This window comes from Bradyrhizobium sp. 76 (assembly GCF_023073025.1).
In the GTDB taxonomy this organism is placed as follows: Bacteria; Pseudomonadota; Alphaproteobacteria; order Rhizobiales; family Xanthobacteraceae; genus Bradyrhizobium.
Map to the genome: position 1 here is coordinate 55,321 of NZ_JADPIS010000064.1, position 57,223 is coordinate 112,543.

50 protein-coding genes and 1 tRNA gene (2 of these 51 running past the window's edge) are annotated in these 57,223 nt (G+C 64.1%); 26 read left to right on the top strand and 25 right to left on the bottom strand.

The annotated features are described in order from the left end of the window. From IVB48_RS15320 to IVB48_RS15335, 4 genes are all read right to left on the bottom strand, one after another. On the bottom strand, positions 1–73 hold the 5' portion of the coding sequence (locus tag IVB48_RS15320; RefSeq protein WP_247400626.1) for a GNAT family N-acetyltransferase. The gene continues 458 nt to the left of window position 1, outside the view; only the first 73 of its 531 coding nucleotides appear in the window; its start codon is at positions 71–73; the stop codon falls past the left edge of the window. A 227-nt stretch (positions 74–300) separates the two neighbouring features. After that, a complete protein-coding gene (locus IVB48_RS15325) occupies positions 301–1,092 on the bottom strand; it encodes a Bax inhibitor-1/YccA family protein (RefSeq protein WP_007598855.1) in 792 nt (263 codons plus the stop codon). 270 nt (positions 1,093–1,362) lie between these two features. Next, positions 1,363–3,933 (bottom strand): FtsX-like permease family protein, encoded by a 2,571-nt coding sequence (locus IVB48_RS15330; RefSeq protein WP_247400628.1) that lies wholly within the window; start codon positions 3,931–3,933, stop codon positions 1,363–1,365. After that, entirely contained in the window at positions 3,930–4,652 is a 723-nt protein-coding gene (locus IVB48_RS15335) for an ABC transporter ATP-binding protein (protein WP_007604314.1), read from the bottom strand. The genes IVB48_RS15330 and IVB48_RS15335 overlap by 4 nt, the downstream gene beginning before the upstream one ends. A gap of 55 nt (positions 4,653–4,707) precedes the next feature. Here IVB48_RS15335 and IVB48_RS15340 point away from each other — a divergent pair, with 55 nt between their 5' ends. From IVB48_RS15340 to IVB48_RS15395, 12 genes are all read left to right on the top strand, one after another. Further along, positions 4,708–5,355, top strand: coding sequence for an arylesterase (locus IVB48_RS15340; protein WP_247400660.1), 648 nt, complete (start codon positions 4,708–4,710; stop codon positions 5,353–5,355). A gap of 174 nt (positions 5,356–5,529) precedes the next feature. Next, positions 5,530–6,066 carry an RNA 2',3'-cyclic phosphodiesterase gene (thpR, locus tag IVB48_RS15345; RefSeq protein WP_007598862.1) on the top strand — a complete coding sequence of 179 codons (537 nt, stop codon included), beginning with the start codon at positions 5,530–5,532 and terminating at the stop codon, positions 6,064–6,066. A gap of 207 nt (positions 6,067–6,273) precedes the next feature. Then, positions 6,274–7,458: a cell division protein ZapE gene (zapE, locus tag IVB48_RS15350; protein WP_247400629.1), complete on the top strand. Its 1,185-nt coding sequence runs from the start codon at positions 6,274–6,276 to the stop codon at positions 7,456–7,458. 202 nt (positions 7,459–7,660) lie between these two features. Beyond that, positions 7,661–8,629, top strand: coding sequence for a malate dehydrogenase (mdh, locus tag IVB48_RS15355; RefSeq protein WP_007598869.1), 969 nt, complete (start codon positions 7,661–7,663; stop codon positions 8,627–8,629). A gap of 217 nt (positions 8,630–8,846) precedes the next feature. Then, entirely contained in the window at positions 8,847–10,043 is a 1,197-nt protein-coding gene (sucC, locus tag IVB48_RS15360; RefSeq protein ID WP_007604323.1) for an ADP-forming succinate--CoA ligase subunit beta, read from the top strand. A gap of 4 nt (positions 10,044–10,047) precedes the next feature. Continuing rightward, positions 10,048–10,527 carry a DUF1579 family protein gene (locus IVB48_RS15365; protein ID WP_007604324.1) on the top strand — a complete coding sequence of 160 codons (480 nt, stop codon included), beginning with the start codon at positions 10,048–10,050 and terminating at the stop codon, positions 10,525–10,527. Positions 10,528–10,561: 34 nt separating this feature from the next. After that, positions 10,562–11,446, top strand: a complete 885-nt coding sequence (sucD, locus tag IVB48_RS15370) for a succinate--CoA ligase subunit alpha (protein ID WP_007604325.1) — start codon at positions 10,562–10,564, stop codon at positions 11,444–11,446. 137 nt (positions 11,447–11,583) lie between these two features. After that, positions 11,584–14,553 carry a 2-oxoglutarate dehydrogenase E1 component gene (locus IVB48_RS15375; protein WP_027566402.1) on the top strand — a complete coding sequence of 990 codons (2,970 nt, stop codon included), beginning with the start codon at positions 11,584–11,586 and terminating at the stop codon, positions 14,551–14,553. A 184-nt stretch (positions 14,554–14,737) separates the two neighbouring features. Beyond that, positions 14,738–15,982 (top strand): 2-oxoglutarate dehydrogenase complex dihydrolipoyllysine-residue succinyltransferase, encoded by a 1,245-nt coding sequence (gene odhB / locus IVB48_RS15380; RefSeq protein ID WP_247284919.1) that lies wholly within the window; start codon positions 14,738–14,740, stop codon positions 15,980–15,982. Positions 15,983–16,046: 64 nt separating this feature from the next. After that, on the top strand, positions 16,047–16,796 hold the full coding sequence (locus tag IVB48_RS15385; protein WP_247400630.1) for an SDR family oxidoreductase: 750 nt from the start codon (positions 16,047–16,049) through the stop codon (positions 16,794–16,796). A gap of 56 nt (positions 16,797–16,852) precedes the next feature. Further along, on the top strand, positions 16,853–18,250 hold the full coding sequence (lpdA, locus tag IVB48_RS15390; RefSeq protein ID WP_247358169.1) for a dihydrolipoyl dehydrogenase: 1,398 nt from the start codon (positions 16,853–16,855) through the stop codon (positions 18,248–18,250). A gap of 33 nt (positions 18,251–18,283) precedes the next feature. Continuing rightward, complete coding sequence (locus tag IVB48_RS15395) at positions 18,284–18,814, top strand: hypothetical protein (RefSeq protein ID WP_027566406.1); 531 nt, start codon at positions 18,284–18,286, stop codon at positions 18,812–18,814. 144 nt (positions 18,815–18,958) lie between these two features. On the opposite strand, the gene IVB48_RS15400 is transcribed toward IVB48_RS15395, so the two are convergent. Both IVB48_RS15400 and IVB48_RS15405 read right to left on the bottom strand, forming a co-directional pair. After that, positions 18,959–19,549: a DUF4337 domain-containing protein gene (locus IVB48_RS15400; protein ID WP_027566407.1), complete on the bottom strand. Its 591-nt coding sequence runs from the start codon at positions 19,547–19,549 to the stop codon at positions 18,959–18,961. Positions 19,550–19,648: 99 nt separating this feature from the next. Beyond that, positions 19,649–20,614, bottom strand: coding sequence for a tyrosine recombinase XerC (locus IVB48_RS15405; RefSeq protein WP_247400631.1), 966 nt, complete (start codon positions 20,612–20,614; stop codon positions 19,649–19,651). Between the two features lie 111 nt (positions 20,615–20,725). Here IVB48_RS15405 and IVB48_RS15410 point away from each other — a divergent pair, with 111 nt between their 5' ends. Then, on the top strand, positions 20,726–22,936 hold the full coding sequence (locus tag IVB48_RS15410) for a primosomal protein N' (protein WP_247400632.1): 2,211 nt from the start codon (positions 20,726–20,728) through the stop codon (positions 22,934–22,936). A 107-nt stretch (positions 22,937–23,043) separates the two neighbouring features. Here the strand turns inward: IVB48_RS15410 and IVB48_RS15415 are convergent, their stop codons facing one another. Further along, entirely contained in the window at positions 23,044–23,553 is a 510-nt protein-coding gene (locus tag IVB48_RS15415; protein WP_027566411.1) for a septal ring lytic transglycosylase RlpA family protein, read from the bottom strand. Between the two features lie 646 nt (positions 23,554–24,199). Between IVB48_RS15415 and IVB48_RS15420 the strand changes: the two genes are divergently transcribed. The 6 genes from IVB48_RS15420 (at position 24,200) to IVB48_RS15445 (ending at position 31,090) form a co-directional block, all read left to right on the top strand. Further along, a complete protein-coding gene (locus tag IVB48_RS15420; protein ID WP_247400633.1) occupies positions 24,200–24,760 on the top strand; it encodes a F0F1 ATP synthase subunit delta in 561 nt (186 codons plus the stop codon). Next, entirely contained in the window at positions 24,760–26,289 is a 1,530-nt protein-coding gene (gene atpA / locus IVB48_RS15425) for a F0F1 ATP synthase subunit alpha (protein WP_007604342.1), read from the top strand. Before IVB48_RS15420 ends, atpA begins: the two co-directional genes overlap by 1 nt. 153 nt (positions 26,290–26,442) lie before the next feature. After that, the gene (locus IVB48_RS15430) at positions 26,443–27,318 is read left to right on the top strand and encodes a F0F1 ATP synthase subunit gamma (RefSeq protein WP_027566413.1); all 876 of its coding nucleotides are present in this window, start codon (positions 26,443–26,445) and stop codon (positions 27,316–27,318) included. Positions 27,319–27,370: 52 nt separating this feature from the next. After that, positions 27,371–28,813: a F0F1 ATP synthase subunit beta gene (gene atpD, locus IVB48_RS15435; RefSeq protein ID WP_027566414.1), complete on the top strand. Its 1,443-nt coding sequence runs from the start codon at positions 27,371–27,373 to the stop codon at positions 28,811–28,813. Between the two features lie 86 nt (positions 28,814–28,899). After that, complete coding sequence (locus tag IVB48_RS15440) at positions 28,900–29,307, top strand: F0F1 ATP synthase subunit epsilon (RefSeq protein WP_027566415.1); 408 nt, start codon at positions 28,900–28,902, stop codon at positions 29,305–29,307. 151 nt (positions 29,308–29,458) lie between these two features. Then, positions 29,459–31,090, top strand: coding sequence for an adenylate/guanylate cyclase domain-containing protein (locus IVB48_RS15445; protein ID WP_247400634.1), 1,632 nt, complete (start codon positions 29,459–29,461; stop codon positions 31,088–31,090). 77 nt (positions 31,091–31,167) lie between these two features. Here the strand turns inward: IVB48_RS15445 and IVB48_RS15450 are convergent, their stop codons facing one another. From IVB48_RS15450 to proB, 10 genes are all read right to left on the bottom strand, one after another. Beyond that, complete coding sequence (locus IVB48_RS15450; protein WP_063992361.1) at positions 31,168–31,668, bottom strand: RNA pyrophosphohydrolase; 501 nt, start codon at positions 31,666–31,668, stop codon at positions 31,168–31,170. Positions 31,669–31,732: 64 nt separating this feature from the next. After that, a complete protein-coding gene (locus IVB48_RS15455) occupies positions 31,733–32,236 on the bottom strand; it encodes an RNA pyrophosphohydrolase (RefSeq protein ID WP_027566418.1) in 504 nt (167 codons plus the stop codon). Positions 32,237–32,311: 75 nt separating this feature from the next. After that, positions 32,312–33,544, bottom strand: a complete 1,233-nt coding sequence (locus tag IVB48_RS15460; RefSeq protein WP_247358162.1) for a divergent polysaccharide deacetylase family protein — start codon at positions 33,542–33,544, stop codon at positions 32,312–32,314. 154 nt (positions 33,545–33,698) lie between these two features. Further along, complete coding sequence (locus IVB48_RS15465) at positions 33,699–35,054, bottom strand: S41 family peptidase (protein WP_018459850.1); 1,356 nt, start codon at positions 35,052–35,054, stop codon at positions 33,699–33,701. After that, positions 35,051–36,397: a peptidoglycan DD-metalloendopeptidase family protein gene (locus tag IVB48_RS15470; protein WP_247400635.1), complete on the bottom strand. Its 1,347-nt coding sequence runs from the start codon at positions 36,395–36,397 to the stop codon at positions 35,051–35,053. The genes IVB48_RS15465 and IVB48_RS15470 overlap by 4 nt, the downstream gene beginning before the upstream one ends. Before the next feature lie 33 nt (positions 36,398–36,430). Beyond that, positions 36,431–36,913, bottom strand: a complete 483-nt coding sequence (gene rlmH / locus IVB48_RS15475; RefSeq protein ID WP_027566421.1) for a 23S rRNA (pseudouridine(1915)-N(3))-methyltransferase RlmH — start codon at positions 36,911–36,913, stop codon at positions 36,431–36,433. Between the two features lie 96 nt (positions 36,914–37,009). Further along, the gene (gene rsfS / locus IVB48_RS15480; protein WP_247400637.1) at positions 37,010–37,366 is read right to left on the bottom strand and encodes a ribosome silencing factor; all 357 of its coding nucleotides are present in this window, start codon (positions 37,364–37,366) and stop codon (positions 37,010–37,012) included. Positions 37,367–37,604: 238 nt separating this feature from the next. Next, positions 37,605–38,249 carry a nicotinate-nucleotide adenylyltransferase gene (locus IVB48_RS15485; protein ID WP_247358160.1) on the bottom strand — a complete coding sequence of 215 codons (645 nt, stop codon included), beginning with the start codon at positions 38,247–38,249 and terminating at the stop codon, positions 37,605–37,607. Between the two features lie 20 nt (positions 38,250–38,269). Next, the gene (locus IVB48_RS15490) at positions 38,270–39,565 is read right to left on the bottom strand and encodes a glutamate-5-semialdehyde dehydrogenase (protein ID WP_247400639.1); all 1,296 of its coding nucleotides are present in this window, start codon (positions 39,563–39,565) and stop codon (positions 38,270–38,272) included. 225 nt (positions 39,566–39,790) lie between these two features. Further along, a complete protein-coding gene (proB, locus tag IVB48_RS15495; RefSeq protein ID WP_247284906.1) occupies positions 39,791–40,912 on the bottom strand; it encodes a glutamate 5-kinase in 1,122 nt (373 codons plus the stop codon). Between the two features lie 196 nt (positions 40,913–41,108). Between proB and IVB48_RS15500 the strand changes: the two genes are divergently transcribed. Beyond that, positions 41,109–42,074, top strand: coding sequence for a Bug family tripartite tricarboxylate transporter substrate binding protein (locus IVB48_RS15500; protein WP_247400641.1), 966 nt, complete (start codon positions 41,109–41,111; stop codon positions 42,072–42,074). 132 nt (positions 42,075–42,206) lie between these two features. Here the strand turns inward: IVB48_RS15500 and IVB48_RS15505 are convergent, their stop codons facing one another. From IVB48_RS15505 to IVB48_RS15515, 3 genes are all read right to left on the bottom strand, one after another. Then, entirely contained in the window at positions 42,207–43,841 is a 1,635-nt protein-coding gene (locus tag IVB48_RS15505; protein WP_247400643.1) for an alkaline phosphatase family protein, read from the bottom strand. 194 nt (positions 43,842–44,035) lie between these two features. Further along, positions 44,036–45,076 carry a GTPase ObgE gene (gene obgE, locus IVB48_RS15510; protein ID WP_027566428.1) on the bottom strand — a complete coding sequence of 347 codons (1,041 nt, stop codon included), beginning with the start codon at positions 45,074–45,076 and terminating at the stop codon, positions 44,036–44,038. 101 nt (positions 45,077–45,177) lie between these two features. Then, positions 45,178–45,657, bottom strand: coding sequence for a MaoC family dehydratase (locus IVB48_RS15515; protein ID WP_027566429.1), 480 nt, complete (start codon positions 45,655–45,657; stop codon positions 45,178–45,180). A 272-nt stretch (positions 45,658–45,929) separates the two neighbouring features. Here IVB48_RS15515 and IVB48_RS15520 point away from each other — a divergent pair, with 272 nt between their 5' ends. Beyond that, a complete protein-coding gene (locus IVB48_RS15520) occupies positions 45,930–46,844 on the top strand; it encodes a DMT family transporter (protein ID WP_247400645.1) in 915 nt (304 codons plus the stop codon). Positions 46,845–46,895: 51 nt separating this feature from the next. On the opposite strand, the gene IVB48_RS15525 is transcribed toward IVB48_RS15520, so the two are convergent. From IVB48_RS15525 to rplU, 3 genes are all read right to left on the bottom strand, one after another. Beyond that, on the bottom strand, positions 46,896–47,489 hold the full coding sequence (locus tag IVB48_RS15525) for a GNAT family N-acetyltransferase (protein WP_247400646.1): 594 nt from the start codon (positions 47,487–47,489) through the stop codon (positions 46,896–46,898). A 156-nt stretch (positions 47,490–47,645) separates the two neighbouring features. Further along, positions 47,646–47,915 carry a 50S ribosomal protein L27 gene (rpmA, locus tag IVB48_RS15530; protein ID WP_018459863.1) on the bottom strand — a complete coding sequence of 90 codons (270 nt, stop codon included), beginning with the start codon at positions 47,913–47,915 and terminating at the stop codon, positions 47,646–47,648. 97 nt (positions 47,916–48,012) lie between these two features. After that, positions 48,013–48,405, bottom strand: coding sequence for a 50S ribosomal protein L21 (gene rplU, locus IVB48_RS15535; protein WP_027566432.1), 393 nt, complete (start codon positions 48,403–48,405; stop codon positions 48,013–48,015). Between the two features lie 333 nt (positions 48,406–48,738). Here rplU and IVB48_RS15540 point away from each other — a divergent pair, with 333 nt between their 5' ends. The 4 genes from IVB48_RS15540 to IVB48_RS15555 all read left to right on the top strand — a co-directional run bounded on the left by IVB48_RS15540 (position 48,739) and on the right by IVB48_RS15555 (position 54,593). Continuing rightward, the gene (locus IVB48_RS15540) at positions 48,739–49,884 is read left to right on the top strand and encodes an ROK family protein (protein WP_247400647.1); all 1,146 of its coding nucleotides are present in this window, start codon (positions 48,739–48,741) and stop codon (positions 49,882–49,884) included. A 419-nt stretch (positions 49,885–50,303) separates the two neighbouring features. Then, a tRNA-Ser gene (locus IVB48_RS15545) sits at positions 50,304–50,393 on the top strand. A gap of 592 nt (positions 50,394–50,985) precedes the next feature. Next, positions 50,986–53,283: a hypothetical protein gene (locus IVB48_RS15550; protein ID WP_247400648.1), complete on the top strand. Its 2,298-nt coding sequence runs from the start codon at positions 50,986–50,988 to the stop codon at positions 53,281–53,283. A 449-nt stretch (positions 53,284–53,732) separates the two neighbouring features. Further along, complete coding sequence (locus IVB48_RS15555; protein WP_247400649.1) at positions 53,733–54,593, top strand: DMT family transporter; 861 nt, start codon at positions 53,733–53,735, stop codon at positions 54,591–54,593. 18 nt (positions 54,594–54,611) lie between these two features. On the opposite strand, the gene IVB48_RS15560 is transcribed toward IVB48_RS15555, so the two are convergent. Then, positions 54,612–55,547, bottom strand: coding sequence for a LysR family transcriptional regulator (locus IVB48_RS15560; RefSeq protein WP_247400650.1), 936 nt, complete (start codon positions 55,545–55,547; stop codon positions 54,612–54,614). 93 nt (positions 55,548–55,640) lie between these two features. Here IVB48_RS15560 and IVB48_RS15565 point away from each other — a divergent pair, with 93 nt between their 5' ends. Then, entirely contained in the window at positions 55,641–56,495 is an 855-nt protein-coding gene (locus tag IVB48_RS15565) for an NAD(P)H-dependent oxidoreductase (protein ID WP_247400651.1), read from the top strand. Between the two features lie 19 nt (positions 56,496–56,514). Here IVB48_RS15565 and IVB48_RS15570 read toward each other — a convergent pair whose 3' ends face one another. Further along, positions 56,515–57,223: the 3' portion of an EAL domain-containing response regulator gene (locus IVB48_RS15570; RefSeq protein ID WP_247400652.1), read on the bottom strand. 500 nt of this gene lie beyond the right edge of the window; the window shows 709 of its 1,209 coding nt (coding positions 501–1,209); its start codon lies beyond the right edge, outside the window; its stop codon occupies positions 56,515–56,517.

Genomic DNA, 57,223 nt, shown 5'->3' on the forward strand with positions numbered 1-57,223 from the left:
CAGCCTGCTGGTAGATGGCGGTGATGGCGGGAAGGTCGGCCTCAGTGGTGGGCCTGATATCTGGTGCGGACATGGGGCGAGATTAGAGCCTTCCCGGGACGGCTGGAAGAGGCAACGGTGCCTCCTCATACTCCGTCATTGCGAGGAGCCCTTGCGACGAAGCAATCCAGAAATGCACCAGCGGAGGGACTCTGGATTGCTTCGCTGCGCTCGCAATGACGGTAGGTGTGGAGAGGCTCACCCCAAACAAAAACCCCGGCCTTTCGGCCGGGGCTGGTGTCGTTCGCTCTGGTCTGACGCTTAGTCGCGCTGGCCGAGGAGCTGCAGAAGCAGCGTGAACAGGTTGATGAAGTTCAGGTACAGCGACAGCGCGCCGGTGATGGCCGCACGCTCTGCGATGTCACCGCCGGCCGAGGCGTAGCCGTAGATGTAGTCGTTCTTCAGCCGCTGGGTATCCCAGGCGGTGAGGCCCGCGAACACCAGCACGCCGACCACCGACACGACGAACTGCAGCACCGAGCTCGCCAGGAACAGGTTCACCAGGCTCGCGATGACGATGCCGATCAGGCCCATGAACAGGAACGAACCCATTCCGCTCATGTCACGCTTGGTGGTGTAGCCGTAGAGGCTGAGCGCGCCGAAGGTCGCCGCGGTGATGAAGAACACCCGCACGATCGAGGTGTGCGTGAACACCAGGAAGATCGAGGACAGCGAGACGCCCATCAGCGCCGCGAACACCCAGAACAGGATCTGGGCAGTCGAGGGAGCGAGACGGTTGATGCCCGCCGAGATCACGAACACCATGGCGAGCGGCGCGAGCATGAACAGCCACTTCAGCGGGCTGACGAACATCGCGTAGCCGAACGGCGTCAGGAACAGCTTGCCGACGCGGACGGCTTCCGGGGTCGGAACGTCAGTCACGGCGGCCATGTAGACGCCGAGCGCGGCCAAGCCGGTGATGGCCAGGCCGATGCTCATGTAGTTGTAGATGCGCAGCATGTAGGCGCGCAGGCCGGCATCGACCGTCGCGGCGTCAACACGCCCGGCGGCCCTGCCGAAAGGAGAAGCGTAGTTACGGTCTAGGTCCGACATGGTCGAATTCCCGTTGGTTGGTCCGGTCCGGCATGAGGGTCGCCACGCCGCCGGTTCGTCAAATTCTATCTCGGATACCGATGTCTGCCGACTAAATTTTGGCTAACAATCGGGGCTCCGAACCCATTCGATATGTGGGAAACTAACACATCCGCTGCAACCGTCCACGCGCGGCTGAATGTCGCCCTTCCCTGCAATCCAGACGAGCGGACGTGGTTAATCGCCGGAATCGTGCGATTTCGCTCCCGCGCACCCGCCCGCTACCATTTGTCACAAATTCCGCAACACCGTGGCGGGCTTTTTGTTCAACGCCAGCAGCGTGCCGGCGAGCCCGAGGCCAACCGTGACGACCAAGGCAGCCGCGACCACGCCGGCGGCGCTGCCGCCCTGCCAGACGAAAGTGAGGGTCATCAGCCGGGTCACGATCATCCAGGCCGCGACGCTGCCGGCGAAAACGCCGAACATTGCGGTGGCAAGCCCGATCAGGAGGTATTCGAGCGCATAGGCGCCGAGCAGCCGCAGCCGGGTCGCGCCGAGGGTCTTGAGGATCACCGCATCGTAGACCCGGTGGCGATGGCCGGCGGCGAGAGCGCCGCCCAACACCAGGATCGCCGAGATCAGGGTCACCGCGCTGGCGCCGCGGATCGCCAGCGCCAGGTTGGTCACGACCGAGCCGACCGTCTCCATCACCTCGCGCACGCGCACGCTCGTCACCATCGGATAGGCGTCAGCGACCTCCTTGATGATCTTGCCGTCGCCCGCCGCATCGCCGCCGGCTTCGGTCAGCGTCGCGATGTGGGTGTGCGGCGCGCCCTTGAAGGCGTTTGGCGAGAACACCAGGACGAAATTGATGCCGAGGCCCTGCCAGTCGATGCTGCGCAGATTGCTGATCTTCGCGGGGATGTCGCGGCCGAGGATATTGACCACGACCTCGTCGCCGAGCTTGAGCCCGAGTCCGTCCGCGATCTTCTTCTCCATCGAAACCAGCGGGGGGCCGGCATAATCGGCGCTCCACCACTCGCCCTCGACCACCTTGGAGCCTTTCGGCAGCTCGGCGGTATAGGTCAGGCCACGGTCGCTCTGCAGCACCCACTCGGAATCGGTGCTGGGCTTGAGCTCCTCGGCGCGGACGCCACGGGCTCCGACGATGCGCCCGCGCAGCATCGGGACGTCATCGACCGTCGCGCCAGGGGCGATCTGGCGCAGATATGAGTCGAACTGCTCGGCCTGCGTGCTCGGAATGTCGATGAAGAAGAACGATGGCGCGTGCTCGGGCAGTGCCGCCAGGAACTGCCGGCGCAGATTGCCGTCGATCTGGGTGATGGTGACGAGCACGGCGAGCCCGAGGCCAAGCGACAGGACGACCGAGGGCGTCAACGCGCCCGGCCGGTGGATGTTGGCGATCGCAAGTCGCAGCATTGGCCAGCGCGTGCGCGGCAGCCGCCGCGCGATCGTCATCAACAGCGCGGCAATGCCGCGCAGCAGCGCGAACACGACCACGGAGGAGGCCACGAACACGGCGGCGATGCGCTTGTCGAAGGACAGCCCGATCACGACCGCGATGAGCAGCGCGATCACGACAGCCATGAAAACGAGATAACTCCAGCGTGGCCGATGCCATTCCGAGCTGATGGTGTCGCGGAACAGGGCGGCCACCGGCACGTCGTGCACCCGCCCGAGCGGCCACAGGCCGAAGGCAAGCGCCGTGAGCAGCCCGTAGACGAACGACAGCGCGAGCTCGTCGGCATGCACCGCCGGCACCACCGGCAGCGGCAGTAGCTTGCCGAACAGGCCGACGATCGCGAAGGGCATGGCGGCGCCGAGCGCGAGGCCGATCGCCGAGCCGATCGCGGCGAGCAGGAGCACCTGGGCGAGATAGATGCCGAACACGTCGCGCCCGGTGGCGCCGACGGCCTTGAAGGCCGCGATCACCTCGAGCTTATGGTCGATATGGGCCTTGACGGCATTGGCGACGCCGACGCCACCGACCAGCAGCGCGGCGAGGCCGACCAGCGTCAGGAACTGCGTGAAGCGATTGATGTTGCGCTCGAGCTGTGGCGAGGCATTGGAGCGGCTGCGGACCTCCCAGCCGGCCTGCGGCGCGGCGTTGCGGGCGTCCGCGATGAAGGCGTCGGTGGCGCGCTCGCTATTGGCGATCTCCGGCAGCTTCACACGATAGACCCAGCGCACCAGGCTGCCGGGCTGGACCAGCCCCGTGGCGCGCAGGCCCGCTTCGCTGATCAGGAAACGCGGGCCGAAGCCGATGCCGCCGGCGAGCTTGTCGGGCTCGGCTTCGACGGCGCTGCGGATCTGGAACGTCGCAGCCCCGACGGTGACGCGATCGCCGGTCTTGAGCGACAGCCGCGCCAGCAGTGTCGGATCGGCGGCCGCGCCGAACGCGCCGTCGCGCTCCGCGAGCAGGTCGGACATCGGCAGCGGTGGCGCCAGCGTCAACTGGCCGAGCATCGGATAGGTGTCGTCGACGGCCTTCATCTCGACCAGCGCCAGCTTGCCCTCGGCCGAGCGCGCCATGCCGCGCAGTGTGGCGGCGCTCGAGACGGTGCCGCGCGAACGCAGGAAGGCGACTTCCTCCGGCTTCGCCTCGCGCTGAAACAGGACGAACGACACGTCGCCGCCCAGCAGCGTACGACCCTCGCGCGCGAGGCCGTCGCTCAGGCTCGCCGAGACCGAGCCGACGCCGGCGATCGCCATCACGCCGAGCGCGATGCAGGCGATGAAGACGTAGAAGCCGCGCAGGCCGCCGCGCAATTCGCGCAGCGCGTAGCGCAGCGACAGCGCGACGCCGTTGGGCTTCGTAAACGGTTCGGCAGCAGCGCTCATGCCGGCGCCGACTGCGTGTCGATGCGCCCGGAGCGCAGGCGGATCACGCGATCGCAGCGATGCGCGAGCGACGAATCGTGCGTGACCAGCACCAGCGTCATGCCGCGCTCGGCATGCTTGCTGAACAGGAGGTCGACGATCTGTTGTCCCGTGGCTTCGTCGAGATTGCCGGTCGGCTCGTCGGCAACGAGGATCGCGGGATCGGGTGCCAGCGCGCGGGCCAGCGCGACGCGCTGCTGCTCGCCGCCGGAGAGCTGCGTCGGATAATGATGCAGACGGTCGCCGAGCCCGACCGATTGCAACTCCTGCGCCGCGCGCTTGGCGGCGTCGGGATTGCCCGCAAGCTCGAGCGGCACTGCGACGTTCTCCAGCGCGGTCATGGTCGGGATCAGGTGGAAGGACTGGAAGACGATGCCGACCTGGCGGCCGCGGAAGCGGGCCAGCGCGTCCTCGTCGAGGGCATTGAAAGGCGTGCCGCTGACCACCACCTCTCCGCTATCAGGACGCTCCAGCCCCGCCATCACCATCAGCAGCGTGGATTTGCCCGAGCCTGACGGGCCGATCAGGCCGATCGTCTCGCTCCGGCCCACGCGCAAGCTGATATCCTTGAGAATGTGAACGCGTGCCGCGCCCGTACCCAATGACAGATTGACGTTGGAGATGGCGATGGTGTCCGCCGAACTGTCGGCGAGCGAAGAGGAAGAGATGCGAGTGTCCATGGTCCGGTCATATGGCAACTCCGCACGCGCGGTCGAGAGGCGTTACGGATTGTTCATGCACATAGCCGTGTTGATGTTCGCTTTGATGACGGTCGCAAATCCGGCGTGGGCTCCGGCATGGGCCGAGGCGGCGAAGCCGATCAAGCTGGTGGTTCTCGGCGATTCCTTGAGCGCCGGCCTCGGCCTCCCGGCCCAGCAAGCGTTCCCCACCAAGCTTCAAAAAGCTTTGCAAGACAAAGGCATAGTGGTCGACATGACCAATGCCGGGGTCTCCGGCGACACCTCCTCGGGGGGCCGTGACCGGCTCGACTGGTCGGTCCCCGACGGAACCGACGGTGTGGTCATCGAGCTCGGCGCCAACGATGCGCTGCGCGGCATCGATCCCGATTTGACGCGCGCCGCGCTGACCGAGATCGTCCAGCGCCTCAAGGCGCGCAAGATCGCGGTGATGCTGTGCGGCATGCTGGCGCCACCGAATTACGGCGCGGACTATGCCGCGCGCTTCAATTCGATTTATCCGGATCTGGCGAAAAAATTTGGCGTGCCGCTCTATCCGTTTTTTCTCGACGGTGTCGCGGCCGATGCCAAGCTCAACCAGGCCGACGGCATTCATCCGACCGCGGCCGGCGTCGACATCATCGTCAAGAATATCTTGCCCACGGTTGAGGCATTCATTGGCACGATAGCTGAGCAGCGGCGTTGAAAAGCAGGCAGCGCCGACCGTAAATCCCAGGGTTTTACCGGGGTGAGGCGCGCGATGCTTCGCAGAGTCACACAACTGCGATAGGAATTAAGGTACCGGTGATTCGTCGCCGGCTCTAAAATTTGGATATGATCCTGCCCTCGGATCATGCCCAAGCATCGGGAGTGCGAAACGATGCCGCGTTTGTTCACTGGTCTGGAAATTCCGGCCGAGATTGGCCAGTCGCTTTCCAATTTGCGGGGCGGCCTTCCCGGCGCCCGCTGGATCGATCCCGAGAATTACCACGTCACCCTGCGCTTCATCGGCAATATCGACGGCATGTCCGCCAACGAAATCGCCTCGATGCTGTTTCGCGTCGATCGCAAGCCGTTCGAGGTGAAGGTGCAGGGTTTGCAGAGTTTCGGCGGACGCAAGCCGCGCGCGGTGGTCGCCACCATCGTGCCGAGCAAGCCGCTGATGGAATTGCAGGCCGAGCTCGAGCGCCTGATGCAACGGATCGGCCTCGACCCGGAAGGCCGCAAGTTCATCCCGCATGTCACGCTGGCCCGGCTGCACGACGCCACCGACCGTGACGTCGCCGATTATCTCTCGCTGCGCGGCTATTTTCCCAGCAAGGCGTTCACGGCCGAGCGTTTTGTTTTGTTCTCGTCCCGCGCCTCAACCGGCGGCGGCCCGTATGTGGTCGAGGACGCGTACGAGCTGTGTGAGTAGCGAAGCTCTCGTGCCCCGGACGCTGCGCAGCGCGAAGCGGTGCGCTGCAGAGCCGGGGCCCATCGCTCTACGATCGATGTACCAAATGGTGGGTCCCGGCTCTGCGCAGCAGCGTTGCACGCTGGAGCGCGTCCGGGACACCGAACGCATAGCGCCCCGCCCCAATTCACGGCTTGCAATTTCCGCTCATCTCTGGCGGTAAAGAGCATGCTCTCGACCCCCAGTTCCTCATTCCGCGAGGCCTATCAGGCCCAGATCGCGTCCGGCGCGATCGAGCCCGATGCTGCGCAGGCCGATATTGCCGACGCCTATGCGGCGCTCGACCAGCGGCTCGCCGATTACAAGCCGGCGCGCAAGCAGGGCCTGCTCAGCCGCCTGTTCAGCAGCGACAAGGACGAGGCGCCCCACGGACTCTACGTCCATGGCGAGGTCGGTCGCGGCAAGACCATGCTGATGGATCTGTTCTTCCAGCACTCGACCGTCGAGCACAAGCGGCGCGCGCATTTCCACGAATTCATGGCCGAGGTGCACGAGCGCATCTACGATTTTCGCCAGGGCATCGCGCGCGGCGAGATCGCCGATGGCGACGTCATCGCGCTGACCGCGCATGCGATCTTCGAGGAGAGCTGGCTGCTCTGTTTCGACGAATTCCACGTCACCGACATCGCGGACGCGATGATCCTCGGCCGCCTGTTCGCAAAGCTGCTGGAGCTCGGCACCGTCGTGGTCGCGACCTCCAACGTCGCGCCTGACGACCTCTACAAGGGCGGTCTGAATCGTTCGCTGTTCCTGCCCTTCATCAGGCAGATCACCGACCACATGGACGTGCTGCGGCTCGACGCGCGCACCGACTTCCGGCTGGAAAAGCTTCAGGGCGTGCCGATGTGGCTGACGCCGGCGGACACTGAGGCGGACGCCGCGCTCGACCGCGCCTGGTCGAAGATGTCAGGCGGCGCCAAATGCAAGTCGCGCGATATTTCGATCAAGGGCCGCATCCTGCACGTGCCGTGCTCGGCCCACGGCGTGGCGCGCTTCGCGTTCGCCGATCTCTGCGAGAAGCCGCTCGGGGCATCGGACTATCTCAGGCTGGCGCACGATTATCACACCATCCTGGTCGACCATATTCCAGTGATGGATTTCTCCCAGCGCAACGCCGCCAAGCGCTTCATCACGCTGATCGACACGCTCTATGACAATGCCGTGAAGCTGATGGCCTCGGCCGATGCCAACCCGATCTCGCTCTATCTTGCCAACGAGGGCAACGAGGCCAACGAGTTCAAGCGCACCGCCTCGCGCCTGATCGAAATGAGCTCGGAATCCTATCTGGCGCTGCCCCACGGCCGCAAGGATTCCACCGCCAGCGGCTCGACCAAAGGTTTGGTTGAGACGTAAAGGGCTTGGGCGAGACTTAAGTCCTATTTGCCAGCGCTGTCATTCCGGGGTCGGCGCTTCCCAAGCCCCGGAATGACGAGGTTGCGCTCGAATACGCGGCAAGCCCGACAATTGGGCAAGCCGTGACTTGAACGGGGGAGGCGAAAGGGATAACCACCCGTCTCAGTTTTCCCCTCCTTACGTGTCTAAAGGACAGGCTCACATGGCGCGCGACAAAATTGCTTTGATTGGCTCCGGTCAGATCGGCGGAACGCTGGCTCATCTCATCGGCCTGAAAGAGCTGGGCGACGTGGTGATGTTCGACATCGCCGAGGGCGTGCCGCAGGGCAAGGCGCTCGACATCGCGCAGTCCTCGCCGGTCGACGGCTTTGACGCACACTACACCGGCGCCAACTCCTACGAGGCGCTCGACAACGCAAAAGTTTGCATCGTCACCGCCGGCGTGCCGCGCAAGCCCGGCATGAGCCGCGACGACCTCCTCTCCATCAACCTCAAGGTCATGGAGCAGGTCGGCGCGGGCATCAAGAAGTACGCCCCCGACGCCTTCGTCATCTGCATCACCAACCCGCTCGACGCGATGGTCTGGGCGCTGCAGAAGGCTAGCGGCCTGCCGCACAAGAAGGTCGTCGGCATGGCCGGCGTGCTGGATTCGTCGCGCTTCCGCTACTTCCTGGCCGACGAGTTCAACGTTTCGGTCGAAGACGTCACCGCCTTCGTACTGGGCGGCCATGGCGACACCATGGTGCCGCTGGTAAAATACTCCACCGTCGCCGGCATCCCGCTGCCCGATCTCGTCAAGATGGGCTGGACCTCCCAGGCGCGCCTCGACGAGATCGTCGACCGCACCCGCAACGGCGGCGCCGAGATCGTCAATCTGCTCAAGACCGGCTCGGCCTTCTACGCGCCGGCGGCTTCCGCGATCGCGATGGCCGAGAGCTATCTGCGTGACAAGAAGCGCGTGCTGGCCTCGGCCGCCTACCTGAACGGCGAATACGGCGTGAAGGACATGTATGTCGGTGTGCCCGTCGTGATCGGCTCCAAGGGCGTCGAGCGCGTCGTCGAGATCGAGCTCGTCGGCAAGGACCGCGAAGCCTTCGACAAGTCGGTCGGCGCGGTGCAGGGTCTGGTTGACGCCTGCAAGAAGATCGCACCGGACCTTCTGGGCCGCTAAGGTCAGATATTCCGCCGAAGACCGAAGCCCGGTCTTCGGCGGTTTCATTTCCGGGGTTCCGCCAAACCTTGTTTAAGGTTGGGGCGGGTCCTGGTCCGCAAGTCCAGAGATCGATGTCAGAGAATCCGGGTTGCAGTTCCTGTGGTATATGGTATGCCAGCCACAAGACTGAGGTGGGCCTACGAGGTCACCGCCCGCGGGTTCAGGGAGCGACCATATGAATATCCATGAATATCAGGCCAAAGCGCTGCTGAACGAGTTCGGCGTCGCGATCTCCAAGGGCGTTCCGGTCCTGAAGGCGGCCGACGCGGACGCAGCGGCAAAGGCACTTCCGGGCCCGGTCTGGGTCGTGAAGAGCCAGATCCACGCCGGCGGCCGCGGCAAGGGCAAGTTCAAGGAAGCCTCGGCCGGCGACAAGGGCGGCGTCCGCATCGCCAAGTCGGCCGCGGAAGTTTCCGAATTCGCCAAGCAGATGCTCGGCGCAACGCTCGTCACCATCCAGACCGGACCCGCCGGCAAGCAGGTCAACCGCCTCTACATCGAGGACGGCTCCGACATCGACAAGGAATTCTACCTCTCGATCCTGGTCGACCGCGAGACCTCCCGCGTCTCCTTCGTGGTGTCGACCGAGGGCGGCGTCAACATCGAGGACGTCGCGCACAACAGCCCTGAGAAGATCGTGACCTTCTCGATCGATCCCGCGACCGGCATCATGGGCCATCACGGCCGCACCGTCGCGAACGCGCTGAAACTCTCCGGCGATCTCGCCAAGCAGGCCGAGAAGCTCACCGCGCAGCTCTACGCGGCCTTCGTCGCCAAGGACATGTCGATGCTGGAGATCAACCCGCTGGTCGTGACCAAGCAGGGTCAGCTCCGCGTGCTCGACGCCAAGGTGTCGTTCGACGACAACGCCCTGTTCCGTCACCCCGAGGTGCTCGCGCTGCGCGACGAGACCGAGGAAGACGCCAAGGAAATCGAGGCGTCGAAATACGACCTCAACTACGTCACCCTCGACGGCAATATCGGCTGCATGGTCAACGGCGCCGGCCTCGCGATGGCGACGATGGACATCATCAAGCTCTACGGCATGGCGCCGGCGAACTTCCTCGACGTCGGCGGCAGCGCCAGCAAGGAAAAGGTCGCGGCCGCCTTCAAGATCATCACTGCGGATCCCAACGTGAAGGGCATTCTGGTCAACATCTTCGGTGGCATCATGAAGTGCGACGTGATCGCCGAGGGCGTCACCGCCGCCGTCCGTGAAGTCGGCCTCAGCGTGCCGCTGGTGGTTCGCCTCGAAGGCACCAATGTCGAGCTGGGCAAGAAGATCATCCGTGAATCCGGCCTGAACGTGGTGCCGGCCGACAATCTCGACGACGCCGCGCAGAAGATCGTGAAGGCCGTCAAGGGAGGCTGAGGCCATGACCCAGGACCATCTCGCTGCATCATCCCCGCTGCCGGAGCACGCGCGTCTTGCCGCGTTCGCCGGTGAATGGAATGGCGAAGAGGTGGTCTTTCCGTCGCGCTGGACGGAGGGCGGAACGGCGACTTCTCGCGTCGTGGCCCACATGGATCTCAATGGCTTCTACCTGATCCAAGACTCGGTCCAGACCCGCGACGGCAAGCAGAGCTTCGCCACCCACGGCATCTTCACCTTCGACCGCGAAGACCGGACCTACAAATTGTTCTGGTACGATTCGCTCGGCTACACGCCGCCCTCGCCCGCCTCCGGCGGGTGGGTCGGCAAGACCCTGACGCTGGTGCGCGGCTCGCTCCGCGGCAATGCGCGCCACGTCTATGAAATCATCGACGACGATTCCTATTCGTTGAAGATCCAGTTCTCGCCGGACGCGGAAGGCTGGGCCGACGTGCTCACCGGCGTCTACCGCCGCATCCACTGACCTCTCACTCGTTAGTTTCGCGAAAGCAGACCTCATGTCCATCCTGATCGACAAGAACACCAAGGTCATCTGCCAGGGCTTTACCGGCAAGAACGGCACCTTCCATTCGGAGGCCGCGATTGCCTACGGCACCAAGATGGTCGGCGGCACTTCGCCCGGCAAAGGCGGCGCGACGCATCTGGGCCTGCCGGTGTTCGACACCGTGCGCGAGGCGCGTGAGAAGACCGGCGCCGACGCATCGGTGATCTATGTGCCGCCGCCGGGCGCGGCCGACGCGATTTGCGAAGCCATCGACGCCGAGATCCCGCTGATCGTCTGCATCACGGAAGGTATCCCGGTCATCGACATGGTCCGGGTGAAGCGTTCGCTGGCCGGCTCCAAGTCGCGCCTGATCGGGCCGAACTGCCCGGGTGTCATGACCGCCGGCGAGTGCAAGATCGGCATCATGCCGGCCAACATTTTCAAGACCGGCAGCGTCGGCATCGTCTCCCGCTCCGGCACCCTGACCTACGAAGCCGTGTTCCAGACCACCCAGGAAGGCCTCGGCCAGACCACGGCGGTCGGCATTGGCGGCGACCCGGTCAAGGGAACCGAGTTCATCGACGTGCTGGAAATGCTGCTCGGCGATCCCAAGACCGAGTCGATCATCATGATCGGCGAGATCGGCGGTTCCGCCGAGGAGGACGCCGCCCAGTTCCTTAAGGACGAGGCCAAGCGCGGCCGCAAGAAGCCGATGGTCGGTTTCATTGCCGGTGTCACGGCCCCTCCCGGCCGTCGCATGGGGCACGCCGGTGCGATCATTTCGGGTGGCAAGGGCGACGCCGGTTCCAAGACGGACGCGATGAAATCGGCTGGAATTACAGTGTCGCCGTCTCCCGCTCGCCTCGGCCACACGCTTGCCGAAAAATTGAAAGCTTGATTCACACCTTCGTAATTTTCCGGGCGAAGTTTCGCAGCAAATAGGGTAAATGGTGCCTGTCGCGCTGGTCCTCTGCCGGGGAGCCCAGCGCCAGCGCCGTTTGTTATGCGCGAACCGAAATCGCCAGGAACTCAAGCATGTCTCGCCAAGACGCGAACGCAGCCTTTGCCCTCTCCTCCTTTTTGCAGGGCACCAACGCCACCTACATCGACGAAATCTACGCCCGCTACGAGAAGGACCCGTCCTCGGTGGATGCCGAGTGGCAGGACTTCTTCAAGAGCCTCAACGACCAGCCGGGTGACATCAGCAAGAACGCCCAAGGCCCGTCCTGGGAGCGCGCCAACTGGCCGCTGACCCCGCAGGACGATCTGACCTCCGCGCTCGACGGCAATTGGGCGGAAGTCGAGAAGACGGTCGGCGCCAAGATCGCCGCCAAGGCGCAGGCCAAGGGTGGCGACAAGGCCGGCGGCCTTTCCTCCGCCGACCTGCTCCAGGCCACCCGCGACTCCGTCCGCGCGCTGATGCTGATCCGCTCCTACCGCATGCGCGGCCACTTCCACGCCAAGCTCGATCCGCTCGGCATCGAAGCCCAGCGCAATCGCGAAGAGCTCGACCCGCGGACCTACGGCTTCAGCGAAGCCGATTTCGACCGCAAGATCTTCCTCGACCATGTGCTCGGTCTCGAATACGCCAGCTTGCGCGAAATCACCGCGATCTGCGAGCGCACCTACTGCCAGACGCTCGGCGTCGAGTTCATGCACATTACGAACGCGGCGCAGAAGGCGTGGATCCAGGAGCGCATCGAGGGGCCGGACAAGGAAATCTCCTTCACCCGCGAAGGCCGCCGCGCCATCCTGATGAAGCTGGTCGAAGCCGAAGGCTTCGAGAAGTTCTGCGACACCAAGTTCACCGGCACCAAGCGCTTCGGCCTGGACGGTGCTGAATCGCTGATCCCCGCGCTCGAGCAGATCATCAAGCGCGGCGGCAATCTCGGCGTGAAGGAGGTCGTGCTGGGGATGCCGCATCGCGGCCGCCTCAACGTGCTGACCCAGGTGATGGGCAAGCCGCATCGCGCGCTGTTCCACGAGTTCAAGGGCGGTTCGGCCAATCCTGATGCGGTCGAAGGCTCGGGCGACGTCAAGTATCACCTCGGTGCGTCCTCGGACCGCGAGTTCGACGGCAACCGCATCCATCTGTCGCTGACCGCCAACCCCTCGCATCTCGAGATCGTCGATCCCGTCGTGCTTGGAAAAGTCCGCGCCAAGCAGGACCAGCACGGCGATCCGCCGGATATGCGCATCTCGGTGATGCCGCTGTTAATGCATGGCGACGCAGCGTTCGCCGGCCAAGGCGTGGTCGCGGAATGCTTCGGCCTGTCGGACCTGAAGGGCTACCGCACCGGCGGCTCCGTGCACTTCATCGTCAACAACCAGATCGGCTTCACCACGTATCCGCGTTATTCCCGTTCGTCGCCTTACCCGTCCGACGTGGCGAAGATGATCGATGCGCCGATCTTCCACGTCAACGGCGACGATCCGGAAGCCGTCGTGTTCGCGGCCAAGGTCGCGACCGAGTTCCGGCAGAAATTCCACAAGCCCGTCGTCATCGACATGTTCTGCTACCGCAGGCATGGCCATAACGAGGGCGACGAGCCGGCTTTCACCCAGCCGGTGATGTACAAGAAGATCGCGGCCCATCCCTCGACGCTCGAGCTCTACGCCCGCCGTCTCATCAGTGAAGGTGTGCTGACCGAGGGCGAGGTCGAGAAAGCCAAGGCCGACTGGCGCGCGCGGCTCGATGCCGAGCTCGAAGCCGGCTCCGGCTACAAGCCCAACAAGGCCGACTGGCTCGACGGCAAATGGGCCGGCTTCAAGATCGCCGATCAGGAAGAAGATGCGCGGCGTGGCGTCACCGGCGTCGACATCACCGCACTGAAGGACATCGGTCGCAAGATCACCAAGGTGCCGGATGGTTTCCGCGTCCACCGCACCATCCAGCGCTTCCTCGAAAACCGCGCCAAGGCGATCGACGGCGGCACGGGCATCGACTGGGCGACCGGCGAGGCGCTGGCGTTCTGCACGCTGCTCAACGAGAACCACCATGTCCGCCTGTCCGGACAGGATTCGGAGCGCGGCACCTTCTCGCAGCGCCACTCGGTCCTGATCGACCAGGAAGACGAGAGCCGCTACACGCCGTTCAACCATCTCGGTCACGAGCAGGGCCATTACGAGGTCATCAACTCGCTGCTGTCGGAAGAAGCCGTGCTCGGCTTCGAATACGGCTATTCGCTCGCCGAGCCGAACACGTTGACCCTGTGGGAAGCGCAGTTCGGCGACTTCGCCAACGGCGCGCAGGTCGTGTTCGACCAGTTCATCTCCTCGGGTGAGCGCAAATGGCTGCGCATGTCCGGCCTCGTCTGCCTCCTGCCGCATGGCTATGAAGGCCAGGGGCCGGAGCACTCCTCGGCGCGTCTGGAGCGTTATCTCCAGATGTGCGCGGAAGACAACATGCAGGTGGTCTATCCGACCACGCCGGCGAACTACTTCCACGTGCTGCGCCGGCAGCTCCACCGCGAGATCCGCAAGCCGCTGATCGTGATGACGCCGAAGTCGCTGCTGCGTCACAAGCGGGCGGTGTCGCGTCTCGAGGAGCTCGCGAAGGGAACGACCTTCCACCGCATCCTCTATGACGACGCCCAGATGCTGCCGAGCGAAGCGATCAAGCTCGTCCCCGACGAGAAGATCCGCCGCATCGTGCTCTGCTCGGGCAAGGTCTATTACGACCTCTACGAGGAGCGCGAGAAGCGCGGGATGGACGACATCTATCTGATGCGCGTCGAGCAGCTCTATCCGGTGCCGCTGAAGGCGCTGGTGGCCGAGCTGTCGCGCTTCAAGAAGGCCGAAGTGGTGTGGTGCCAGGAAGAGCCCCGCAACATGGGTGCCTGGCACTTCATCGAGCCCTATCTGGAATGGGTGCTGAACCAGGTGAACGGTGCGAGCCGGCGTCCGCGTTATGTCGGCCGCGCCGCCTCCGCCGCGACCGCGACCGGTCTGATGTCGAAGCATCAGGCCCAGTTGAAGGCGTTCCTGGACGAAGCATTGAGCTGAGAAGTTTTTTAGGACGCTGTCATCGCCCGCCTTGTGCGCAATTGCGCACTGGGACGGGCGATCCAGTACGCCGTGACGGCCGTGATGACCACGAACGCCGCGGAGTACTGGATGCCCCGCCTTCGCGGGGCATGACACCTGTGAAATTCCCGACCGCATTGGCGATCTCCTTAAGGAAAAGACCATGACTGAAATTCGTGTGCCGACCCTCGGCGAATCCGTCACCGAGGCCACCATCGGCCGCTGGTTCAAGAAGGCCGGCGATCCCGTCGCCGTCGACGAGCCCCTGGTGGAGCTCGAGACCGACAAGGTGACCATCGAAGTCCCGGCGCCCTCCGCCGGCACGCTGAGCGAGATCATCGCCGCCGATGGCGCCACCGTCGCGGTCGGCGCGCTGCTTGGCCAGATTACCGAAGGTGCCGCCGGCGCTGCCAAGCCGGCTGCCGCTGCGCCCGCAAAGCCCGCGGCTGCCGCTCCTGCTGCCGCCGCTGCGGCTGCTCCCGCTGCGGCGAAGGCGCCGCCGGCGGATGCGCCGCTCGCCCCGTCCGTGCGCAAGCTCTCGGCCGAGACCGGCGTCGACGCCTCGACCGTTCCCGGCTCCGGCAAGGACGGCCGCGTCACCAAGGGCGACATGCTCGCCGCGATCGAGCGTGCGGCCTCGGCGCCGACCCCGGTCAACCAGCCGGCTGCTGCGGTTCAGGTCCGCGCACCCTCGCCGGCCGATGACGCCGCCCGCGAAGAGCGCGTCAAGATGACCCGGCTGCGCCAGACTATCGCGCGCCGCCTCAAGGACGTGCAGAACACCGCCGCCATGCTCACGACCTTCAACGAGGTCGACATGACCAACGTCATGGCGCTGCGCGCCCACTACAAGGATGCGTTCGAGAAGAAGCATGGATCGAAGCTCGGCTTCATGGGCTTCTTCACCAAGGCCGTCGTGCAGGGGCTGAAGGATATTCCGGCCGTCAACGCCGAGATCGATGGCACCGATCTGATCTACAAGAACTACTATCACATCGGCGTCGCCGTCGGCACCGACAAGGGCCTCGTCGTGCCCGTGGTGCGCGACTGCGACAACAAGTCGATCGCCGACATCGAAAAGGGCATCGCCGATTTCGGTCGCCGCGCCCGTGACGGCCAGCTCAAGATCGACGAGATGCAGGGCGGCACCTTCACCATCACCAACGGCGGCATCTACGGCTCGCTGATGTCGACCCCGATCCTGAACGCGCCGCAGTCCGGCATTCTCGGCATGCACAAGATCCAGGAGCGGCCGATGGTCGTCGGCGGCAAGATCGAGGTCCGCCCGATGATGTATCTGGCGCTGTCCTACGATCACCGCGTCATCGACGGCAAGGAAGCCGTGACCTTCCTGGTTCGCGTCAAGGAGAGCCTGGAAGATCCGGCGCGTCTGGTGCTCGATCTCTGATCCCTGATGCTCTGCGAGCGCCGTCGCCTTTCGCGACGGCGCGTGTCGAACCATGGAGGCGCGCGTGACCGATAAAGTCGTTGTCATCACCGGCGGCAGCCGCGGCATTGGCCGCGCGACCGCGATTGCGGCGGCCGCGCGCGGCTTCCGAATCGTCGTCGGCTATGCCAGCAACAAGACGGCCGCCGACGAGGTGGTCGCGGAGATCGCGGCCAGCAACGGCAAGGCCATCGCGGTGAAATGCGACGTGGCCGAGGAAAGCGACATCCTTGCGTTGTTCAAGGCCGCGGACGCGTTCGGCACGCTCGGCGCGCTGGTCAACAATGGCGGTATCGTCGGAACCAGCGGCGTGCGCGTCGACGAGATGTCGGCCGAGCGCATCCAGCGCGTGATGGCGGTCAACGTCACCGGCTCCATCCTCTGCGCGCGCGAAGCGGTGAAGCGGATGTCGACCAGGCACGGCGGCCAGGGCGGCGTCATCGTCAATCTGTCATCGGTTGCCGCCAAGCTCGGCGCGCCGAACACCTATGTCGACTATGCCGCGTCCAAGGGCGCGATCGATTCCTTCACCGTCGGCCTCGGCTATGAGGTTGCCGGCGAGGGCATTCGCGTCGCGGGCATCCGGCCCGGCCTGATCGACACCGAAATCCACGCTGCAGGCGGTGAGCCCGACCGCGCCCATCGTCTGGCCCATATGGTGCCGATGAAGCGCGTCGGTACTGCCGATGAAGTCGCCAATGCCATCGTCTGGCTGATGTCGGACGAGGCCTCCTACGTCACCTCAGCCATTCTCGATGTGTCCGGCGGACGCTGACGCGCCGCGCGGACGCCGACACATCCCTCAACGCTAGACTTACGGGACTTTCTCTCATGGCATACGATCTCGTCGTCATCGGCACCGGACCGGGCGGTTATGTCTGCGCGGTGCGTGCAGCGCAGCTCGGCATGAAAGTCGCCGTGGTCGAAAAGAACGCGACGCTCGGCGGTACCTGCCTCAATGTCGGCTGCATGCCGTCCAAGGCGCTGCTGCACGCCTCCGAAATGTTCGAGGAGGCCGGGCATTCCTTCGCCAAGATGGGCGTCAGCGTCTCCGCGCCGAAGCTCGATCTGCCTGCGATGATGAACTTCAAGCAGCAGGGCATCGACGGCAACGTCAAGGGCGTCGAGTTCCTGATGAAGAAGAACAAGATCGACGTGCTCAAGGGCGCCGGCAAGATCCTCGGCACCGGCAAGGTCGAAGTCTCCGCCGACGGCAAGTCGCAGGTGATCGAAACCAAGAGCATCGTGATCGCGACCGGCTCGGACATCGCGCGCCTCAAGGGCATCGAGATCGACGAAACGCGCATCGTGTCGTCGACCGGCGCGCTGTCGCTGGACAAGGTCCCCGGCAAGCTGCTGATCGTCGGCGCCGGCGTGATCGGGCTCGAGCTCGGCTCGGTCTGGCACCGTCTCGGCGCCGAAGTCGTCGTCGTCGAATTCCTCGACCGTATCCTGCCCGGCATGGACGGCGAGATCGCCAAGCAATTCCAGCGCATCCTGGAGAAGCAGGGCTTTGCCTTCAAGCTGGGTGCCAAGGTCACGGGCGTGGACACCTCCGGCAAGACGCTGAAGGCGACGGTCGAGCCCGCCGCGGGCGGCGCTGCCGAGACGTTGGAAGCCGACGTCGTTCTCGTCTGTATCGGTCGTGTGCCGTACACGGAGGGGCTGGGCCTGAAGGAAGCCGGCGTGGCGCTCGACAATCGCGGCCGCGTGCAGATCGATCCGCACTTCGCCACCAGCGTGAAGGGCGTCTATGCCATCGGCGACGTCGTCGCGGGCCCGATGCTCGCGCACAAGGCCGAGGATGAAGGCGTCGCTGTTGCCGAGATCATCGCCGGGCAGGCCGGCCACGTGAACTACGATGTTATCCCAGGCGTCGTGTATACCACGCCGGAAGTATCCTCCGTCGGCAAGACCGAGGAGGAGCTGAAGCAGGCGGGCGTGGCCTATACCGTCGGAAAGTTTCCCTTTACCGCCAACGGCCGCTCCAAGGTCAACCAGACCACCGACGGCTTTGTGAAGATTCTCGCAGATGCGAAGACCGATCGCGTGCTCGGCGTGCACATTATCGGCCGCGAAGCCGGCGAAATGATCCATGAGGCGGCCGTTCTCATGGAGTTTGGCGGCAGCGCGGAGGATCTCGCGCGCACCTGCCACGCGCACCCGACCCGCTCGGAGGCCATCAAGGAAGCCGCGCTTGCAGTCGGCAAGCGGGCCATCCATATGTAGGTCGCGCCCAGCGCCGAATCGGGCGGGAAACACATGCTACGCCGCCTGCTTCAACCGGTCTGGGTCCTGCTTGCGATCATCTTCCTGATCGAAGCCTGGCTGTGGGACCATCTCGAACCGATCGTTGCGCGCGTTGTCGCAATTGTTCCGCTCGCGCGGTTCAAGCAATGGCTGTCGGACCGCGTCGATGCGCTGTCGCCGGCGATGACGCTGATCGTGTTCGCCGTGCCCATCATCCCGCTGTTTCCGCTCAAGCTGGTCGGCCTGTGGCTGCTCACGCACGAATATTGGACCAGCGCGGTCTTCACCATCGTGTTCGCAAAGCTGCTCGGGGTCGGCGTCACCGCCTTCGTGTTCGACGTGACGCGCGACAAGCTGATGGAGATGGCCTGGTTCGAGCGGCTCTATGATCTGGTGCTGAAGCTGCGTGCCAAGGCCGCCGAGCTGGTCGATCCGGTCAAGCGGCGCATCCGCGAGCTGATCGCCGGCAACGGCGAAGGCTGGTCCTCCCGCACGCTCCGCCTGATCCAGCGCTTTCGCAAGAGCGTGCACGAAGCGCGGTGAGTGTCGCCACTTGTTCAGTGTCATTGCCCGCGAAGGCGGGCAATCCAGTATTCCAGAGACAGTGAGGCTAGAATCGAGAGGCCGCGGCGTACTGGATGCCCCGCCTTCGCGGAGCATAACAGCGGAGTATGTGGCCTCATCCCCTCAATGCAAATGCACTAGATGCGGCAACCACAGACCGAGCCCGGTCATGATGAGCCCACCGATCGTCAGCAGGCCCGCGATCCAGGCGAGCGGCAGCATGCCGGTGATGATTGTGGCTGAGGCCAGCACGATGCCGATCTGGAAGGCGGCGGACGCCAGCTCGAAGTGATGATATTTCGCAGTCGCCTCGTCGCGCTCATGCTCGGCGTGCTTGGCCTTTTCGGCCAACTGCTCGGTGCCTTCGCCGGTCTCCGGCTCGGAGCGGTAGCGCTGCGCGGTCTTCTGCCAGTCCTCGATCTGCTTCTGAGCCGCGGCCTTGGTGGCCTCGTCGGTCGCGGCGCCGAACGTCAGCTTGCCCTGCTCGGCCGCGGTCTGCACCACCGTGCGGCGGATGCTCTTGGCCTGGAAGAAGGCCCAGAGGTTGGAAGCCTCGACGTTCTTGCTGATCGATTCGGTCTGGGCGCCCTTGCCGAGCGTCTCCGAGATCGCCAGGAAAAGCGCCAGAACGGCGATCAGGAGCGCGATCTTCTTGTTCGAGCCGGACGCGTGTTCGGCGTGCTCGGCATGCTCCATGCTTTCATGTGCGCTCATAAATCCCTCCTGGCTCGGTTCCCACGATTGACCGAACCGCGGGCGCCGCGCAAGAGGCATGCGCGCCGAGAGGCTTGCTATGACAGCTTCATGTCAGCATCACCGCCGAGGATGCGCGCTGGCATAGACTTCCAGCAGCCGCTCGGCATCGATGCCGGTATAGATCTGCGTGGTCGAGAGCGAGGCATGGCCGAGCAATTCCTGGATCGCGCGCAAATCGCCGCCGCGTGACAGCAGATGCGTCGCGAAGGAATGGCGGAGCGCGTGCGGCGTGGCGCTGTCGGGCAGGCCGAGCGCGCCGCGCAGCCGCTCCATCGCGAGCTGGATGATGCGCGGGCTCAAGGGCCCGCCGCGCGCGCCGACGAAGATCGGGCCTTCGGCCGGCAGCGGATACGGGCACATCGCGACATATTCTTGCACCAGCTCGAGCACGTTCTGGAGCACCGGCACCATGCGGGTCTTGTTGCCTTTGCCAGTTACGATCAGCACGTCGCCCTCGCCGGGACGCGGCACCTCGCGGCGCGTCAGCCCCAGCGCTTCGGAGATGCGCAGGCCCGAGCCGTAGAGGAGAGCCATCACCGCGGCATCGCGCGCCAAAATCCAGCTCTCGCGATCCTCGCCGGCGCGCTCGTCGGCGTCCGCAAGACGTTTGGCCGACGCCATCGGCAGCGGCTTTGGCAGGCTCTTGGCGACTTTCGGCGCGCGGATCGCCGAGAGCGCCCCGACCTTGCCTTTGCCTTCGCGTTCGAGGAAGCGGCCGAACGAGCGCAGGCCCGCGAGTGCGCGCATCAGCGAGCGCCCGGCAATATCGTCGGCACGGCGCATCGCCATGAAGGCCCTTATATCGGTGGCCTCCAGCGCAGCGAACCGCTTCAGCGTCACCCGCTCGCCCCAATGGCCGCAGAGGAAATTCAGGCACTGCCGCAAATCGCGGGCATAGGCTTCCAGCGTCTTCGGCGACAGCCGCCGCTCCGCGCCGAGATGCGACAGCCAGCGCGTCATCTCCTGCGCGATACCAGGATCGGCGCTGGCGAGCTCGATTTGGGGGGCGGCCGCTTTGCTCATGCGCTCTGGACGTTGTGATTCCACTCAGTATATCGCATCACACTCGTTTATCGTTCGCTAAGGTCGCCTCCGGGCGCTAGCCTTGAAGCTCCGGGTTCCGATTCCCCCTCCATGGATCACACGTCGCGCAGCAACGCCGTCTCCGCCAACGCGACCCGCATGGTCGACGTGCTGGTGCCGGTCGCGCTCGACCAGACCTATTCCTACAAGGTGCCGCGTGGGATGGAGCTGAAGGCGGGCGATATCATCGGCGTGCCGCTCGGCCCGCGCGAGGTGCTCGCCGTGGTCTGGGCCGAAAACGCCAATCCGGATCCGCGCTTGCACAACCGCCTCAAGGAGGTCAGCGAAAAGCTCGACATCCCGCCGCTGAAGCCCGAGTTGCGTGCGGTCGTGGACTGGATCGCCAATTACACGCTGAGCCCGCGCGGCATGGTGCTGCGCATGTGCCTGCGGATGGGCGAGAACCTCGGCCCCGAGCGGGTGCGTGCCGGCGTCCGCCTGGTCGGCGATCCGCCAAAACGTCTGACGCCGGCGCGGCAGCGCCTGATCGAGGTGCTGTCGGACCGGCTGCTGCACGGCAAGTCGGAAGCCGCCAAGGAGGCCGGCGTTTCGGCCGGCGTGATCGACGGCCTCGTCGACGAAGGCACGCTCACGGTCGAGCCGATGCCGCCGGCTCCGCCGCCGCCCGCACCCGATCCGGATTTCAGCCGGCCGGAGTTTTCGCCGCTCCAGCGCGCCGGGGTCGATGCCATGCGCGCGCTCGCGGCCAACGGCAGCTTTCACGTCGCGCTGCTCGATGGCGTCACCGGCTCGGGCAAGACCGAGGTTTACTTCGAAGCCGTGGCCGAGGCGATCCGACGCGGAAAGCAATCGCTGATCCTGATGCCGGAGATCGCGCTCACCGGCCAGTTCCTCGACCGCTTCGCGCAGCGTTTTGGCGTGCGTCCTCTGGAATGGCATTCCGAGCTGACGCCGCGTACCCGCGCGCGCAATTGGGCGGCGATCTCCGAGGGCAGCGCGCCGGTCGTGGTCGGCGCGCGCTCGGCGCTGTTTCTGCCCTACGCAAATCTCGGCCTCATCGTGGTCGATGAAGAGCACGACCAGGCCTACAAGCAGGACGAGGGCGTGCATTATCACGCCCGCGACATGGCGGTGGTGCGCGCGCATATCGCAAAGGTCCCGATCGTGCTGGCGTCGGCGACGCCGTCGGTCGAATCCGAGGTCAATGCGCGCAAGAACCGCTATCAGCGCATCGCGCTGCCGTCGCGCTTCGGCGGCCAGCACATGCCGCATATCGAGGCCATCGACATGCGCCGCGAGCCGCCGGCGCGCGGCCGCTTCATCTCGCCGCGGCTGGCGTCCGAGATCAGGACCGCGATCGAGCGGCGCGAGCAGGCGCTCTTGTTCCTCAATCGCCGCGGCTATGCGCCGTTGACGCTGTGCCGCGCCTGTGGCCATCGCTTCGCCTGCACCATCTGCGACGCCTGGCTGGTCGATCATCGCTTCCGCCAGCGCCTCGTCTGTCACCATTGCGGTTTCTCGATGCCGCGCCCGCAAACCTGCCCGCATTGCGCGGCGGAGGAATCGCTGGTCGCGGTCGGGCCCGGTGTCGAGCGCTTGCAGGAGGAGGCGGCGGCGCTGTTCCCGGAGGCGCGCACCATGGTGCTGTCGAGCGATCTCATCACCTCGATCGAGACGATGCGCTCGGAACTCAATGACATTGCGGAGGGCCGCGTCGACGTCATCATCGGCACCCAGCTCGTCGCCAAGGGCCACAATTTCCCGCGGCTCAATCTCGTCGGCGTGGTCGATGCGGATCTCGGCCTGTCCAATGGCGATCCGCGCGCCTCGGAACGCACCTGGCAATTGCTCAACCAGGTGATCGGCCGTGCCGGCCGCGAGCAGGGCCGCGGCGTCGGCTATCTCCAGACCCACCAGCCCGATCATCCCGTGATGAAGGCGCTGATCGCCTGCGACCGCGAAGCCTTCTACGACAGCGAGATCGATTTGCGCGAACGCACGCTCTATCCGCCGTTCGGGCGGCTCGCGAGCCTGATCATTTCCGCCGGCGACCGGCCGAGCGCCGAAGGCTTTGGCCGCCACCTCGTCGCGCTCGCGCCGCGCGATGAGCGCGTGGTGGTGCTGGGCCCGGCGGAAGCCCCGCTCGCGGTCATCAAGGGCCGCTACCGCTTCCGCATTCTGGTGAAATCCGCGCGCGGCTTCGACCTGTCGGATTATCTGCGCAACTGGCTTGCCGCATGCCCGAAGCCGAAGGGCAATCAAAAGCTCGAAGTCGACGTCGATCCGCAGAGCTTTTTGTAGGCCACCGCTCTCGCCCCGTCGCTGCGCTCCTCGCAATGACGGCGGAGGAACAAACAAAAAGCCCGCCGTCCCCCAAGACGGCGGGCTTGTTTCACGCGTCGCGCGTCTTAGGAGACGACTTCCGCGGTGACGCGGCCGACGCCGGCGCCGGTGAGGCCGATGGCGCGGGCAGCGCCCGTGGAGAGGTCGAGGACACGGCCGCGAATGAACGGGCCACGGTCGTTGATGGTGACGATGACGCTGGAGCCGCCATGGGTGACCCGCAGCTTGGTGCCGAACGGCAGCGAACGGTGCGCCGCGGTCATGGCGTTCTGGTTGAAGCGCTGGCCCGAGGCGGTCCTGCTGCCGGACTCGTTGCCGTAAAAGGAAGCCATGCCGGAGAAGGAACGTCCGGTGCCCTGCGACGGCGTCATCGACGCATTGGCGTTACGCCAATCGGAGGTCGTGTTGGCGTCGTTCTGGGCGTGGTGGCGGTGATGATGGTGGGAATACCGATGGTGATGGCGGGATTTGGCGGAAGCTTCGGTGGCAGTTCCACCGATGAGAAGAGTTGCGGCAACAAAGGCGATCGCCGTACGCGGCCGGGTCACAGAGCCCAGCGTCTTCAAACAAAGCATATATTGGTCCCTAAGCTAGTATTGCCACATATGTGGCAAGTGGAGCCCCCGTAAGTTTGCGAGCGGGACCGCGTTTCGATTCCTAATGAGGCGTGAATTGGGCAGTAAATCCGTTCTGTGTCTTCATGTAATATCTTGTTACCGGCGGGGATATTCGGCCGATATTCCGTAATCTTGGATTTTAACGATCCATTAACCTCTATATTACTTACAAATACTGTAAAACGAAGTCATCGCTTCCCGCATTTAGAATTGGGTAAGTATTCGGCGAGTGAAGCGAATGTGCCAGGAATCACGCCTCAGCGATCCGTGTTCATGGCCGCTATGCGCTGAGGGCAGGAACAAATCGCCGGCCTCGGCTCATGGGCTGGCTTAAGCGCTGTGGCAATTCCGCGGCGTGGCAGGTCATCGCCGCGTCCTCGTGGACTGCGACGAACTGGCGACAGAACGTCATGCCTTTAATTTGGCGTCATGTTGCACGTGCGCGCCTGCTATGTTAGCAAAGCCGCGATTTTAACGAGCCCGGCACTTCCGTGCGGGGTCGAAAATCGAAGTCCCGCTTGAATTCCAAGGGCTTGGATCGCTAGGCGCCGCTTTGTGGCGACGGTTTTTCCCTTGCGAGTTTGACAGCAAAAAGAGCACGTCTGTGGCTGCAGAAGATACGTCCGTTTCCGGTGTGTCGGGCCGTTATGCAACGGCCTTGTTTGAACTGGCCCGCGACCAGAAAGTGGTCGACGAGGTCAAAGCCGATCTCGAGAAATTCGAGGGCATGCTCAACGAAAGCGCCGATCTGAAGCGCCTCGTTCGCAGCCCGGTTTTCGCGGCCGACGCCCAGTCCAGGGCCCTCTCGGCCGTGCTGGACAAGGCAGGCATCGTCGGCATCTCCGCCAATTTCCTGAAAGTGCTGACCGCCAACCGCCGCCTGTTCGCGGTGGCTGACGTCATCCGCGCCTATCGCGCCCTGGTCGCCAAATTCAAGGGCGAGGCCACGGCCGACGTCACCGTGGCGGAGGCGCTCTCGGACAAGAATCTCGACGCCCTCAAGGTTGCCCTGAAGTCGGTGACCGGCAAGGACGTCGCGCTCAACGTGAAGGTCGATCCCTCGATCATCGGTGGCCTCGTGGTCAAGCTTGGCAGCCGGATGATCGATAGCTCGCTTCGCACCAAACTCAATTCGATCAAGCACGCGATGAAAGAGGCAGGCTGATGGACATCCGCGCCGCGGAAATTTCCGCGATCCTCAAGGACCAGATCAAGAATTTCGGCCAGGAAGCTGAAGTCTCCGAAGTCGGACAGGTGCTGTCCGTCGGCGACGGTATCGCCCGCGTTTACGGTCTGGATAACGTCCAGGCCGGTGAAATGGTCGAGTTCGAGAACGGCACCCGCGGCATGGCGCTGAACCTCGAAACCGACAACGTCGGTATCGTTATTTTCGGCGCCGACCGCGAGATCAAGGAAGGTCAGACCGTCAAGCGCACCCGCGCCATCGTGGACGCGCCGGTCGGCAAGGGCCTGCTCGGCCGCGTCGTCGACGCGCTCGGCAACCCCATCGACGGCAAGGGCCCGATCCAGGCCGACAAGCGCATGCGCGTCGACGTCAAGGCGCCCGGCATCATTCCGCGCAAGTCCGTGAACGAGCCGATGGCGACCGGCCTCAAGGCGATCGATGCCCTGATCCCGATCGGCCGCGGCCAGCGCGAGCTGATCATCGGTGACCGTCAGACCGGCAAGACCGCGATCGCGCTCGACACCATCCTCAACCAGAAGCCGCTCAACGCGCAGCCGGACGAGAACATCAAGCTGTATTGCGTCTACGTCGCGATCGGCCAGAAGCGCTCGACCGTTGCCCAGTTCGTGAAGGTGCTGGAAGAGCAGGGCGCGCTGGAATATTCGATCATCGTCGCCGCCACCGCGTCCGATCCGGCGCCGATGCAGTACATCGCGCCGTTCACCGGCTGCACCATGGGCGAGTACTTCCGCGACAACGGCATGCACGCCGTCATCATCTATGACGATTTGTCCAAGCAGGCCGTCGCCTACCGCCAGATGTCGCTCCTGCTGCGCCGCCCGCCGGGCCGCGAAGCCTATCCGGGCGACGTGTTCTATCTGCATTCCCGCCTGCTCGAGCGCGCGGCGAAGCTGAACAAGGACCAGGGCTCGGGCTCGCTGACGGCGCTGCCGGTCATCGAAACCCAGGCCAACGACGTGTCGGCCTACATTCCGACCAACGTCATCTCGATCACGGACGGCCAGATCTTCCTGGAAACCGACCTGTTCTTCCAGGGCATCCGCCCCGCGGTGAACGTCGGTCTGTCGGTGTCGCGCGTCGGTTCCTCGGCGCAGACCAAGGCCACCAAGAAGGTCGCCGGCAAGATCAAGGGCGAGCTGGCGCAGTACCGCGAAATGGCGGCGTTCGCGCAGTTCGGCTCCGATCTCGACGCCTCGACCCAGCGCCTGCTTAACCGCGGCTCGCGTCTCACCGAGCTGCTGAAGCAGCCGCAGTTCGCGCCACTGAAGATGGAAGAGCAGGTCTGCGTGATCTGGGCCGGCACCAACGGCTATCTCGATCCGCTTCCGGTCAACAAGGTGCGTGCGTTCGAGGACGGTCTGTTGTCGCTGCTGCGCGGCAAGAATGTCGAGATCCTCAACGCGATCCGCGACAGTCGCGATCTCTCCGACGACACCGCCGCCAAGCTGAAGTCGGTGGTCGAAGGTTTCGCCAAGAGCTTCGCATAAGAGAACGGTCGCAAGGCCGGGCTTCTTGTCCCGGCCTTCCGTGCCTCACTGCATGGAAACGAAGACGTGGATGCCCGGGACACGCCCGGGCATGACGACTGGGATAGGCTAGCGGCTTGATCCAAGCGATCGAACCGCCGGGGTGAACGAAGAATGGCGTCACTTAAAGACATGCGCGTCCGCATCGCCTCCACCAAGGCGACGCAGAAGATCACCAAGGCCATGCAAATGGTCGCGGCGTCCCGGTTGCGCCGCGCCCAGCAAGCGGCCGAGGCGGCGCGGCCCTATGCCGACAAGATGAGCGCGGTGATCTCCAACATCGCCAGCGCTGCCGCCGGTTCGCCCGGCGCGCCGGTGCTGCTGGCCGGCACCGGCAAGGACCAGGTTCACCTGCTGCTGGTCTGCACCGGCGAGCGCGGCCTGTCCGGCGCCTTCAACTCCTCGATCGTGCGCCTCGCGCGCGAGCGCGCCCAGGCGCTGATGGCGCAGGGCAAGGAGGTCAAATTCTTCTGCGTCGGACGCAAGGGCTACGAGCAGCTCCGCCGCCTGTACGACAAGCAGATCGTCGAGCATCTCGACCTGCGCGGCGTTCGTCAACTCGGCTTCGTCAACGCCGAGGACATCGCCAAGAAGGTTCTGGCCCGCTTCGACAACGGCGAATTCGACGTCTGCACGCTGTTCTACGCGCAGTTCAAGTCGGTAATTGCCCAGGTCCCGACCGCGCAGCAGATCATTCCGCTGACCGTGGAAGAAAAGGCGGCGAACGCGCCGTCGACGTCCTACGACTACGAGCCGGAGGAAGACGAACTCCTCTCCGGCCTGTTGCCGCGGAATATCGCGGTGCAGATCTTCCGTGCGCTGCTGGAAAACAACGCCTCGTTCTACGGCGCCCAGATGAGCTCGATGGACAATGCCACCCGCAACGCGGGCGAAATGATCCGCAAGCAAACCCAGATCTACAACCGAACCCGTCAAGCCCAGATCACCAAGGAGCTGATCGAGATCATCTCCGGCGCCGAGGCGGTCTGACGCACGAACCAAACGACGGTCGTTCAAGTAAAGAATTTCGAAGGAGAGCTTCATGGCTACAGCAGCTACCCAGGTCGGTCGTGTCACCCAGGTCATGGGCGCCGTCGTCGACGTTCAGTTCGAAGGCCATCTGCCGGCCATTCTGAATTCGTTGGAAACCAGGAACGGCAACATCCGCCTCGTGCTGGAAGTTGCGCAGCATCTTGGTGAGTCCACCGTGCGCACGATCGCGATGGACGTGACCGAAGGTCTGGTCCGCGGCCAGGAAGTGACCGACACCGGTCAGCCGATCTCGGTTCCCGTCGGTGCGGGCACGCTCGGCCGCATCATGAACGTGATCGGCGAGCCGATCGACGAAGCCGGCCCGATCCAGTCCGAGGGCACGCGCGCCATCCATCAGGAAGCGCCGAGCTACACCGACCAGTCGACCGAAGCTGAAATTCTCGTCACCGGCATCAAGGTCGTCGACTTGCTCGCGCCCTATGCCAAGGGCGGCAAGATCGGCCTGTTCGGCGGCGCCGGCGTCGGCAAGACCGTGCTGATTCAGGAGCTGATCAACAACGTCGCGAAGGCGCACGGTGGTTACTCCGTGTTCGCCGGCGTGGGCGAGCGTACCCGCGAGGGCAACGACCTCTATCACGAGTTCATCGAGTCCAAGGTCAACGCCGATCCGAACAATCCGGATCCGAGCGTCAAGTCGAAGTGCGCGCTGGTGTTCGGCCAGATGAACGAGCCGCCCGGCGCCCGCGCCCGCGTCGGCCTCACCGGTCTGACCGTCGCCGAGCACTTCCGTGACCAGGGCCAGGACGTGCTGTTCTTCGTCGACAACATCTTCCGTTTCACCCAGGCCGGTTCTGAAGTGTCGGCGCTGCTCGGTCGTATCCCGAGCGCCGTGGGTTACCAGCCGACGCTCGCCACCGACATGGGCGCGCTGCAGGAGCGCATCACCACCACGCAGAAGGGTTCGATCACTTCGGTGCAGGCCATTTACGTTCCGGCCGACGACTTGACCGACCCGGCGCCCGCGACCTCGTTCGCGCATTTGGACGCCACCACGGTGTTGAACCGCGCGATCTCGGAAAAGGGCATCTATCCGGCGGTGGATCCGCTCGACTCGACCTCGCGCATGCTCTCGCCGCTCGTCGTCGGCCAGGAGCACTACGACACTGCGCGTCAGGTCCAGCAGGTGCTGCAGCGCTACAAGTCGCTGCAGGACATCATCGCCATTCTCGGCATGGACGAACTTTCGGAAGAGGACAAGCTGACGGTGGCCCGCGCCCGCAAAATCGAGCGCTTCCTGTCGCAGCCGTTCCACGTCGCCGAAATCTTCACCGGCTCGCCCGGCAAGTTCGTCGACCTCGCGGACACCATCAAGGGCTTCCGTGGCCTCTGCGAAGGCAAGTATGACCACCTGCCGGAAGCCGCCTTCTACATGGTCGGCACCATCGAAGAGGCGATCGAAAAGGGCAAGAAGCTGGCGGCCGAGGCGGCCTAAGCTGCGAAGGGCGAGCAGGGAGTAGCGAATAGTCGCGCTGCTCCCCCTCCATTCGCAATTCGCTACTCACCATTCGCAGGTTTCCAATGGCCACCTTCCACTTCGATCTCGTCTCGCCGGAAAAGCTCGCCTTCTCGGGCGAGGTCGACCAGGTCGATATCCCCGGCGTCGAAGGTGACTTCGGCGTGCTGGCGGGACATGCGCCGGTCGTGGCCGCGATCCGGCCCGGCATTCTCACCGTAACCACCGGCGGCAAGCACGAGAAGATCATCGTGCTCGGCGGTATCGCCGAAGTTTCCGACAAGGGCCTGACCGTGCTCGCCGACGTCGCGACCTCGCTGGCCGAGCTCGACCGCGCCCAGTTCGCCGCGACCGTCTCGGAGATGGAAGAGGGATTGAAGGAGCACGAAGGCAACGAGCTCGATCAAGCCATCGCGCGGCTCGACCACTTCAAGAGCATCCAGCAGCAGCTCAACAGCACGGCGATGCACTAAGCCCCGGTGCACTGCGCCGGGGCTCAAGCTACAAATTCCTGAATAAGTTCAGCGCTCGTCACGGAAGTGGCGGGCGCTGAAACTTTGTTGCACCGCGCCGCCGATAGCGCCATTCTGCGCCCGCGAACTTTGTTCCGGGGGCCGGCCGCAGATGAAACGCAAGATCGCAGCGATTTTCGCAGCCGATATTGCCGGCTATTCACGACTGGTCGCGGAAGACGAAGAGGAGACGCTGCGGCGTCTCGCCTCCTATCGCGAGGTCGTCGACGATTTCATTGCCAGGGCGGGCGGACGCATCTTCAACACCGCGGGCGACGCCGTGCTCGCGGAATTTCCAAGCGCGGTCGACGCGGTGCGCTGCGCGATCGACATCCAGGAATCCCTGCGAACCCGCAACATGGCCTATCCGCCAAGCCGGCAGATGTCGTTTCGCATCGGCATCACCATCGGCGACGTGGTCGAGCGCGACGGCGATCTGCTCGGTGACGGTGTCAATATCGCCGCCCGGCTCGAGGGCCTCGCCGAGGTCGGCGGCATCTGCGTCTCCCGGGCCGTGCACGAGCAGGTCGCCAACAAGCTGTCGGTGCAGTTCGCCGATATCGGCGCGCAGGAGGTCAAGAACATCCCGACGCCGGTGCACGCCTACATGGTGGCGATGCGGCGCGGAGACGGCAGCTACGCAACGCCGCAGATCAAGAAGGTGACAAAGGCCCCGCCCGCGCCGAACTGGATGTGGCCGCTGGTGGTCGGTGTCGTCTCCATCGTCGCCATCGGCGTCGGCGGCTTCCTCTATTTCACCAAGCTCGAGACGACGAGGGCGCCGGCGATCGCAGCGATCGTGCCAAGCCCTGTATCGAGCCCTGCGCCCAGCGTGGTTGCATCAACAGCGCCAAGCCCATCAGCCACCATGGCGGCGAAAGCGCCGATGCCCATGCCGGCACCATCGGCTTCGCCGATGGTCGGCAAGTTTCCCGCCGACAGCGTCCCCTTCATCAACGAGCGCATCCGCAACTACCTGGCGGGCGACTATTCCGCTGCCGGCGACTACAAGGCGTTCGCGCTCAATGTCGGCGGCTTCACCGGCGCGTCGTTGAATCAGCCGAACGAGGAAGCTGCGCGCAACGCCGCACTCGATCAGTGTCAGAAGCGCGCCGATGCCGCGCAGTCGCCGCGGCGCTGCGAGCTCTATGCGGTCGGCAACACTATCGTCTACACGCACGGCAAGCCGCCGATGCCGCTGCAACCGTTCGTCCGGCATGATGCCATGACCGAACGCGCCTTCGCCTCGAAAGACTTTCCGATGGTGCGTGATCCCGCCAAGGTCCGGCTCGAGAACATGTACGTGCCCGCGGCAAAATCCCGCGCGGTCGCGCTCGGCCCGGGCGGTCAATATTTCATGGTGATGGGCGCATCATCCGCCGAGGATGCCGCGCGGCGTTCGCTGGAATCGTGCGGCGCGATCGCCGGCGTCGCCTGCCTGGTCGTTGCGGTCGACGAGAATTTCGTCGTGCCGATCCCGACCCTGCTCCGGATCACCGGCTTCTTCCACGCGGCGTCCAACGCCTCGATTGTCGCCGATGCGCGCGACGAGGTGGTGCGCAAGCTCGCCGATGGCATGGGCTGGAACGCCGTCGCGGTCGGCACCGCGGGCCGGCCGGGCCTCGGTGTGAGGGCCGCCGACGAGCAGTCCGCCGTCAATTCCGCGCTCGCCGACTGCTCCAAGCGCGACAGCGATTGCCACGTCATCGCGATCGGCCCGTTCACGGTGGGACCGATCAACTAGGCTTTCGCAAATTTCCGGAAAAATTTCTCTAATGATTTCAACCCCGTTCTGCTGTGCATGGGGTTGTTTTCGCGTTTTTAGTTCGCGAAAGGCGCAAACTGCTGCGCCACGGCGCTGTACACGTGGCGGCGGAACGGCACCACGACGTCGGGGACGCGGTCGAGCCTCTCCCAGCGCCAGGCGTCGAACTCGGCGGGCTGGCCGTTGCGCGGCGTCAGCGGATCGATCTCGTCATCCTTGCCGGTGAAGCGCAGCGCGAACCACTTCTGGCGCTGGCCGCGGAATTTCGCCAGCCGATGCGTCTGCGGCCCGTCATAGGGCGGGAATTCGTAAGTCAGCCAGTCGGTCTCGCCGAGATAGGTTGCGCTCTTGACGCTGGTCTCTTCCCAGAGCTCGCGCAGCGCAGCGTCGCGCAAATCCTCGCCCTCGTCGACGCCGCCCTGCGGCATCTGCCAGTCCAAGCCCGGCAGGATGATCTCGGGGCCGTCGCCCTTGAAGCGGTGCCCGATCAGCACGCGGCCATCGGCGTTGAACAGCGCGATTCCGACATTGGGACGGTAGGGTTTTTCAGTGCTCACGCGTGGATCTCTCGTCATCATTTCAGGCGATGCATTAGCATCAAGCTGGAACGGCGACTTGAACTTAATCCTGCGCCAGCGGGGAAAATTCCTTCACCACGCGCTCGTAGACCGGGCGCTTGAACGGGACGATCAGCCCAGTCAGGTTCCTCATCGGCTCCCAGCGCCAGCTCACGAACTCGGCCTTGTGGCCGCCGCCGGGCTTTTCGACGTTGATCTCGCTGTCCTTGCCGGTGAAGCGGACCGCGAACCATTTCTGGCGCTGGCCGCGGTAGCGGCCCTTCCAAGTGCGCCCGGCGACCGTGCGGGGAATGTCGTAAGTGAGCCAGTCCGGAACCTCGCCGAGCCGCTCGACCGAACGCACGCTGGTCTCCTCATAGAGCTCGCGCTTGGCGGCCTCCCAATTGTCCTCGCCGGGATCGACGCCGCCCTGCGGCATCTGCCAGACATGGGTGTCATCGACATGCTCGATGCCGCCGGCACGCCGGCCGATGAACACCAGTCCGTCCTTGTTGAGCAACATCACGCCGACGCAGGTCCGGTAGGGCAGATCCTCGTAACGCGCCATTCCGCCAGACCTCTCGCATGCTGTCGGTAAGGCTGAAGCAGGCCCCGCGGGTCTGTGCCGTACCAATCCGTTGATTTAGCTGGATTTTGATTTCAGCATCGCGGTTGTCAATGGCACCAAAAGGATACCTCGGTCGCCCAATGTCTTGGTCCAGGCGCCAATGCGCTCGATCGAGACCGGGAGGGCGGAGGCGGTGCCCACGGCGACGCCGCGCTCGCGCGCCGCCGCTTCGAGCTTGGTCAGGGCGCGGTCGATCTCGGCCGGGGTCGGCACCGCGTCGATCGCGATATCGCCCTTGCCGAACGGCATCGCCAGGCTGCCGGCGGCCTGGGGCGCGATGCTGCGCGGCGAGGAGCCGTCGTCGAAGAAGCCGAGGCCGCGCTTGGCCGCCTCGCGGATGATCGGCTGCATCGCCGGCTCCGTTGCGATGAAGCGGGCGCCCATGAAATTGGTGAGTCCGGCATAGCCCTGCATCCGGCTCAGATGCCAATACAGCCGGTCCATGTTCTGGTCGGCACTGAGCGACGTCAGCAGCGTCTGCGGCCCCGGATCGTTGTCGGGGAAGTCATAGGGCTCCATCGGGATCTGGAGGAAGATCTCGTGGCGCTGGGCGCGGGCGCGCTCGGCGAGTTTTCCTGGATCGGACCCATAAGGCGTGAAGGCCAGCGTCACCGCCGCTGGCAGCCGCATGATGGCATCGGTGGTCTTGGCGGCGCCGACGCCGAGGCCGCCGATCAGGATCGCGACCACCGGCATCTTGGCGGCCTTGGCGCGGTCGGCATCCGCCGCATAGACGTTGAACGGCTTGAGGTCGCCGGAAATCGCGGGGATCATGCCGTAGCGCGATTTCTCGAGAAGTTTTGGGTCGATCCCGGCCATGACGGGCGGCGGTGCGGAGGCCGAGGCCGCCTCGCTCTTGCCGGCGGGATCGCCGCCGATCACCACGTCGTGGCGCGTGCCGGTGGAACCGTCGATCATGGTGACGGTCTTCTGCTCGCCCGCCTGCTTCGGCGCCTCCTTGGTCTCGTGCTTCGTCTCCTGCTTGCTGTCCTGACCGTGGCCGGAAGCGGCCGGCTTGTCATCACCCGCCTTGTCTGCGGCATTGGGCTCGCGGATCGCGAGCCGCGTCATCGGCTCGCCGCCGAGCGGATCCTTGTTGAAGATGGCGAAGCCGGCAAAGCTGACCAGGAACAGGCCGAGCAGGACAGCGAGCAGCTGCATGGCCGTGAACGGCAGCCGCAGCCGGCGTTTCCGGCGCGGCTTGTCCCGTCCGAGCGGGGCGCTCAGATCATCGGCCGTTTCAGTCATGCGCGATCCCGAATCACTCGAGACGACGATACCACGCCGAGGTCAAGCGGCGGCAGGCCGGGATAGGCCGGGATAGGCCGGGGATAGCAGGAGTTCCAAGCAAAAAGGGCGGCTCCGGGAGCCGCCCTTTTTCGTCAGATCGCGATGCGCCGACCTAGTTCGCCGCTTTGGGCTTGTCGGTCGTGGCCTTGTCGCCGCCCGGGGTGGGCGCCGCGGAGGCGCTGTTCTTGATGCCGTGGAGCAGATCGTCGGCGAGCTTGAGCGCCTTGTCGTCCTTGGCGTCCGGCGGAACGTAGGACTGCGAGCCGGTCTTCTCGTCGCCGTCGTTCTTGAGATGGCCGCGCAGCGAAGCTTCGCCCTTGGTGTCGGTGCGCGACTTCAGCTCGTCCGGCACGTCCTGCAGCACTTCGATGTCGGGCACGATGCCCTTGGCCTGGATCGACTTGCCCGACGGCGTGTAGTAGCGCGCCGTGGTCAGACGCAGCGCGCCGTTGCCGCTTCCGAGCGGAATGATGGTCTGCACCGAGCCCTTGCCGAACGAGCGCGTGCCGACGATGGTCGCGCGCTTGTGGTCCTGCAGCGCGCCGGCGACGATTTCCGATGCCGAAGCCGAGCCGCCATTGACCAGCACGATGACGGGCTTGCCCTTGGTGAGGTCGCCCGTATGCGCGGTACGGCGCTGGGTCTCCTCGGCATTGCGGCCGCGGGTCGAAACGATCTCGCCCTTCTCCAGGAAGGAGTCGGAGACGGTGACCGCTTCCTCGAGCAGGCCGCCCGGGTTGTTGCGGAGGTCGATGACATAGCCCTTCAGCTTGTCGCCGATCTGATTCGAGAGGTTGGCGACCTCGCGCTTCAGGCCTTCGGTGGTCTGCTCGTTGAAGGTGGTGATGCGGATATAGGCGATGTCGTCGGCCTCGACGCGGGCGCGCACCGAGCGGACGCGGATGTTGTCGCGCACCAGCGTGACGTCGATCGGATTGTCCTGGCCCTTGCGGATGATCTTGAGCTTGATCTTGGTGTTGACGGGGCCGCGCATCTTCTCGACCGCCTGGTTCAGGGTCAGGCCCTGCACCGCCTCGTCGTCGAGATTGGTGATGATGTCGTTGGCCATGACGCCGGCGCGCGAGGCCGGGGTGTCGTCGATCGGCGAGACCACCTTGATCAGGCCGTCTTCCATCGTGACTTCGATGCCGAGGCCGCCGAACTCACCGCGGGTTTGCACCTGCATGTCGCGGAAGCTCTTGGCGTCCATGTAGCTCGAATGCGGATCCAGACCGGTGAGCATGCCACTGATCGCGGATTCGATCAGCTTGGTGTCGTCGGGCTTCTCGACATAGTCCGAGCGCACGCGCTCGAAGACGTCGCCGAACAAATTGAGCTGGCGATAGGTGTCCGCCGTGGCGGCTCGCGCGCTGGAGCCCATGAAGACTGCGCGCGGTTGCGTCACGAACAGCGTCAGCGCCGCACCGGTGGCCGCGCTGAGGAGGATAACTGAAGTCTTGCGCATCATCCGCGAACCTTCTCGCCTTCATTTGCGGCCCACCATGGGCCTGGATCGATTGGAGTGCCGTCTTTGCGGAACTCGACATAGAGCACAGGTTGACTCGCGTTCGTGGCGAGAATGGAGGCGACTTGAGAAGTCGACCCCATGGTCGCGACAGGCTCCCCCGTGAGCACAAACTGACCGATGTTGACCGAAATGCGCTCCATCCCGGCGATCAGCACATGATACCCGCCCCCGGCATTGAGGATCAAGAGTTGTCCATAGCTGCGGAACGGGCCGGCATAGACCACCCAGCCGTCACACGGCGTCGTGACCTGGGAGCCGGGCCTGGTCGCCAGCGAAATGCCCTTCTGGACCCCGCCGAGCCCGTCCGAACCGCCGAAATCCCTGATCTTGTTACCGTTAACCGGAAGAGGCAGGAGACCCTTGGCTGCGGCGAAGGCCATCGCCGGGGTGGTCCGGGAGCGGTCCTTGAAAGCGCCGGGGCCGGTCTTGGCGCTGGCGGCCGCGTTTGCAGCCGCCTTGGCCTCGGCCTGCCTGGCCGCCTCGGCCGCCTTCTCGGCTGCCTTGGCGGCACTTTGCAGATCCTGCTCCATCTTGGCGATCAGCCCCTGGAGATCGCCGACCTGTCGTGAGAGCGCGACGGCGCGCGCATTCTCGGCGTCGAGGTCCTTTTCGCGCGACGCCTGCTGGCGCTGCCGCTCGTCGACCAGAGCCGCGAGCCGGGTCTGGTCGTTACGCACCTTGTCGCGGTCGGATGCGAGCTGGTCGCGCTCGGTCGCGATGGTCTTGCGCAAGGCCACGAGCTCGCCGAGCTCGCTTGCGATCTTCTCGGCACGACCGCGTAATTCCGGCACGACGGCACCGAGCAGCATCGCCGTGCGCAGCGATTGCAGGGCATCCTCGGGCCGTACCAATAGCGCCGGCGGCGTCCGCCTTCCGGCGCGCTGCAAGGCCGCCAGCACCTCGACGATGTCGGCGCGGCGTAAATCGAGCGAGCTGCGCATCGCCTGCTCGCGGCCGTTCAGCGATCGCAGCCGCACTTCGGCCTCGTCGATCTTGGTCTCGACAGTGCGCACATTGGCGGCGGTGTCGATCAATTGTTGATTGAGCTGGGTGCGGTCCTGGCTGAGCGAGGTGATCTCGGCCTTGAGCTTGGCCTGCGCTTCCTCCGCGCTCTTCTTGCTGGCGCGCGCGGCTTCGAGCTCCTGCTCGCGCTGCTTGATCGCATCGGGCGCGACGGCCGCAGTCTGCGGTGCAGGCGTCTGAGCTTGCGCGAGGCTTGCGCCCAAAATACTTGAGCCCAAAACGCCGGCGATCAGCAGCAGGTTGAGAATTGGCGCTCGCATCGCTTTAAGCAAAGGTGCTCGTTGTGGCGCGGATCACGCGCGGTGATAGGGGTGGCCGGCCAGAATGGTGGCGGCCCGATAAAGCTGTTCCAGAAGCATGACGCGGACCATTTGATGCGGCCAGGTCGCAGAGCCGAACGCGATCGCGAGCTTGGCCTTACGGCGCAATTCGGGCGAAAGTCCGTCCGCCCCTCCGATCATGAAGATAGTATGACCGGCACCCTCGTCGCGCCAGCGCCCGAGATGCCGTGCGAATACGGTCGAATCCAGATTCTGGCCGCGCTCGTCCAGCGCCACCAGGACCGATTTTTCGGGAACATGCGCGGAGATCGCCGCCGCCTCTTCGGCCATCCGCGTCGCAGTATCGCGCGCGCGGCTTTCGGGCAATTCGTGGATGGCGAGCTCGCGGAATCCGAGCTTGCGGCCGGCCTCGTCGAACCGCTCGAAATAGCGCTCGGCAAGCTCCCGTTCGGGGCCCTGCTTCAGCCGACCCACCGCAATGACGGCTATGCGCATGATATGTTCAGGGTCGTGTTTTCTGGACCGCGCGCGATCTGCGCGCGCACGACGCTAGCATGCGCGTCAGCCGATTCGAAATCGGCCAGCAGCCTCTCAGATCGCCTTCGCCGCCCCTGGGCCCTGCGTGTACAATCTCTCGAGACTGTAGAACTCGCGGACCTCGGGTCTGAACACGTGCACGATCACATCGCCGGAATCGATCAGCACCCAGTCGCAATGGGGCAAGCCCTCGACGTGGATGTTCTTGATGCCGTTTTCCTTGAGGCCTTTGGCGACGTTCTCCGCGATCGCGCCGACGTGCCGGTTGGCCCGGCCGGTGGTGACGATCATGTAGTCGGAGTAGGCCGATTTGCCGCGAAGGTCGATGGTGACCGTCTCTTCCGCCTTCATGTCGTCGAGGCGGGAGAGGATCAGGCTCAGCGTCTTGTCGGCGTCGGGTTGCGCCTTCAAGGCCGCAGCTTTGGTCGATGTTTTACGCGTCGGCTTGGCAACCTTGGGTAAAACAGACTTCGGTGAAGCCGTCTTGGGTGAGGCTGTCTTGGACAATACAGATGTGGTCAGGGACCATTCCTTTCACTGTATCGCGAACGCCGAATCCGGCGCTCACTGGTTACACTACATCATGTGGGGTTAAGGGTTTCAATATGCCAGAGAGCCCGAAGGCCACATGGCGTTCGCACAATCTGACTCACTTCGTACCTTTCCAGCTTCCGTCCGGGTTCCGTAAGCCGGTCGACGAGAGATTCAGCTTCATTCCGGTCAGGAACACCCAGGCCGGGGCGGCCCGATCCGCAAGCAATGGCGCCTCATTCTCCGGCATCCGATAGCGCCTGAGCGCCTGGGCGGCGGGAGAGGCGAGGGCGCGAAAACTCTGCGGCGGGCGGTCGATGACCGCGATCGGTACTTGACCGGCGATGCGCCGCCAGTGCTGCCAACGATGGAATTGAGCGAGGTTGTCGGCGCCCATGATCCAGACAAAGCGCAAGCCCGAGAGGCGGCGGCGCAAGGTGTTGATCGTGTCGATGGTATAGCGCGTGCGAATGACGGATTCGAGACAGCTCACCTCGATCCTGGGATCGTCGGCCATTTCGCGTGCCGCCTGCATGCGCTCGCCGAGCTCATGCAGCGCGCCGTTCTCCTTCAGCGGATTGCCTGGCGTCACCAGCCACCACACGCGATCGAGCTGGAGACGTTTCAGCGCGAACTGGCTGATCGCGCGATGGGCCTGGTGCGGCGGATTGAACGAGCCGCCGAGCAGGCCGATGCGCATGCCAGAGGTATGGGTCGGTATGGCCTGCGCGAAGAAACGTGGCGCGACGAAATTGTTGCTCAATGCCCCGCGCCCTGCGTCGTCTACGGCCGCGTCTGCCCGGTGCCGTGAACGCGATATTTGAAGCTCGTCAGCTGCTCGGCGCCAACCGGGCCGCGGGCATGGAATCTGCCGGTGGCGATGCCGATCTCGGCACCGAAGCCGAACTCGCCGCCGTCGGCGAACTGCGTCGAGGCGTTGTGCAGCACGATCGCGGAATCGACCTCGCTCAGGAATCTTTTCGCAACGGTCTCATCGGCGCTCACGATCGCATCGGTATGATGCGAGCCGTGGTTCTGGATATGCGCGATCGCGCCGTCGACGCCGTCCACCACCTTCGCTGCGATGATCGCATCGAGATATTCGGTGTCCCAATCGTCCGCGCTCGCTGGTTTGACGCGCGGATCGGTCTTTTGCACGGCGTCGTCGCCGCGCACTTCGCAGCCGGCCTCGATCAGCATCTCGATCAGCGGCTTGAGGTTTTTACCGGCAGCGGCGCGATCGACCAGCAGCGTCTCGGCGGCGCCGCAGACGCCGGTGCGGCGCATCTTGGCGTTGAGCACGATCGATTTCGCCATGGCGAGGTCGGCGCTGCCGTCGATATAGACGTGGTTGACGCCTTCGAGATGCGCGAACACCGGCACGCGCGCTTCCTGCTCGACACGCGCAACGAGGCTCTTGCCTCCGCGCGGCACGATCACGTCGACGGCGCCGTCCAATCCCGACAGCATCTGGCCTACCGCCGCGCGGTCGCGCGTCGGCACCAGCGTGATTGCGGCCTCGGGGAGGCCCGCTTCGCGCAGGCCCTGCACCAGGCAGTCGTGGATCGCGCGGCAGGAGCGGAAACTGTCGGAGCCGCCGCGCAGGATCACGGCATTGCCGGACTTCAGGCACAGAACGCCGGCGTCCGCCGCAACGTTCGGCCGGCTCTCGAAGATCACGCCGACGACGCCGAGCGGCACGCGCACGCGCTCGATGGTCATGCCGTTCGGCCGTTGCCAGCTCTCGGTGACGATGCCGACCGGATCGGCAATGCCGCGCACGATGCCGATGCCCTCGGCCATGCCCTCGACCCGCGCCGGCGTCAGCGTCAGGCGATCGATGAAGGACGAGGTAGCGTTGCCGGAGGCGCGGGCCTCGGTGACGTCCTCGGCATTGGCGGCAAGGATCGCGGCCGCGTTGTTGCGGATCGCCCGCGCCATGGCCTCGAGCGCCCGGTTCTTCTGCTCCGGCGGCGCCAGCGCCAGCACGCGCGCGGCAGCGCGGGCACGGGTACCGAGATCGGTCATCAGCGCCTGAAGATCGGCATTGCCGTCGACGGCTTTGAGGGGGGCGGCCATGGGAGTTTCAACCTTCTGCTAAGGCAGTGTCCTAGCACGGAAATCCCGCTTTTGCGAAGGGCGGCAGGATATGGCAGGTCTCCCGGTGTTGTGCCACCTCGGCCACTGGCCCAGCTCCGACGTCATGGCCGGGCTTGTCCCGGCCATCCACGCCTTGCCGCCAGCAAGAAAGAACGTGGATGCCCGGGACAAGCCCGGCATGACGGTTTGGGCGCCTGCCGAGCGTTACCCGCCCATCACCAGATCATCGCGGTGGATCATCTCGGACCTCCCGCTGATGCCGAGGATGGCCATGACATCCGGGGAGGAGCGGCCCTTGATCCGCTCGGCATCGTCGGCGTCATAGGCGATCAGGCCTCGGCCGACCTCGCTGGTGTCGGGGCCGCGGACGATCACGGCGTCGCCGCGGGCGAACTGGCCCTCGACCTTGACGACTCCGGCCGGCAGCAGGCTGGCGCCCGCGCGGAGCGCCGCGACCGCGCCGGCGTCGATGGTCAGCGTGCCCTTCGGCTCCAGCGAGCCCGCGATCCAGCGTTTTCGCGACGTGATGGGATTGGCCGGCGTCAGGAACCAGGTGCAGCGGCCGCCATCGGCGACCGCCTGAAGCGGATGCTCGATCTTGCCCGAGGCGATCAGCATATGCGTGCCGCCGGTGGTCGCGATTTTTGCGGCTTCGACCTTGGTGCGCATGCCGCCGCGCGACAGCTCGGACTCGGCGTCGCCTGCGACAGCCTCGATTTCCGAGGAGATGCTGTCGACGACCGGAATGAGCTTGGCGTTCGGGTTGTTCTTCGGCGGAGCGTCGTAAAGCCCGTCGATGTCGGACAGCAGCACCAGCAGGTCCGCGCTCGCCATCGTGGCGACGCGCGCGGCGAGGCGGTCGTTGTCGCCGTAGCGGATCTCGTTGGTGGCGACCGTGTCGTTCTCGTTGATCACGGGGATTGCGCGCCACTCCAGCAGCTTGCCGATGGTGGAGCGCGCGTTGAGATAGCGGCGGCGCTCCTCGGTGTCCTGCAGCGTCACCAGGATCTGGCCGGCGCCGATGCCGTGGGCGCCAAGGACCTCCGACCAGATCCGCGCCAGCGCGATCTGACCGACGGCAGCCGCCGCCTGGCTCTCCTCCAGCTTCAGCGGGCCGCGCGGCAGTTTCAGACGGCTGCGGCCGAGCGCGATCGAGCCGGAGGACACGACGAGCACGTCACGTCCCTCGCGATGCAGCTTGGCCATGTCGTCGGCGAGCGCGGCAAGCCAGGACGCGCGCACCTCGCCCTTGTCGGAATCGACCAGCAGCGCGGAGCCGACCTTGACGACGATGCGGCGGAATTGACTGAGTTCGGGGCTGGCCATGTGTGTACGTGCTGGCGCGTGTGAGGATTGCTCAAGCTATGGAACGGCGGAGCAAACAGCGGCGCCGGTAAGGCCTGCTTTTTGCAGCAGGACGATGGCCCGCGCAAGGCGCCGGCATGGTAAAGGATGAACGCCGGGTTGTCCCGGGCGGCCGTCCGGCTCTCATGCTGCCAACCATAAACGGTGGAGGAAACCAATGGACCGCCGCAAATTCATGGCCCGTTGTCTGGGCCTGCCGCTACTGGCGCAGGTGGGAGCGACGCGAGCACAGGCTGGGCTCACCAAAATCATCTTCCCGTTTGCGGCGGGAGCGGGCGGCGACACGCTGTGCCGGCTGATCGCGCAGGAGATGGCGCCGGCGCTGCAGCGGACCATCGTGGTCGAGAACCGCACCGGCGGGGACGGCCTGATCGGCATCAAGGCGGTGAAGGGGGGAAGCCCCGACGGCAGCATGGTGCTGGTGACGACCGGGCCCACGATGTACCTGCTGCCGATGGTGGAGACGATTCCGAGCTTCGATGCTGCCAAGGATTTCCTCCCGGTATCGCTGCTGGCGCGGTTTGAATTCGCGCTGGTGATCAGCCCGGCGGTTGACGCTGTGGACTTCAAGTCGTTCGTGGCCTGGCTGAAGGCACATCCGGACAGGACCTCGTTCGGCGTACCCAGCAGCGGCACCATTCCGCATTTCATGGGCTCGAAGCTGGAGAAGGACCTCGGCATTCCCTTGAGCCGCGTGCCTTATCGCGGCAGCGCAGCTATCCTCAACGACCTCGTCGGCGGCCATGTTCCGTTCGGGATCACCACGCTGGCCGACGCGCTTGCGCAGCATCGCGCCAAGGGCGTGAAGATCATCGCGGTGAGCAGCGCCGAACGTTCACCCTTTGCTTCGGAGGTGCCGACCTTGAAGGAGAGCGGCATCGATCTCGTCGCCGACGCCTGGTACGGCATGTGGCTTCCTGCCGGCAGCTCGCCGGAATTCGCGAGCAAGCTCGGCGCTGCCGCAAGCGCCGCGCTCGCCAAGCCCGAGGTGAAGGAAAAGCTCACCGCAATCGGGCTGATCCCGGTCGGCAGCAGCGCGGAAGGTCTGACGAAGGAGCTCGCCGCAAACACCGCCTTTTGGCAGCCGATCGTGAAGGCGACGGGATACAAGATCGAGAATTAGTTTCTGTTTCCGCTCTACGCCGTCATGGCCGGGCCTGTCCCGGCCATCCACGTGCACCGCCACTTGACGCAAGACGTGGATGCCCGGGTCGAGCCCGGGCACGGCGAGCCGAGAGAGCGTCGTTCCGCTCACCTACAGCTTCGCGCGCTGTTCAATTCCGTCCTTGATTGACGCCAGCTCCGCCTCATCCCAGATGCCGATCAGGATGCCGCCCTTCACCTGCAGCTGGTTGTCGGCGTAGGCGGCGATCTTGTCGCGCGAGGTCGTGATGTGGTCGTTGGGATGCAGCGCCCAGTCGAACAATTCCGCCTGCAGTCGCGCGATGATGCCGGCGCACTCGGGGTCGTCGCCGCGATCCAGAAACTCTTCCGGGTCGGTTTCGAGGTCGTACAGCATCGGGCGGAAGCCTGAGGCGTGGATGTATTTCCAGCGGCCGTCGAACACCATGAACAGGCGGCAGCGTTCGATCGGCTGGTTCAGCTTCAGCCGCACGTCCTGCATGACATAGTCGTATTCGGAGAACGCCACCTTGCGCCAATCCGGCGGACTCTCGCCGCGCAGCAGCGGCAGCAGCGAGCGTCCCTCGAGGATATGGCCCGGCACCTTGCCGCCAAAATAATCGACGAAGGTCGGCGCGAGATCGATGGCTTCGACCAGAGCATCGTTGCGCGTGCCGCGCGTCGCATCCGCCTCCTTCGAGGGATCAATGACAATCAGCGGAATCTTCGCCGACTGCTCGTGGAACAGATCCTTCTCGCCCATCCAGTGATCGCCGAGATAATCGCCGTGATCGGAGGTGAATACGATCATGGTGGTGTCCGAGAGGCCGCGCTCCTCCAGGAACTTCATCAGCACGCCCATCTGGTCGTCGATCTGGGTAATCAGGCCCATATAGGTCGGGATCACCTTCTCGCGGGCATCGTCGCGCGCCATGTTGCGGGAGTAGCGCATGTCCATATAGGCGCCGAACACCGGATGCGGATTCTGCCGCTCGCGCTCGGAGCGGATCACCGGAATCATGTCTGATGTCGAATACATGCTGGCGTACGGTTCGGGCGCGATGTAGGGCCAGTGCGGCTTGATGTAGGACAGATGCAGGCACCATGCCCTGCCGTCGGTCTCGGCCTCGGTGATGAAGTCCATCGCGCGCCGCGTCATGTAGGGCGTCTCGGAATGCTCGTCCGGCACGCGCGCGGCCTTGTCGGCATGCACGAGTAGCCAGCCGTTCTGGAGCGAGCCGTCCTCGGCCGCGCCGGAATTGGCCCAATGCTCCCAGGGATTGGGCGCATCAAAACCCTGCTGGCGCAGATATTCGTCGTATTTCGGACGCGGCCTTCCGGTGGGATGAAGGCCGTCGTCACGCTCATAGGGCTCGAACCCGCATTCGGCGACATGCACGCCGATCATCGATTCCGGCGGGATGCCGAGCGCCTTCATGCCTTCGAGATCGGGCGCCATGTGGGTCTTGCCGACCAGCACGTTGCGCACGCCGAGCTTCTTGAGGTGATCGCCGAGGGTGGGCTCGCCGATGCGCAACGGCCAGCCGTTCCAGTGCGAGCCGTGCGAGCGCATGTAGCGCCCGGTGTAGAACGACATCCGCGAGGGACCGCAGATCGGCGACTGCACATAGGTCTTGCTGAACAGCACGCCGCGCTTCGCCATGGCGTCGATGTTCGGCGTCTTCAGCGTGGGATGGCCGGTGCAGCCGAGATAGTCGTAACGAAGCTGGTCGCACATGATCCAGAGAACGTTCTTCGCGCGCGCCATGAATCATCCCTGCCGTTTCTTGATTGCTGGATGCTGCGCTATCGGAACGCCGGTGACAACCTCTCCCAACGTCGTCCCGGCGAAGGCCGGGACCCATACTCCTCAGCAGAAGTCGTGGCGCAAGACGGCAATGACCAATCTTCGCCAAATCGCGTTCGGTGGCTATGGGTCCCGGCCTTCGCCGGGACGACGAATCACACCGACCAAGGCTCCGCTTCGGCCGCGCTCTTCGCTTTCGCAGACACCGGGCTCTCGCCGATCACGTCCGCCAGGGCGCGCAGCGCTTCCTGCACGCCGTCGCCGGTGACCGCGGAGAGCAGCAGCGGCGTCTTCTTGGCGGCGCGCTTCAGCCGCTCCTTCTGCTTCTTCAACTCGTCCGGCTCGACCGCGTCGATCTTGTTCAGCGCGACGATCTCGATCTTGTCGGTGAGCTGTCCGGCATAGGCGTCCAGCTCGGTTCGCACCGTCTTGTAGGCCTTGCCGGCGTGCTCGCAGGTCGCATCGATGAGATGCAGCAGCACGCGGCAACGCTCGACATGGGCGAGGAAGCGGTCGCCGAGACCGACGCCTTCATGCGCGCCTTCGATCAGGCCGGGAATGTCAGCCAGCACGAATTCGCGGCCGTCGGCATTCACGACGCCGAGCTGCGGATGCAGCGTGGTGAAGGGGTAGTCAGCGATCTTCGGCTTGGCCGCGCTGACCTTGGCGAGGAAGGTCGATTTGCCGGCATTGGGCAAACCGACGAGGCCGGCATCCGCGATCAGCTTCAACCGCAGCCAGATCCAGCGCTCCTCGCCGGGCTGGCCGGGATTGGCATTGCGCGGCGCGCGGTTGGTCGAGGTCTTGAAATGGGCGTTGCCGAAGCCGCCATTGCCGCCTTCGGCCAGCACGAATTTTTCGCCCACCGTGGTGAAATCGTGGATCATGGTCTCGCGATCTTCGTCGAAGATCTGCGTGCCCAAGGGGACCTTCAGCACGATCGACTTGCCGTTGGCGCCGTGGCGGTCCGAGCCCGAGCCGTTCTCGCCCTTCTGCGCCTTGAAGTGCTGCTGGTAGCGATAGTCGATCAGCGTGTTCAGCCCGTCGGCGACCTCGATGATGACATTGCCGCCGCGGCCGCCATTGCCGCCGGAGGGGCCGCCGAATTCAATGAATTTTTCGCGGCGGAACGCCACGCAGCCGTTTCCGCCGTCGCCGGAGCGGATATAGACCTTTGCTTCGTCTAGGAATTTCATGGGCCATAGGTAGGCCAGCCGGTCCCGCGCGGCAACCCGGATAGACCCGCAAATCGGCCGAAACCCGGCGATTTGTGGCCTTGCTTAACCACAGGACGACGTCAGAGGGGCCGGCGCCGGATCAGGAATTTCTGCGTGCCATCCAGCACCAGCTCCTTGCGCTGGTTGAACACGGTGCTTTTGAGCGTCACGGCGCCGGTCGAGCGTCCCGGCACCAGCTCGGTGACCTCGAGCGCGGGATAGATTGTATCGTCGGCGAACACCGGTTTGAGGAACCGGCTGGATTGCTCGAGGAAGCCGACCAGGGAGTCCTCGACCATGAACGGAAACAGGCCCGCGCCGGGTGCGGTGTGGATCAGCGTCTGGAAACCGTGGGCGAGCAGATGCGGCATGCCGCGGCTGCGGCAATACTCCACATCGTAATGCACCGGATGAGTGTCGCCGCTCGCGGTCTGGAAGGCCGCGAACACGGCCGTCGTCTGCGTGCGGCTCGGCAGCACGAAGCGCTCGCCGACCACGAAATCCTCAAACCAGCGTTGCGCGGGGATCATGCGATGCCGGGCCGGGTCGAAGTCGGTCATGGCTAAGCTCTTTCCTGGCTCTTTCGTTCGGTGTCGCCCATCGCTACCGCGACGCGAAGACTGCGGCAATCCGTTCAATTCGTCTTGCCTGGGCTTGTCGCGGGCGCTCACGTCATTAAAACGACCGCAAGCGACTCTGGTCGCCGTTCCGACGCTCTCTCCGCTCGTCATTGCGAGCGAAGCGAAGCAATCCAGACTGTCTCCGCGGCAACAGTCTGGATTGTTTCGTCGCAAGAGCTCATCGCAATGACGAGTTTCCACGAACGACAGCAATGCCCCTTTTCAAAAATCTCTCGGCCTATGACGAACGCTCGGCGCGGCTGGCCGGGATTGCACTCATGGTGCTGTCGATCTTCATGTTCTCGTTCGGCGATGCCATGGGCAAGTTCCTGGTCGGGACTTATTCGGTGGGGCAGCTGCTGTTCCTGCGCGCCTGCGCGGCGCTGCTGCTGCTGTCGCCGCTGGTCTGGCGGCAGCGTCACCAGTTCCTGCAGCTGGAGCGGCCGGGCCTCCAGCTCTTTCGCGTCGTATTGTCGACGCTGGAAGTGGCGGCCTTCTTCCTTGCGACGGTCTATCTGCCGCTCGCCGACGTCATCACCTATTATCTCGCGGGGCCCATTTTCGTCACCGCGATGTCGGCGATCTTTCTCGGCGAGAAAGTCGGCTGGCGGCGCTGGACGGCGATCCTGGTCGGCTTCTGCGGCGTGCTGATCGCGCTGCGGCCATCGGCACAGACGGTGAGCCTGCCGGCGCTGATCGCGCTTGGCGGCAGTCTTTCCTTCGCAACGCTGATGCTGATCACGCGCAGCCTGCGCAAGACGCCCGATATCGTGATGGCGTCGTCGCAATTCGTCGGCACGTTCTTGCTGGGTGCGGTGCTGTCGGCGTTCCACTGGGTGCCGCCGACACCGGGCAGCCTCGTGATCTTCGCGCTGGCGGGATGCGTCTCGGTCACGGCGCTGTTCTGCGTCAACCGCTCGCTCAAGCTCGCGCCGGCCAGCGTCGTCGTGCCCTATCAATATTCGATGATCGTCTGGGCGGTGATCTTCGGCTTCGTCGTGTTCGGCGACGTGCCCGAGATCGCCACCATCATCGGCGCCGCCATCATCATCGGCGCCGGGTTCTATATTTACTTGCGTGAGCGCGATCTCGGGCGTGGGAACGGGGATGTGAATCCGCCGGCGTAACCACGCTGTCGTCCCGGCCTTCGCCGGGACGACATGTGGTGGGCGTTGGGCCTACCTCACGCGCCTCGCACTGCTCCAGCTCTTCAGCGACGCCCAGACGCCGCGCGAGAGCCGGAAGCAGTCGACCGGCGTGGACGAGCCCAGCGCCAGGAAGCGATGCAGCTGGACGCCGCTCCACTGGAAGCCGCATTTCTCCAGCACGTTGCGCGAGGCCGGGTTGGTGACGCGCGCGCCTGCATAGAGATGATCGTCCTCGAACTCCTCGAAAAAGAAGTCGATCGCGCCGCGCGCGGCCTCGGTGGCAAAGCCGCGGCCCCAATGCTCGACGCCGAGCCAATAGCCGAGCTCGGCATTGCCGGGCGTCGAGCAGTCGATGCCGACCATGCCGATGGGGCCGCTGTCATGCTCGATCAGGAACACGGTCTCGCCGCCGGGCACGGCGGTCGTGCGGACGAAGGCGACGGCGTCGTCCTGCGAATAGGGATGCGGGAGGCGCCTTGTGTTTTCGGCAACGCGAGGATCGTTGGCGAGGAGGGCGATGGTCCTGACGTCGGCGAGGGTCGGCCGCCGCAACGTCAGCCGCTCGGTGGCGACGACGCTCGGTCTCGCCTCCCGCAAGGTCACGCTCGAAAAATCCTGCAACATGTCCGGCTCCGTCGAAGTCACTAAAGTGAAAAGTGAGCACGCAAACGAAAGGGGAGGCCGGTTTCCCGCCTCCCCTGGAGCCTTCGATCTATTTTGATCTCAAGGACTCCGCCGGTTCGGTCTGGGACCCGGCGGACTCCAAATTTGATCCACCGTCTATTCAGCCGCCTCTGCGAGCGGGAGCACCGAGATGAAGGTGCGGCCGTTGGCTTTGGCCTGGAACGTTACGCGGCCCTCGATCTTGGCGAACAAGGTGTGGTCCGTGCCCATGCCGACATTAAGGCCGGGATGCCAGGTGGTGCCGCGCTGACGCGCAATGATGTTGCCGGGAATCACAACTTCCCCGCCGAACGCCTTGATACCGAGGCGCTTGCCCTTGGAATCGCGACCGTTGCGCGATGAACCGCCTGCTTTTTTGTGAGCCATGGCTCGTCTCCGAAATCCTGAGTATTTCTAGATCAATTCCTTGACGGAATCATTTCACAATTTCTCACGCATCAATTCGTGATGGCGCGTGATCAAATTATGCGGCGGCCTCTTCGGTCGTGGTCTCTGGCTTGACGACCTTTTCCCGCTTCGGACGCGGCCCCTTGGTGGGCTTGGCGCCGTCCGTCAGGATCTCCGAGATGCGCAGCACCGTGATCTCGTCGCGATAGCCGCGCTTGCGGCGCGAATTCTTGCGGCGGCGCTTCTTGAAAGCGATGACCTTGGGACCGCGCTTGTGATCGAGCACCTCGACCGCGACGGAGGCGCCGGCGACCGTGGGCAGACCCAGGATCGGCGTGTCGCCGCCGACCAGGAGAACTTCATTGAGCTGCACGATCGAGCCGACTTCGCCTTCGATCTTGCCTACTTCCAGGACATCATCCGGAACGACGCGGTACTGCCGGCCGCCGGTTTTGATGACTGCGAACATCGTTGTTTTCCTTCGTGTTCATTCCCGGCCTCGCGACATATTGTCGGGGCCGGCTTTTTGTCAGTCGTTAAGGGTTTATGCGAGTTTTGTGCGGGCGGGAGTTATCCCTTTGAAAACCCACGCAAAAACAAGCGGCGCGAGAAACGCCCCGCGCCGGTTGCGGGATTTATAGCCGCTGACCGCACGGAGTCAAGGAAAAGCCGGCGAAAACGGCCCGATTTGAAGCATTTAGGCCCGATCCGGCCCCGCAGGCGAATTTCGGACCGCGCCGCAACCAACAGGTTCCCCCGCCGTTGTCCCGGCGAATTCGGTCACACGGGCAAGGGGCTTACCATGGCAACAGACGAGCTGGTCAAGACGACGACGGGCATCGCCCATCACGGCGCGGAGCGGCTGCCCTCGGTGGATATCGACAGCTTCAACATCGAGATGAAGGACGAGGACGGCTTCATTGGCGACCGCGCCAGCAAGGGCGCGTTCAGGGAGATCCTCGAGCGCTGGCGCAAGCCGCTGCGCAAGTCAGGCGAGGACCCGTTCGGCAAGGAGCCGTCCGACGAGATCAGCAAGAAGACGCTGGATGCCATCCTGGTCGGTGATGACACCGAGGCCTGGGCGGTGGTGCATAGCGCCATCGAGGACTTCGCCCAGGAACTCGCTTACGTCACCCGCCGCTTCCTCAAGTCCAAGGCCTGGGCCAAGACCGAGCGCATCGTGGTCGGCGGCGGCTTTCGCGATTCCCGGCTCGGCGAGCTCGCGATCGCGCGCACCGAGATCATCCTCATGTCCGAGGATTTCAAGATCGACATGGTGCCGATCCGCCATCATCCCGACGAAGCCGGCCTGATCGGCGCGCTGCATCTGGCGCCGTCATGGATCTTCGAGGCCCATGACAGCATCCTCGCCGTCGATATCGGCGGCACCAACATCCGCTGCGGCCTGGTGGAGACCAGCTGGAAAAAGGCAAAAGACCTGTCGAAAGCCAAGGTCGTGAAGTCCGAGCTGTGGCGTCATGCCGACGACGAGCCGACGCGCGAAGGCGCGGTGAAGCGGCTCACCAAGATGCTGAAGGGGCTGATCACCGAGGCCGAGAAGGAAGGCTACAAGCTGGCGCCGTTCATCGGCATTGCCTGTCCCGGCGTGATCAACGCGGACGGCTCCATCGAGAAAGGCGCGCAGAACCTGCCGGGCAATTGGGAGAGCAGCAAGTTCAACCTGCCGGCGAGCCTGCTCGAGGGCATCCCGCAGGTCGGCGAGCACGACACCGCGATCCTGATGCACAATGACGGCGTGGTTCAGGGCCTCTCCGAGGTGCCGTTCATGCAGGACGTCGATCGCTGGGGCGTGCTCACCATCGGCACCGGGCTGGGCAATGCCCGCTTCACCAACCGCCGCAAGGACAACGGCAAGGACAAGGATAACGGAAAAGACGGGGATTCCACGGGCAACGGGAAGAAAAAGGCCAAATCCGACAAGGAGTAACCTTGACTGGTTAGGTTAAGGACCGGATTGCGTTGCGGTGCACGGGCCGCCCGCTACGGTCGGAACCGTCGCCTCACCTGGCCGGCGAAGCCGCCCTTCCCAGCCAGAATTTTAATGAGCGGCACCGGGACCGCCAGTGTTTACCGCGTCTGGCGGTCCCACCCCGCCTTTTGCGGGTACCAGTGATTCGGTCACCGACGTGCCGCATCGGGGCCGCGCCGGGTCAGAGGCGAACGGCTCAGGCTCATTCCCGCGCAAACCGCCGCTGAAATCCGTGATCGCCCCCGATCATCACCGTGACATCGTGGGTCCAGCCGGAAAACCGGCCCGATTTTCGCCCTCCCAGCCTTGTCTGGCCCGCCATCCTCGCCTATTAACGCCCGAACCACAGGGGCCATGCTCCTTGCTTGGCGCCTTCAGGAGAGGTGGCAGAGTGGTCGAATGCACCGCACTCGAAATGCGGCATAGGTGCAAGCCTATCGGGGGTTCGAATCCCTCCCTCTCCGCCAATATGAGACTATCTCACTGTTATTGTTTAGATATTCGTGGGGAATGACCGCGCCCGTTGCAAACGCCCTAATGCGGGCGCGAAGGCGACCTGCCTGAGTTTTCGGCCGTGGTTCATCCTCCGCAAAAGACAACAATGTCGATGGCATCGACATCCAGTGACGCTTGGGAAAAGCGGAAGAGCTCTGTAGCACGAATTGGAATCGCCGAACGCGCATGGGTGCAATTCAGCAACCTGGGCGAGGCGCCGGGCTCCCGACGGAAGAATTGCGGCCGCCGTCTAATCTTCCGAAGATCGATGAGCGCGAAAGAACAGCGGCATTCTCGATCGCGTTTCTTTCTCCGTACTGAAATGAACGACTAATCGCCAGACTGGGACCGTGACGCCCGTTGTCGTACTCTCAATTCCACTTGAAATTGATTCTTGGTTTTGAAATCGCCTTCCAGCTAGAAAAAGAGCTGGGTCAGGCCAATCAATCATGATTGCCGACGCCTCCAAAGGCGGCCCCAATATCATTGCCTGCCGACAGCTTCGTTCTCATGAATGCAGCGGTATTGCTCTCAGTTCTTCTCTGATCGTTCGGAATCCTTCTCATGGAAACCTGCAAGGTAAATATTTGCTATCGTCCAATGCGCATCGCATGGGTCGTTCATTCCGGAGACATTGAAGCCGTCCGTCGCGCTGTTCGGCTGAGTAATGCTTTTTGGGGCGGGAGGCATAATCCGATTTTATTTGGAGATCGGCCGGAGGAAGCCAGGCGTCTAATCGAAGTTTTCCGAGTTGATCACATCGTCGTCCTGGGCCAGCAGCCTCAGCTGCAAACCTTGAGAGATGAATTCTCCCACCTGATAAATCCATTCTTCGGAGACGAGCTGTTCATAGATCGCGAGCAGGGACAATCGCGATCATATCTTCTCGACGTTCAAAATGCGCTGGCCTACTGGAGCCAGCAGCCAGACTGGAAGTCAGTCACCGATCGTGGCTTTCTCCGAATAGTTTGGGACGAGGCCGATCCTCTCGCAGACGGGTGGCTCTTTCAGTTCGGTTCGTTCCCAACTCCTGACGAAGTAGATATCGATTACGCATCCATTATCCATCGAGCTACAATGGCGGTTGATTTCGCGATCGACGCAGACGCGCCCGTCTCGCACGCACTTTTCGCGCGAACTAGTGTAGCTCACTTAAATCGCTACGGTCTTTACCGGCACCATGGTGTGCGGGCTGGGCGGGAGCACCCCGGCTTCTATGTTGGGGATGTGTCGAACACCGAAGACCTTGTAGCGTTCTGGAACCTGCGCGCTGCCGATGTTCCCTTACTGTTCGTCGATCTAGCCCACATTCATCGCTACGAGCGCATTCTTCCTGGCTACAAGGCTGACTTTCTAGCTCGGGTCGCTCATGAACCCGAACCGTTTCAACATTTGGCGGTTTGGGCCCGAAATCGGCAAGTCTTTGATGCCGCGCGCGTAGCGTTGGGTGATGAGGTGCGAACGTTCTCCAAGACCGTACCCGAGTTATGGAATGGACTAAATGTCGTTCCGCCAATGATGATACTGGGCGATGCATCCGCGCTGGGGGTAGTGAGCAAGAGTATTGACCGGCCGAGTGTCGTTTTTTCGCTAAACGAAAAACCGTTCAGCAGTGATCCATGGTTCTACACTCAGCACCTAATTGCTTCGCTTAGCATCTACAGCGCCGTTGACGAGCAGCACACATTCACTCCTCCATATGTGCCCGAGCTAAACGAGATGGCTTCGCGGGCGATGTACTTTGACTACCGCAAAATGCGACTAGAACCCGATCGCGTGGCAGTCATCGTAGATGCGGCCGATAATGATCTCACGCTTCGCGCACTGCGCGTATCAGAACTCATAGAGAGCATCTTTAAACTCGCTAACCTCAGCGCCAAGCCGAGCAATAGCGGTCTGATGACGCGACAACTTGTAGCCCGAATGGGCGGCTATGACGATTGTCGTGCGTTCAAAATTCCCGGTGTGCGACGGCTCATAAAAACGTACGGGCCAAACGCGACATTCTCAAAAAGTGCAGCTCTGCAAGCGATTGGGAAAACCGATCATGCTACGGGTGCGAGGTTCTCTGATCATGAAAGATTATTCATTGAGCCTCGGCCTTCAGGTCCGCTCACCCAAACAATGGTATTAGAACATTTAGTCGCAAAAGGCCTGTTTCGCATAGGCGTCGATTTGACTTGCCCGAGCTGCAATCTGCCGAGCTGGTATACCTTAGACAATCTCAAGCAACACAATACTTGCGAATTGTGCGGCAACTCTCACGATTTCTCTCGTCAATTAGTGAGCGCGGATTTTTCTTACCGACGGACAGGTATCCTCGGGATTGAGAAGAATACACAGGGTGCGATACCTGTCGCGCTATTGCTACAACAGTTGTCAGTCAACTTGCGAGGTATGGCTGGGCGAATTTTGCTGGCGCCTTCATATGATCTTAAGCCCGTCAACGGCGCCGGCTTACCAGAGTGTGAGACCGATTTTGTCGGCATCTATGCGCAATCGTTCCCGGACGCGCCGATATTCATCGTCGGAGAATGTAAGGACGAAGGGGATCGTATCGATCAAGATGATATCAAGAACTTGCGGGCCGTTGCCGACGCAATTCCGAAGCGATTTGACACGTTTATCTTGTTGGCAAGACTCTCGCCTTTTTCTCAAGAGGAGATCGCTTTGGCGGCCAGTCTAAACGAGAGGTTCCGTAGGAGAGCCATCCTGATTTCGGCCAGAGAGCTTGAGCCTTACAACATCTATGATCGGGTTAATGCCGAACTTGGCACTCAGTATCGTGGGATGCGTCCACAGGACTTGGCGGATGCAACCGAGCACATTTACTTCTCACGTGTGCAGTCGGCCCTCACTTAGCGCAGGAGATCGCACTCCCCCGGCTGCTCCGGGAATGGCTGAAAAAATGAAGTCACTTCATCGATCATGTTGGCGGGCGGAGGCCCAAAATGGGAGCCGTGGCATGGGGGCCCCGAGCACCTGTTGCTTACGGGAGTGACGCCGGTTCTAAGTATCTGGCTGATCTGAACCCAACAGGCGGCAACATCCTGCAATGATAGAATCATGCTCCTGTTTTGCCCGACGAGTCAAAGGACGCGCGACGTCGTCCGAATCCCCGGACGATTCGATCGCCGCCCAGTCAGACGATTCCGCCCCGCGTAAGTCATTGATCTTGCAGCCCCGGTCTACTGTGCATGGGGTTGTTTTCGCGCTTTTTGTTGTTGGGCGTTGGAAAGCTTACAGGTAATCGTCACGCCGCCCCCGGCTGGTCTCTCCAGTTGGGATCCACCGACAAGGGCGAGACGGGCATGCAATCTTCCGGCAGCGGCTGGGGCAACGGGCTTCTTGGCGTCATCATCTTCAGCGGCTCGCTGCCGGCGACGCGCGTGGCGGTCGGCGGGTTTTCCGCGCTGTTCCTGACCTCGGCGCGCGCGGTCATCGCGGCGCTGATCGGCGTGGCCGTGCTCGGCCTGCTCCGTCAGGCGCGGCCGGCGCGTGGGGATCTCGTCTCGCTCGCCATCGTCGCCATCGGCGTCGTGGTCGGTTTTCCCTTGCTGACGGCGCTCGCGCTCCAGCACATCACCTCGGCGCATTCGATCGTCTTCATCGGGCTCTTGCCGCTGTCGACCGCGATCTTCGGCGTGCTGCGCGGCGGCGAACGGCCGCAGCCGATGTTCTGGCTGTTCGCTGTCCTGGGCAGTGCCACGGTGGCGGGCTTTGCCCTCTCCAACGACGGTACCGCATCGCTCACCGGCGATCTGCTGATGGTGGCGGCGATCGTGCTGTGCGGGCTCGGCTATGCCGAAGGCGCCGCGCTGTCGCGCCGCCTCGGCGGCTGGCAGGTGATCTCCTGGGCGCTGCTGCTGGCGTTGCCGCTGATGGTGCCGATCATGATCCTGACCTGGCCGTCGAGCTGGAGCGGCGTCGGTGTGCCCGCCTGGATCGGGCTCGCCTATGTCTCGATCTTCAGCATGTTCGTCGGTTTCATCTTCTGGTATCGCGGGCTCGCGATCGGCGGCATTGCCCGCGTCGGCCAGTTGCAGCAGCTCCAGCCGTTCTTCGGCCTTGCGCTTGCCGGTCTGCTTCTGCACGAACCGGTCGCCTGGAGCATGATCGTGGCGACCGCGCTGGTGGTCGCCTGCGTCTTCTTCGCGCGGCGGTTTGCCTGAGGCCGGATTGATGCGGCCTTAGTTCTTACCCGGTTGCGGCTTTTCAAGCCCCGGCAGCTGCGCGATTCCCTCGGCGAGAAAATCGATCAGCAGCCGTACCCGCGCAATGCTGGACCGCTCCGGGACGATCAGCATGTTGAGCGGAACGGAAGGCGGCGCGTAGTCTTGAAGCACGCGCTCAAGCTGGCCGGAGGCAAGAAGGTCGTCGACGAGCCAAAGATGGGCCGGCGCAATGCCTCGCCCGGCCGCGAGCGCCTCGCGTGCGGCAAGCCCGTGATCCACCCGCAGCCGCCCTGCGAACGGGACCACATGGCGGCCGCCGCGGCGCCCGTGCAGCACGAGCATGTCGCTGCCGGCGATGTTCGACATCCTGACACCCTCGTGGCTGGCGAGATCCTGCGGCCGCGTGGGCCTGCCGCGCGAAGCCAGATAGTCCGGTGCGGCCACAAGCACCCGCCGCGACTGACCCAGCAGCCTAAGCTTCATCGAGCTGTCGGTTAGCGGCCCCAGACGCAGCGCGATATCGACACCTTCCCGCACCAGGTCGATCCGCTCGTCGGTCAGGCTGAGATCCACCGCCACGTCCGGATAGCGGTCCTGGAACGCGAAAACCAAACGGCTGACATGGAGCACGCCGAAGGCCGCGGTGCAGGAGACGCGCACCGTTCCGGCAGGCGCGCCGCGCGTGCTGCGCGCCTCGTCGCCCGCCAGTTCGACCAGGCGGAGGATCTGCACACAGTCGGCGTAGTAGCGGCGCCCCTCCTCCGTCATCGTCACGCTGCGTGTGGTCCGCGTGAGCAGCGGCACGCCGACGGCCTGCTCCAGTTCCCGAAGATGCCGCGTCACTGTCGACTGGCCGAGACCAAGCTCGCGCGCGACCGCGGACAGGCTTCCGCGCTCGGCAACCCGCACAAAGCTGCGCATGCGTTCGAGCGTCACGTCCGATCTATCCATATTTCGGCATGATCCTATCCATTGGCGACGACTACCAAATTGCAGCCGTGCACGCTACCTGGTGATTCGAAATCATCAACCAAGGAGCTGATCATGAAAGTGTTGATCGTCTTCGCTCATCCCGAGCCGCGCTCCCTCAATGGCTCGCTCCGCGACGTCGCTGTCAGAGAACTCGAGGCTGAGGGACACGAGGTGCGGGTGTCAGACCTTTACGCGCAGGGCTGGACATCCGATGTCGGCCGCGCCGACTTTCCGCTGCTGCCGCCGGACGCGCGGCTGGCGCCGGCCGCCGCCTCCAAGCAGGCGTTCGAGTCGGGCACACTCACTGCGGACGTCAAGGCCGAGATCGAGAAGCTGCTGTGGGCGGACGTCCTGATCCTGCAATTTCCGCTGTGGTGGTTCAGCATGCCGGCCATCCTCAAGGGCTGGGTCGACCGCGTGTTCGCCTACGGTTTCGCGTATGGCGTCGGCGAGCACAGCGACAAGCGGTGGGGCGACCGTTACGGCGAAGGCAGGCTGGCGGGCAAACGCGCGATGCTGATCGTGACCGCCGGCGGCTGGCAGGAGCATTATTTGGCGCGCGGAATCAACGGGCCGATCGACGACCTGCTGTTCCCGATCAATCACGGCATCCTCTATTATCCGGGATATGACGTGCTTCCCCCGTTCGTTGCCTACAAGGCCGACAAACTGGACGAAGCTGGTTTCCAGTCGACTGCCGAACGATTGCGCGAGAGGATGCGAACGCTTGCGACGGCATCGCCGATTCCTTACCGGCGCCAGAATGGCGGCGATTATCTGATTCCGAGCATGCAGCTCCGCGCGGGACTCGAGCATCCCGGCGCCACCGGATTCGCGCTTCACGCCGCGCAGGTCGAGGCACGCAGTCCGAATGGTGCGGCGAGCTCCATGCGATCGACGGCGGATGGTTGCGCGACAACAGCGTAACCGCCGCCTGCGCACGGAATCACCCCATCACCGTCCGCGTCAGCGTACTCCGCGCAAACTTCTTCAGCGGCATCGGCTTGCCGAACAGAAAACCCTGCACGAGGTCGAAGCCGAGCTCGTTCGCGGTGACCAGGTCGGCCCGGCTCTCGACGCCCTCGGCGACGGCGCGCACGCCATAGCCATGCGAAAGCTCGACGATGTGACGGCACACCGTGCGCTTGAGGCGATCAGTGCCGCTGCCGGTGACGAAGTGCCGGTCGGCCTTCAGCTTGATGAAGGGAATTTTGTCCTTATCCATCAGCGACGGCCAGTTGGCGCCGAGATTGTCGATCGACAGGCCGATATTGTGCAGACGCAGTTCGCGGGCGACCTCGACCATGAGATCGAGGTCGCGGATCGCCTCCTCGCTGTCGATCTCGATCGTCAGCCCGCCGAACGCCGGATGCGTCGGCATGCGGCGGCAGAGATCGCGCACGGCCTGCGGCTCCTTCAGATATGACGCCGGCAGATTGATCGCGAGATCGACCGGGCTCTGCTGCTCCAGCAGATAGTGCCAGTCCTGCATGGCGCGTTCGATCACGAATTCGGAGAGGTCGCGCATATTCGGGTCGTGCTCTTCGGGGATGAAATAGGCGGGCGGCACCACGCCCCAGGTCGGATGCCGCATCCGCACCAGCGCCTCGGCGCTATTGCGGATCAGCGTGCGCGCGTCGATCTTGGGCTGGTAC

What these genes read in the sequence shown, in the direction of transcription:
- IVB48_RS15325 (WP_007598855.1), bottom strand. Translation starts at nt 1,092, where the DNA reads ATGTCGGACCTAGACCGTAACTACGCTTCTCCTTTCGGCAGGGCCGCC.
- IVB48_RS15330 (WP_247400628.1), bottom strand. Translation starts at nt 3,933, where the DNA reads ATGAGCGCTGCTGCCGAACCGTTTACGAAGCCCAACGGCGTCGCGCTG.
- IVB48_RS15335 (WP_007604314.1), bottom strand. Translation starts at nt 4,652, where the DNA reads ATGGACACTCGCATCTCTTCCTCTTCGCTCGCCGACAGTTCGGCGGAC.
- IVB48_RS15340 (WP_247400660.1), top strand. Translation starts at nt 4,708, where the DNA reads ATGCACATAGCCGTGTTGATGTTCGCTTTGATGACGGTCGCAAATCCG.
- thpR (WP_007598862.1), top strand. Translation starts at nt 5,530, where the DNA reads ATGCCGCGTTTGTTCACTGGTCTGGAAATTCCGGCCGAGATTGGCCAG.
- zapE (WP_247400629.1), top strand. Translation starts at nt 6,274, where the DNA reads ATGCTCTCGACCCCCAGTTCCTCATTCCGCGAGGCCTATCAGGCCCAG.
- mdh (WP_007598869.1), top strand. Translation starts at nt 7,661, where the DNA reads ATGGCGCGCGACAAAATTGCTTTGATTGGCTCCGGTCAGATCGGCGGA.
- sucC (WP_007604323.1), top strand. Translation starts at nt 8,847, where the DNA reads ATGAATATCCATGAATATCAGGCCAAAGCGCTGCTGAACGAGTTCGGC.
- IVB48_RS15365 (WP_007604324.1), top strand. Translation starts at nt 10,048, where the DNA reads ATGACCCAGGACCATCTCGCTGCATCATCCCCGCTGCCGGAGCACGCG.
- sucD (WP_007604325.1), top strand. Translation starts at nt 10,562, where the DNA reads ATGTCCATCCTGATCGACAAGAACACCAAGGTCATCTGCCAGGGCTTT.
- IVB48_RS15375 (WP_027566402.1), top strand. Translation starts at nt 11,584, where the DNA reads ATGTCTCGCCAAGACGCGAACGCAGCCTTTGCCCTCTCCTCCTTTTTG.
- odhB (WP_247284919.1), top strand. Translation starts at nt 14,738, where the DNA reads ATGACTGAAATTCGTGTGCCGACCCTCGGCGAATCCGTCACCGAGGCC.
- lpdA (WP_247358169.1), top strand. Translation starts at nt 16,853, where the DNA reads ATGGCATACGATCTCGTCGTCATCGGCACCGGACCGGGCGGTTATGTC.
- IVB48_RS15395 (WP_027566406.1), top strand. Translation starts at nt 18,284, where the DNA reads ATGCTACGCCGCCTGCTTCAACCGGTCTGGGTCCTGCTTGCGATCATC.
- IVB48_RS15400 (WP_027566407.1), bottom strand. Translation starts at nt 19,549, where the DNA reads ATGAGCGCACATGAAAGCATGGAGCATGCCGAGCACGCCGAACACGCG.
- IVB48_RS15405 (WP_247400631.1), bottom strand. Translation starts at nt 20,614, where the DNA reads ATGAGCAAAGCGGCCGCCCCCCAAATCGAGCTCGCCAGCGCCGATCCT.
- IVB48_RS15410 (WP_247400632.1), top strand. Translation starts at nt 20,726, where the DNA reads ATGGATCACACGTCGCGCAGCAACGCCGTCTCCGCCAACGCGACCCGC.
- IVB48_RS15415 (WP_027566411.1), bottom strand. Translation starts at nt 23,553, where the DNA reads ATGCTTTGTTTGAAGACGCTGGGCTCTGTGACCCGGCCGCGTACGGCG.
- atpA (WP_007604342.1), top strand. Translation starts at nt 24,760, where the DNA reads ATGGACATCCGCGCCGCGGAAATTTCCGCGATCCTCAAGGACCAGATC.
- IVB48_RS15430 (WP_027566413.1), top strand. Translation starts at nt 26,443, where the DNA reads ATGGCGTCACTTAAAGACATGCGCGTCCGCATCGCCTCCACCAAGGCG.
- atpD (WP_027566414.1), top strand. Translation starts at nt 27,371, where the DNA reads ATGGCTACAGCAGCTACCCAGGTCGGTCGTGTCACCCAGGTCATGGGC.
- IVB48_RS15440 (WP_027566415.1), top strand. Translation starts at nt 28,900, where the DNA reads ATGGCCACCTTCCACTTCGATCTCGTCTCGCCGGAAAAGCTCGCCTTC.
- IVB48_RS15445 (WP_247400634.1), top strand. Translation starts at nt 29,459, where the DNA reads ATGAAACGCAAGATCGCAGCGATTTTCGCAGCCGATATTGCCGGCTAT.
- IVB48_RS15455 (WP_027566418.1), bottom strand. Translation starts at nt 32,236, where the DNA reads ATGGCGCGTTACGAGGATCTGCCCTACCGGACCTGCGTCGGCGTGATG.
- IVB48_RS15460 (WP_247358162.1), bottom strand. Translation starts at nt 33,544, where the DNA reads ATGACTGAAACGGCCGATGATCTGAGCGCCCCGCTCGGACGGGACAAG.
- IVB48_RS15465 (WP_018459850.1), bottom strand. Translation starts at nt 35,054, where the DNA reads ATGATGCGCAAGACTTCAGTTATCCTCCTCAGCGCGGCCACCGGTGCG.
- IVB48_RS15470 (WP_247400635.1), bottom strand. Translation starts at nt 36,397, where the DNA reads ATGCGAGCGCCAATTCTCAACCTGCTGCTGATCGCCGGCGTTTTGGGC.
- rlmH (WP_027566421.1), bottom strand. Translation starts at nt 36,913, where the DNA reads ATGCGCATAGCCGTCATTGCGGTGGGTCGGCTGAAGCAGGGCCCCGAA.
- IVB48_RS15490 (WP_247400639.1), bottom strand. Translation starts at nt 39,565, where the DNA reads ATGGCCGCCCCCCTCAAAGCCGTCGACGGCAATGCCGATCTTCAGGCG.
- proB (WP_247284906.1), bottom strand. Translation starts at nt 40,912, where the DNA reads ATGGCCAGCCCCGAACTCAGTCAATTCCGCCGCATCGTCGTCAAGGTC.
- IVB48_RS15500 (WP_247400641.1), top strand. Translation starts at nt 41,109, where the DNA reads ATGGACCGCCGCAAATTCATGGCCCGTTGTCTGGGCCTGCCGCTACTG.
- IVB48_RS15505 (WP_247400643.1), bottom strand. Translation starts at nt 43,841, where the DNA reads ATGGCGCGCGCGAAGAACGTTCTCTGGATCATGTGCGACCAGCTTCGT.
- obgE (WP_027566428.1), bottom strand. Translation starts at nt 45,076, where the DNA reads ATGAAATTCCTAGACGAAGCAAAGGTCTATATCCGCTCCGGCGACGGC.
- IVB48_RS15515 (WP_027566429.1), bottom strand. Translation starts at nt 45,657, where the DNA reads ATGACCGACTTCGACCCGGCCCGGCATCGCATGATCCCCGCGCAACGC.
- IVB48_RS15520 (WP_247400645.1), top strand. Translation starts at nt 45,930, where the DNA reads ATGCCCCTTTTCAAAAATCTCTCGGCCTATGACGAACGCTCGGCGCGG.
- IVB48_RS15525 (WP_247400646.1), bottom strand. Translation starts at nt 47,489, where the DNA reads ATGTTGCAGGATTTTTCGAGCGTGACCTTGCGGGAGGCGAGACCGAGC.
- rpmA (WP_018459863.1), bottom strand. Translation starts at nt 47,915, where the DNA reads ATGGCTCACAAAAAAGCAGGCGGTTCATCGCGCAACGGTCGCGATTCC.
- rplU (WP_027566432.1), bottom strand. Translation starts at nt 48,405, where the DNA reads ATGTTCGCAGTCATCAAAACCGGCGGCCGGCAGTACCGCGTCGTTCCG.
- IVB48_RS15540 (WP_247400647.1), top strand. Translation starts at nt 48,739, where the DNA reads ATGGCAACAGACGAGCTGGTCAAGACGACGACGGGCATCGCCCATCAC.
- IVB48_RS15550 (WP_247400648.1), top strand. Translation starts at nt 50,986, where the DNA reads ATGGAAACCTGCAAGGTAAATATTTGCTATCGTCCAATGCGCATCGCA.
- IVB48_RS15555 (WP_247400649.1), top strand. Translation starts at nt 53,733, where the DNA reads ATGCAATCTTCCGGCAGCGGCTGGGGCAACGGGCTTCTTGGCGTCATC.
- IVB48_RS15560 (WP_247400650.1), bottom strand. Translation starts at nt 55,547, where the DNA reads ATGGATAGATCGGACGTGACGCTCGAACGCATGCGCAGCTTTGTGCGG.
- IVB48_RS15565 (WP_247400651.1), top strand. Translation starts at nt 55,641, where the DNA reads ATGAAAGTGTTGATCGTCTTCGCTCATCCCGAGCCGCGCTCCCTCAAT.